The organism is Roseobacter sp. GAI101, from assembly GCF_000156335.1.
In the GTDB taxonomy this organism is placed as follows: Bacteria; Pseudomonadota; Alphaproteobacteria; order Rhodobacterales; family Rhodobacteraceae; genus Sulfitobacter.
Window position 1 is genome coordinate 442,538 of the sequence record NZ_DS999213.1, and the last position, 57,671, is coordinate 500,208.

Below are 57,671 nucleotides of genomic sequence, written 5' to 3' on the forward strand. Positions count from 1 at the left end.
ATTCGGGAGCGCCTCTATCCCTTCTCTGGCTCTTAAATATCCTCGTCGAAGGCGTCCTTTTTCTCGGTCCCGCAGAACGGTTTGAGATTGTGGTTATTCCGCCCGCCGGGCCCCTTCATATCGCTGCTGACGGTGCCTTTGCTGCGAAACGATAGGTCAGTCCAAAGCATACCCTACGAAGTGGTCAACACCGTTTTGCAATCAGCCGGATGGCGGTCGGACGGATTCCATCCGATCGGCAAACGCGACCTTGCCGAGCAGAGGCTTGCCGGTGACCTCAGGAAGGCGCTTGGTTAGCGGTGGGTCTGCTTCGGGAGTGTATCGTCGGCCTTTTCGACAGGCACAGGCCGCTCGGGTGGGTAGACAAGCCCGGCTGATATGACCAGTTTCGCCGCGTCTTCCACAGACATGTCCAGTTCGATGATGTCCTTCTGCGGAAAGAACAGCAGAAATCCTGAGGTGGGGTTTGGCGTGGTGGGTACAAATACGCCCACCAGATTTGTGTCATCGCCGGGCCTTCTGCTAATCTCGCCCTTTGCGGGGATCGAGATGAAGCCAAGTGCCCAGGCACCCTTGCGGGGATATTCGACCATGCAGGCGGTCTCGAAGCTGCGTTCGGACTGGGCAAAGATCGTCTCGGAGATTTGTTTGATGCCGGAATAGATCGTGCGCACGACGGGCGTGCGTTGCACCAGCCCCTCGGCAAAGCGGATGAAGGACCGCCCGATGATGCCTTTGGCAAGCCAGCCTACAATGATCGTAAACAACAGGAAGATGATGACCCCGATGCCCCGCACGTTGATTTGCGACGACGGATCAAGCCCGAAGTAAGTCTGGATCAGCCGGTCAGGATGATACGCCAGCGGCACCATGGGCAAAACGATCCCGTCGATCCAGCCGACCACGCTCCAGATCAGCCAGATGGTCAGGCCGACGGGGGCAATCACCACCAGCCCGGTCAGAAACGACGCCCGCAGCCGCGCAAACACCGTGCGACGGGGCAAAGGCGGGGTGGGGGGCGTGAAATGCGTGTTCATGGGGCGCGGTTTTTCCGAAATGATTAATAGCCATCAGCTAAGGGCTTTGGGGTGCAGCTACAATGGAGAACGCACTATTTTTAGGCGTTTACCGGTTCAGACAGCAGCGCTGCCGCAATTTTGGACGCCAGTCGGGCATTGTTGCGCACCAGCGCGATGTTTGCCGTCAGCGACTGGCCTTCGGTCAGTTCAAATATGCGTTGCAGCAAAAAGGGCGTGACACCCTTGCCGGAAACCCCCTGCTGGTCGGCTTCGGCCTGTGCACGTGCAATGATCGGAGCCAGATCAGCGGCGGGAATTTCATGGCCGGCAGGGATCGGGTTTGCCACCAACTGCCCGCCGGGCAGGCCAAGAAGGGCGCGGGTCTTATGGGCCCCAGCGATTTGTGTGGCATCGTCCATCCGCAAGGGTGAGTTCAACGGCGAGGTGCTGCTCCAAAACGCGGGAAAGCTGTCCTGGCCATAGGTGATCACCGGCACGCCTTGGGTTTCCAGAACTTCGAGCGTCTTGGGCACGTCCAAGATTGCCTTAGCACCTGCCGCCACGACCGTTACGGGGGTTTGGGCAAGCTCAAGAAGGTCGGCCGAGATGTCAAAGCTGTCTTCCGCCCCTTTGTGCACGCCGCCGATGCCACCCGTGGCGAAGACGGCGATGCCTGCCAAATGGGCTGCGATCATGGTGGCTGCAACCGTGGTGGCCCCGGTACCCCCGGTGGCGATGCACGCGGCCATGTCGGCGCGCGACAGTTTGGCAACGCCGGTGGCCTGGGCAAGGGCGCTGAGTTGCGCATCTTCCAGACCGATATGCAGATTGCCGTCGACGACGGCGATCGTTGCCGGGGTGGCACCGGCTGCACGCACATCGGCTTCGACGGTGCGCGCGACCTCAAGATTTTGCGGATAGGGCATGCCGTGGGTGATGATCGTGCTTTCAAGGGCGACGACGGGCGTGCCGGCAGCCTGGGCGGCGGCGACTTCGGCAGAGCGGTGCAGAGGAATCATATTTTGGTTTCTCCCGAAACATATTGCGCGGCAGCGGCCAGCGCTTGGGTCAGGGCGGCGTCGGGGGCGGCCCCTTGAAGTTCGGCAGCGATATGGGCTGCCATGAAGGTATCGCCTGCGCCTGTGACACGGGTCACCAGAACGGCGGGCGGATGTTGCGTGATCAGGCCGGTTCTTTGGCCGACGGTTGCGGGGTTGCCCCCGTCGGTAACCACGGCGCGCACGGCCCCGCGGGCCAAAAGCCCTTCGGCGGCGTTTTGCGACTTTGAAAAGCTGGTCTGGCACAGCAGACCTGCTTCCTCGAGGTTGACGTAAAGCGTACCGCGTTGCGCTTGCATGAACGGGCTAAGCCGCAGCGCCTTGCCGGGGCTGGCAGGGGCCACGCGCAGATCGGCCTGCGCCAACAGCGGGCTGCGCGCCATTTCGGACAATAGATCAAGCGTCAGGTTGCCATCCAGCGCCACGGCACCGCCATATGGGCTGGCCAGCGATCCGTCCGCAAAGGGGCGCAGGATCTTGTCGCCGGCGGCCTCAAGCGAATGGGCATCGGCGATGGCGGCGATCAGGCCGTTTGTGCCCTCGACCGCCATGTATTGATCGGTGGGCAGGTCATCGGACCGGTAGATGTGATCGGTCTTGAGCCCGCGCAGCTGGCACGCGGCGATCAGTTCATCGCCTTCGGTGTCGCGGCCCACGGCACTGATTAGCGCGGGGGCAAGGCCGAACCGGGCCAGCGCCATGGCGATGTTCAACGCCACACCGCCGGGCAGGCGGGTGATGCGGCCCGGCATGTCGGACCCTTGGCGCATCGCGTTATCACTGCGCCCGATAATGTCCCACAGGACCGAGCCGATGCAAAGAATGTCTGGTTGATCTGTCATGCGGCCCGTTTTGCCCACACCTTGAGGCGGGCGCAAGTGCGCATGCGCTCCGGCTTATTCCGGAACGGCAAAGGTCAGCGATGCCCAAAGGCTTTCCCATTGCGGGCTGGTGTCGGTTTCGCCGACATCCGGTGCCGGGCGCAGGACGACGGAATCGACCAGATAGGTCATGCCGGGGGTCACGGGAAAGGTCACGTGGCCCGCATCATCGGTGCGATGGATCGTGACTTCGACGTTTTTCTCGGCGTCCTTTTCGTAGACCTCGACCTGCACATCGCCGCGCGGCGCGCCGGCGTAGGTCAGGGAAACCTCCATCATATCGTTGAAATCCGCCGCGTAGGGATTGGTCAGCGCGGTCAGTTCCGTTTCCAGCCCCAGTTCCATGTCGCTCCCATTGCCATCGCCAATCGCGATCAGGGCCTTGGAGTGGCGGGTGTAGCGTTCGCGCACCTTGTCCTGAGGATAGCCTGCGGCAAGGTGGTCTGCGACCGCCGTCTTGAAATCCTTGTGTTCGGTAAAGCCGACAAAGGTTTCCCAGTCTTTGTAGGTCAGCGAAGACGGCGATGCCTCGTGGGCAACGATCAGCAATCCGTCGCGCGGGGGGGCGACCATCCGCAGCGCAGGCGAATCGCCCATGCGGGCCGCGATCGGAACCGTCGTGCCCTTGAAGGTCAGATCAAAGCGTTCGGTGCGGTTGCCAAAATATGCAAGATCCATGCCCTCGAACAGTTGACCGTTTTTGATGCTGGTTGTCATTTCCGCACCGGGCTGTACTTGATAGTCGGGCGCTTCAAGCCAGAATTCATGGGCCAGGGCGGGCGACGCCGCCAGGGCGCAAGAAATAACGAGTGAAAAACGGGACATGAACATGCGGAACACCTTATCTTTGATCCTACGCAAGCTGGCCTATGGGCTGATTTTGTCAAGTGCGCTGGCCGGGATTGCCCGCGCGCACGAGGTTGTCCCGACGATTGCGGATCTGACCGTGACGCAGGGCGCGGCAGAGCTGAGCTTGCGGATCAACCTTGAGGCATTTCTGGCGGGCATTGATCTGGATGCGGTCGAAGACACGGATAATGCTGAAAATGCCAATGATTACGATGCGTTGCGTGCCATGCCCGCCGAAGACATCACGGCGCGGGTCCCGGAATTGCTGGCCCGCTGGAACGCCTTGCCCCTGTTTCGCACTGACGGATCGGCTTTCCCGTTGGAAACGCTGTCGGTCACTGTTCCCGAAGATGTGAACGATGAACTGCCCCGGATATCGCAATGGGTGCTGCGGGGCACGGTGCCAGAGAATACGCGCGGCGTAACGGTGGCGTGGCCCGCCGGTTCGGGCGCGCTGGTGCTGCGCCAGCAAGGGGTCGACGCCCCGTTTACTGGCTATCTTGAGGGCGGCAATCAAAGCCCCGAGATTTCGCTGGGCGGCGGCGGTCAGCAAAGCGCGTCGTCCGCATTTCTGGCCTATATCCCCGTTGGGTTTGACCACATTCTGCCCAAGGGGCTGGATCACATCCTATTCGTTCTGGGCCTGTTTTTCCTGTCCACGCACCTGCGCCCGCTGATCTGGCAGGTTTCCGCATTCACGGCGGCGCATACGGTCACGCTGGCCCTTGGCGCGCTTGGACTGGTGACGGTACCCGGATCGATCGTTGAGCCGTTGATCGCGGCTTCAATCGTTTATGTCGCGGTCGAAAACATCTTTGCTTCGGGTCTGAACCGCTGGCGGCCCGTGGTGATCTTTTGCTTTGGCTTGCTGCACGGGTTGGGGTTCGCGTCGGTGCTGGGCGAATTCGGTCTGCCCGAGGATCAGTTCATTCCGGCGCTGATCGGCTTTAACGTGGGCGTCGAGCTTGGTCAGCTGACAGTGATCGCGGCGATGTTCCTGTGTGTATGGCAGGCGTTGCGGGTGTCCCGTGGAGAGACGGGCGCGCACGGCGCGAAGGTGCTGTATGTCGGGCTGGCGGTCCTGGCGCTGATCATCTGCGCGGTGCCGATGCCAAACGTAGCCGAGGTGCTGGAGGCTCCGGTTCCGCTGTTCGCGGTGCCTATCGCCCTTGTGTTCACGGCATGTTTCCTGTCGGTGCAGTTCCGGCAGCTGGCCGATCCTTATCGTCGCTTTGTCGCGATCCCCGCATCGGTGGGGATCGCCATCATCGGGGCCTATTGGTTTGTCGAGCGGGTGTTTTTGTAAACACCCGCCTAGGGTCATTTCGTTGCGGCGACCAATTCGGCAAGGGCCTTGACCGGATCATCAGTGCCCCAAATCTCGTCTCCGATGCCAAAGAAATCGGTCATCGGCGTCAGGGCGCGGACCAGCGCGTCGTCCAGGCCGCCTTCGGCGACGACGGGCACTTCGATCACTTCGGACCACCATTTGAACAGGTCAAGCTCCGCATAGCTGCCATCGTCCAGCGCCGAGGGGCGCACAGGGCCGAAGCTGACGTAATCCGCGCCCGCTTCGCCTGCGGCCATGCCGTCATGACGTGAGCCTGCGCAAAAACTACCGACGATCGCATCATCGCCCAGTGTCTTGCGGGCGTGGCGGACAGAACGCGCTGCATCTGTCAGATGCACGCCGTCCAGGCCAATGCGTTCGGCCAGCAGCGTGTGATCCGAGATGACGAAGGCGATGTCGCGGGCGTCGGTGATGGTGCGCAAGGCATCGGCGGCGCGCAGCAGGCGGTCTTCGTCGCGGGTGCCAAGCGCGAGGCGCAGGCAGGCGATGGGCTGCGCGTCAAGAACGCGGGCAAGCTGATCGGGAAAGACCTCCAGATCGAACTCCGCAGGGGTGATAAGGTAAAGCTGTGGCTGATCTGGCGTTTCCATGACGGGCTGTCCTTTGCATTGTTGCCGTCAATTAGCGGATCGGGCGGGGAAAGAAAAACTTTTATGCCTCCGGCGGGGATTTTTTACCATTTGGAAGCATGGGGCGTTCTTGTGAGAGGCGCTGTGCGCGGGTATGAGGCGGGCATGAGTGATGCTGTAGAGAACCCAAAGATACCGGCATTCGTGCTGGTGCGCCCGCAAATGGGCGAGAATATCGGTGCGGCGGCGCGGGCAATGTGGAATTTCGGCTTGGACCGGATGCGCATCGTTTCCCCGCGCGACGGCTGGCCGAACCCGTCTGCCGTGGCCATGGCGTCGGGGGCAGGGCGGCTGCTGGATGAGGCCGTTGTCCATGATGATCTGGCAGGGGCTTTGGGTGACGCGGCCTTTGTTTTTGCGACCACGGCGCGCGAGCGTGATTTGACCAAGCAAGTGTACAGCCCCGAGGCGGCGATGGCCAAGGCGGCTGAATTGATCGCCCAAGGCCAGCGGGTTGCCGTGATGTTCGGGCCTGAGCGCGCGGGACTAGAGAATGACGATATCGCGCGGGCCAACGCGATCGTATCGGTGCCGGTGAACCCCGAGTTCGCGTCCCTGAACCTTGCGCAATGTGTGTTGCTGATGGGCTATGAGTGGATGCGTGCCCAAGGGGCGGTCGTGCCCGAGCAGGTCGAGATGGCGGGCACCAACTGGGCGGATAACAGCGAAGTCGAACATCTGGCGCGGCATTTCGAGGAGCGGCTTGAGGTGGCAGGGTTCTTCTACCCCGAACACAAGGCCACCAGCATGAAGGTCAATCTGCGCAACATGTGGTCGCGTCTGCCGCTGACGCGGGCGGATGTGCAGATGTTGCATGGGACCCTGCGACAGATGGTACGCTGGAAAGAGCGCGGCTAGACCTTTGGGCCTGTGTGTCCTACTTCTGCACCAGACCTAGCAGACAAGAGGCAACATGGCTCAGACACGGAAGCTTTTCGAGGAAGTGGGCGACGCGCAGGCCGCGCGGCCCGTGGCGCAGACCGGTGTGATTGATCGTGGGCGCGGTGGCGCACGCGGGGCGATCCGGGGGTGGTTGTTCATTCTGTTCGCCCTGGTGTTCGTGATGATCGCTGTAGGCGGTCTGACCCGGCTGACCGACAGCGGGCTCAGCATCACCGAATGGAAGCCCTTTACGGGCGCGATGCCGCCGCTGAACGAGGCGGATTGGCAGTCTGAATTTGCGAAATACCAGGAGATCGACGAATTCAAGGTGCAGAATTCGTGGATGCAATTGAGCGATTTCAAACTGATCTACTGGTGGGAATGGGGCCATCGGCAACTGGGCCGCGTGATCGGTCTGGTTTGGGCGGTCGGTTTCCTGTGGTTCCTGGTGCGCCGTCAGATCCCGACCGGTTGGACCGGACGATTGCTGTTGCTGGGCGGGCTGGGTGGCCTGCAAGGCGCGATCGGCTGGTGGATGGTTTCATCCGGTGTGACCACGGGCGAGGCGGTCCTGGACGTGGCCAGCTACCGGCTTGCAACCCATCTGGGGCTTGCGTTCGTGATCCTTGGGTTCATCACCTGGTATGCCTTGATGCTGGGCCGCTCGGAAAAGGACCTGATGCAGGCGCGACGCGCGAAAGAAGGCAAGCTGTTCGGCATGTCCACCGGCCTGCTGCATTTCACGTTCCTGCAAATCTTGCTGGGCGCTTTGGTGGCCGGCATTGATGCGGGGCGTTATTTTGTCGATTGGCCGATGATGCAGGGGCAGTTCTTTCCCCCCGATGCATTAAACATCGCGCCGATCTGGCGGAACTTCTTTGAAAACCCGGGGCTTGTACAGTTCATGCACCGCATGGCGGGCTATCTGCTGTTTGCTTTTGCCATCGTCGTCTGGCTGCGCGGGCGCAAATCGGCGCATCCAAAGACGCGCTTTGCGTTCAACATGATGATGCTGGCGATGGCGGGGCAGATTGTGCTGGGCATCGTGACTGTCCTGAACGCGGCACCGGTGCACATCGCCATCTGGCATCAGGTGCTGGCCGTGGTGCTGTGGGTTCTCATCTTGCGGGCACGGTTCCTGAGCGGCTTTCCCGTAGCAACGTCCCTGAGAGGAAAAACCTGATGAATGCTTTTGATGATCTGATGGCGTTTCAGCGCGAAACCGAAGCCCTGGCGCAGGTTGCAGGCCGTCTGGGCTGGGATCAGGAAACCATGATGCCACGCGGTGCTGCCCCCCAGCGGGGCGAGGAAATGGCCGCGATGGAATCTGTTTTGCATGGTCGCCGTATCGATCCGCGCATCGCCGATTGGCTTGAAATGATCGACGAGGGCCATCTGGATGCGGCGGGCAGCGCGCAGTTGCGCCACATCCGACGCAGCCATGCCCGCGCAAGTAAGGTGCCTGCTGCCTTGGCTGCGCGGATCGCGCGGGTCACTTCCGAGGCGCAAGGCACATGGGCAGAGGCGCGCGAAGCGGATGACTTCAAAGCCTTCGCGCCGACCTTGTCCGAAGTGATCACGTTGAAACGTGAGGAGGGCATGGCGCTGGCGGCGGGTGGCGACGTCTATGATGCGATGCTAGATGATTATGAACCGGGCGCCACCGGGGCCGAACTTGAGGCGATGTTTGGCGCGTTGCGCCCCGAATTGACCCGCCTGCGCGAGGCTGTGCGCGGGGCCGAAGCGCCGCCAATGTTGCAGGGTAAATTTGACGAATCCGCGCAGATGAAGCTGACGCGACAGCTGGCCAAGACCTTTGGCTATGACATGAGCAAGGGCCGTGTCGACAAGGCCGTGCATCCGTTTTCAAGCGGATCGGGTCTGGATGTGCGGATCACGACCCGCACGAACGAGACTGATCCGTTCAATTGTTTCTATTCGACAATTCACGAAGTCGGGCATGCATGCTACGAGCAGGAAATAAATCAGGCCTATCTGCTGACGCCATTGGGAGCGGGTGTGTCGATGGGCGTACACGAAAGCCAAAGCCGGATTTATGAAAACCAGCTTGGCCGAAGCCGGGCCTTTGCGGGGTGGCTTTATCGTCAGATGCGCGATGCGTTCGGCGATTTCGGTGTTGCAGATGAAGATACGTTCTACCGTATCGTAAACCGCGTGTCTGACGGGTTTATCCGCACCGAGGCAGACGAGCTGCAGTACAACCTGCATGTGCTTTTGCGCTTTGATCTTGAACGCGCCTTGATGGGCGGTGATTTGCAGGTCGACGATCTTGAGGCCGCGTGGAATGACCGCTTTAGGGCCGATTTCGGGTATGACGTCGACAGACCGTCAAACGGGGTCTTGCAGGATGTGCATTGGTCTGTGGGCCTGTTTGGCTATTTCCCGACCTATTCGTTGGGCAATGTTTATGCGGGCTGTCTGCACGCGGCTTTGCGTCGGGATGTGCCGGAACTGGATGCGCAGTTGGCGCAAGGGGACACGTCCCACGCAACAGGCTGGTTGCGGCAAGCGGTTCAAACCCACGGCGGATTGTACCAACCCCGCGATCTGATGACCCGCGCGATCGGCCAGGCACCGACCGAGGCACCGCTGCTGGCATATATGACCGAGAAGTTCAGCGATCTGTACGGCCTGTAGTTTGAGAGGGGGTGTGGGGCAAGCGCAGGGCGCTTGCCCTTGCCAAGAATCTATGAAAACGTCGATTATTGCCTAAATTTTTCGCGTTCCGATAGAGAAATATCGTGGGGAAGAGCCTTCTTAGACGTTGAAAATTGAAAATAATCTGCTCAAATCCGTTATAAATATGGGTTTTTCGGTCAGCGAAGGGACTATCAAGTCATTTGCTATTGCCTTACAGATATGCGATATCACATTTAAGATAATATTACCGAAATCTGGAGATTAGATCATGACACGTTTCACAGCCCTCGCAGCCGCACTGTTGATGACAGCTGGTGCTGCATCCGCACAGGTTACCGCCGCAACTGAAGCGGTTACGACTGCTTCCGAAGTTACCGGCCAAACAGGTATTGCCGGCTACCCCGTTGAAGTTCTTGGCGTCGACGGCGTCCGTTACGCATGTGAGCCTTTGTCGGCTGGCACATACGTCTGCATCAACGCAACTGAAGCTGCGGCTGCCGGCTTCACCGGTGTTGGCGCAGGGACAGCTGCTGGTATTGGTCTCGTAGTGGTTGCCGCCGCGATCTTGAGCAACGACGACGAGACAAACGGCACCAATGGTACAAACGGTACCAACGGTACAACCGGCACCAACTAATCTGAAAATTCAGACGTGTTAGCTGATGTTAAAAGCGCCCTTTAAGGGCGCTTTTTTCTTGCCTGATCCTCGGTCAAGTGGTGCTCGTATCGCTGCAAATTCCATGAAAAAAGCCGCCTTGCTGAGTGCAAGGCGGCTTTTGTATTTCCCGGAGTATAAGAGGTATCAGACCTCTTCGGTACCGTCTTCGACGGCATCGTCACCCTGATCGGCAATCCAGGCAACGCTGACCACGACTTCGCCTTTGCCGGTGTCGAACACCTTGACGCCGCCAGCGCTGCGGGACCGGAACGAAATCCCCTGAACCGGGACGCGAATGGATTGCCCTTTCGAGGTGGCCAGCATGATCTGATCATCCAGCTCAACAGGGAAGGAAGCCACGATGTCGCCACCGCGCATCGCCTTGTCCATTGCGGTCACCCCCAAACCGCCGCGGCCGCGGACGGGGTAATCATGGCTGGACGATAGTTTGCCCGACCCTTTTTCGGTGATCGTCAGCAGCAGGTTTTCGGCGGCCGACATCTCGGCATAGCGTTCCTGGCTGATGGTCGCGTTTGCGTTGACTTCTTCATCATCGGCGGGTGCATCTGCATCATCGGCAAGACCGGCAACCGCGCGGCGCATCTTTAGGTAGGCCGACCGTTCATCCGACGTCGCATCGAAGTGGCGGATAATCGACATGGAAACGACTTTTCGTCGCCATTCAGCTTGATGCCCCGAACACCAACCGACGCGCGGCTGTTGAACACGCGCACATCCGTGGCGGGGAAACGGATTGCCCGGCCAGAGTTGGTGACCAGCATCACATCATCATCATTCGACGCGATCCGGGCGTTGATCAGCGTGGTTTCGGCGTGATCGTCCTCGAACTTCATGGCGATCTTGCCGTTGCGCATGACGTTGGTGAAATCCGACAGCTTGTTGCGGCGCACAGTCCCTGCAGAGGTGGCAAATACCACCTGCAAGTCGTCCCACTCGGCCTCGTCGCGGTCGACGGGCATGATGGCGGCGATGGAAACACCGACCGGGATCGGCAGGATATTGACGATCGCCTTGCCCTTTGACGTACGGCTGCCTTGTGGCAAACGCCAAGTCTTCAGCTTGTAGACCATGCCATCGGTCGTAAAGAATAGCAGCTGCGTGTGGGTGTTGGCCACGAAAAGCGTGGTGACCACGTCCTCTTCTTTGGTTTGCATGCCGGACACGCCTTTGCCACCCCGGCGCTGGCTGCGGAAATCCACCAAAGGTGTGCGTTTGATATAGCCGCCGGATGTGACGGTCACGACCATGTCCTCGCGCGCGATCAGATCTTCGTCGTCCATGTCACCGGACCAATCGACGATCTCGGTGCGACGTGGCACGGCAAACTGGTCTTTCACTTCGGCCAGTTCGTCCGAGATGATGCTCATGATCCGCTCGCGGCTTCCCAGAATTTCAAGGTATTCCTTGATCTTCTTGGCCAGCTCTTCCAACTCGTCGGTAACTTCCTTGACGCCGATCTGGGTGAGGCGCTGCAACCGCAGCTCCAGAATGGCGCGGGCCTGCGCTTCGGAGAGGTTATAGGTGCCGTCGTCATTGGCAGTATGGGTCGGATCATCAATCAGCGCAATGTAGGGCAGGATCGATTCCGCAGGCCAGCGGCGGGTCATCAGCTTTTCACGCGCTTCCGCCGCATCGGCAGAGGATCGGATGGTGGCGACAACTTCGTCGATGTTCGTGACGGCCACGGCCAGACCACACAGGATGTGGCTGCGTTCGCGGGCCTTGCGCAGCAGGAATGCCGTGCGACGGGCCACCACATCTTCGCGGAAATCTATGAAATAGGTCAGGAACTTGCGCAGGGTCAGTTGTTCTGGCCGGCCGCCGTTCAGCGCCAGCATGTTACACCCGAAATAGGTCTGCATCGGGGTAAAGCGATAAAGCTGGTTCATCACCACTTCGGCTGTCGCATCGCGCTTTAGCTCGATCACGACGCGCACGCCGTTGCGGTCGGATTCGTCCTGGACGTGGGCGATCCCTTCGATCTTCTTCTCGCGGACCTGTTCGGCGATCTTTTCAATCATCGAGGCCTTGTTCACCTGATAGCAAATCTCGTCGATGATAATGGCAAAGCGGTCTTTGCGGATTTCCTCGACGCGGGTCTTGGCACGCATGATCACACTGCCGCGGCCCTCAAGATAGGCTTTGCGCGCACCGGCGCGGCCCAGCATGATGCCACCGGTGGGAAAATCGGGGCCGGGGATATATTCAATCAACTCTTCCGAGGTCAGATCGGGGTTCTCGATTAGCGCCTGGCAGGCATCGATGACCTCGCCCAGGTTGTGGGGCGGAATGTTGGTTGCCATGCCGACGGCAATACCGCCAGCGCCGTTCACCAGCATATTGGGGAACCGTGCAGGCAAAACCGTCGGTTCACGTTCCTTGCCATCGTAGTTGTCGATGAAATTTACGGTTTCCTTGTCCAGATCGCTGGTCATGAACGACGCGACCTTGTCCAGACGCGATTCCGTATAGCGCATCGCCGCCGCACTATCGCCATCCATCGAGCCGAAGTTGCCCTGACCGTCAATCAACGGCAAGGACATCGAGAAATCCTGCGCCATGCGCACCAGTGCGTCGTAAATCGCGCTGTCGCCATGCGGGTGATAAGAGCCCATCACGTCGCCGACGGACTTCGCAGATTTGCGATAGGTCTTGTCGTGGGTGATGCCTTTTTCATACATCGAATAGATGATGCGGCGGTGAACCGGTTTCAGGCCATCCCGAAGATCGGGAATCGCACGGGAAACGATGACCGACATGGCATAATCCAGATAGGATGTGCGCATCTCGTGTTCGATGGTGACCGAAGGTCCATCAAAAACAGGGCGCGCGGCCGGAATTTCATCATCGTTTTCAGGGGTTTCTGGCGTTTCGTTCACGTGATCTGCCTAGCTCTTGCTGGTTCTATATATTGCGGTTTTGTATAGCAGACGGGGTAGATAGGGTGCAATGCCTGTGGCCTTTGCTGGGCGGCTTGAAATCCGTAAAACCCTCAACTCATTGATTTTATTGTATACTAAATCTTACGACTTTTGCGTTGCGTAACGTCAGATCAGGAATGTGCCGCCATTCCCGTCAAAGCGGGGTAAGATCATGCCACATGGGGAAGGAGAACATGCAATGCAGCGCATTTTGGTCAATCAGAAATCAATCTCGGAGACACGGCTTGAGAAGGTGGACAGTGCACCGCTGACTGACGGTCAGGTGCGGCTCAACCTTGATAGCTTTGCGCTGACAGCGAACAACGTGACCTACGCGGCAGCGGGGTTTGATATCGGCTATTGGCGGTTTTTCCCAAGCGGTACCGAAGGCTGGGGCATCGTTCCGGTCTGGGGCACGGCCAAAGTTGTGGAAAGCCGTAGCGAAGCGTTGGAGGTCGGTACGCGGCTTTACGGGTTCTATCCGATGGCGGACGAGGTGGTGATGACGCCGAAACCTGCGCAGGGCGGTTTTGTCGATGCTGCGCAACACCGTGCAAAGCTGCCGTTGATTTACAATCAGTATACGCAGGTCCAATCTGGCAGCGAAACAGACGATCATCTGCGGGCCATCCTGCAGCCGTTGCTGGCCACGTCGTTTTTGTTGTTCGACTGGTTGCAGGACAATCAGTGTTTCGGTGCGCAGCAGATCCTCATCGGCAGCGCGTCGTCGAAAACCGGGCTGGGGCTGTGCAAATATCTGGCCGAACCTGCGGACCGTGCCTATCGGATCGTGGGCCTGACATCCGCGAAAAACCGTAATTTTGTGCAAAGCCTTGGCGCGTGCGACAGCGTGCTGACCTATGACCAGATCCACGACATTGCGCAGGTGCCATCGGTCTATGTGGACATGTCAGGCAACAGCGAGGTCAAGGCGATGCTGCATCAACATCTGGATGATCAGCTTAAACACTCGGCCGCCGTGGGGCTAAGCCATTGGGACCGTTTTGCGCCCGCGCAAAATCTGGCCGGACCCAAGCCGGAGTTCTTTTTCGCGCCTTCTCAGGTGGCCAAGCGCCGTGCCGACTGGGGGCCGGGTGTCATCGAAAAACAGATCACAGCCGCGTGGAAACGCATCGCCGCAGATGCTTCAGACTGGATGACCCTACAGGTGCACGAAGGAGTCGCCGCGTCAGAAGCAGTTTATCATGCCTTGGCGCGGGGGCAGGTCGACCCCGGCATTGGCGCGATCATTCGCCCCTGAAATCTAGGCCGAACAGCTTGCCCCGCCCAGAACGCAGAATTTCGCGCAATGGGGGTGGTTCAGCGCCACGTCTTTTTCTGCCTCTTCCAAGCTGTTGCCCAGTTCAAATTCAGGGCTGTAGGGCAGCAGCGTGCAGGCCAATACGGCGGGCTTTTCAGCGCCCTTGCGTTTGACCACCATGCGCGAGCTTGAACACATCACCGCGTCGGGGGATTTGTTTAAGATGCCCCAGCAAGCTGTTGTAATTTCTGGAACTTCCACGGTTTCATCCATCTCGGGGAACAGGACCGTCATACTCGGATCATTTGCGTCGATGTCAAACCCGTGCTCTGCAAAAAATGCGCCATAACCCGTGCGGCTATCTTCGTCGCTGGCACCAAAGACTGACCTTCCCGCGACTGCCATGCGGATACCATTGTCGCGCAGCCAGTTCATGCCGGTGACCGTTTTCGCAAGGGCTCCTTCGCCACGTTCCGCATCATGCAGATCGGGCCGGTAGTGATCGACGGAAATGCGCAACGTCAGCTTGCCGGGGTAGGCGGCGTTCAGCCGTTTCAGCCCTGCCAATACCGGTTTGCGCATCATCGGGCGCATCGCGTTTGTCAGGATCAGGACGTCATACCCTGCCGACAGCGATGCTTCTGTAATTTCGATCATTTGCGGGTTCATGAAGGGTTCGCCTCCGGTAAAGGCGACTTCAGTCACAGGCCAATTGCGTGTCGTGATCTGGCCCAGATAATCGCGCACCTCATCGGCCGTGATATAGATCAAAGCGTCATTGGTGGGGCTGGAGGCGATATAGCAGTTAACGCATTCGATGTTGCACAGCGTGCCCGTGTTGAACCACAGCGTTTGCGGATTGCTCAGGCTGACGGTCGCGCGGTCTTCACCCTTGGCTGTGCGCTTGGGATCCTGGAATTTACCTGCGTTGGCCTGTGCAAAATCTTTCATCAACAATTCGCCCTTAGATGGTCAGTGGAATTTTCTTTGTCTAAGCGAATGGTAAAAGCAGGAAAACCCTGTGTATTCTTTCGCACAGACTTGTGAAGCGCAGAAATCTGTGTTTGTTTGCGCTAACATTGATATAAACGCCCCAAAAGCTGTATCTGTGCAGCAAGGAGTTGCACCATGGTCTCACGCGTTATTCCGGTCGATCCGTTCGATCTGGTGATTTTCGGCGGCACCGGCGATCTGGCCCGACGCAAAATCCTGCCGGGACTTTTCCGACGTTTCTGCTCGGGGCAGATGCCCGAAAACGCGCGCATCATCGGGGCGGCGCGCTCCGACATGGATGCAGATGGCTACCGGGAGATGGTCTCTGAGGCGATTGCAGAATTCAACGCGGATTTCGTCCACGAAAAGCCCCAGCTCGACGCTTTTCTGACCTGTCTGGAATATGTGGTCATCGACGCCAAGGGCACAGACGGGTGGGCCGATTTACAAAAGCTGATGGCAGGAACCGACCGGGTCGAGGCCTATTATTTTTCGGTTTCGCCTGCGCTGTTCGGCGATCTTGCGGAACGGTTGCAGCAATGGGGCATGGCAGATGCGGCCAGCCGGATTGTTGTAGAAAAACCGTTCGGCCGCGATCTGACGACAGCACGCGCGCTGAACGCCACGCTGGCCAAGTATTTCGACGAGAGCCAGATTTACCGCATCGACCATTATCTGGGCAAGGAAACCGTACAGAACCTGATGGCCGTGCGTTTCGGCAACATGCTGTTCGAACCGCTTTGGAACAGCCAGTATGTCGACCACATCCAGATTACCGTGGCGGAAACCGTGGGCGTCGGGGGCCGTGGCGAATATTACGATAAATCCGGTGCCATGCGCGATATGGTTCAGAACCACCTGATGCAATTGCTGTGCCTGATCGGGATGGAACCGCCTGCGCGGTTTGATCCTGATGCGGTGCGCGATGAAAAGCTGAAAGTTATCCGGGCACTTGATCCGGTCTTGCCGCACCACATCGTGCGCGGCCAGTATCAGGCCGAACCTTGCAACGAAGCCCAGGCACCGGGGTACCGCACTGCCGTCGGCGATCCGCGGTCGCGCACCGAAAGCTTTGTCGCGCTCAAGACCCACATCAGCAACTGGCGGTGGGCGGGCACGCCGTTTTATCTGCGCACGGGCAAACGCATGGCCGCGCGGTCTTCGGAGATCACGGTCGTTTTCAAGGAAACGCCCCATTCGATTTTTACCGAAGATGCGGGCCGCCACCGCAACGTGCTGTCGATCCGGCTGCAACCGAACGAGGGCATCACACTTGGTGTGACCATCAAGGAACCCGGACCGGGGGGCATGCGCCTTGTCGATGTGCCGCTGGACATGACGTTTGCCGATGCGCTCGGGCCGGACGGGTCCGAACAGGTCGACGCCTACGAGCGGCTGATCATGGACGTCATTCGCGGCAACCAGACCCTGTTCATGCGCGGTGACGAGGTCGAGGCCGCGTGGGCCTGGACAGACCCGATCATACAGGGGTGGGAGGCGCGCAACGATGTGCCAAAGCCCTACGACAGCGGGTCTGATGGCCCGACAGACGCGGCAGAACTGATGCGCCGTGATAACCGGAAGTGGCGCGAGGTATCCTCATGAAACTGATTGAATATGCTGACCGGGAGGCTCTTGCCGAGGCAGTAGCCGAAATTCTGGCCGCTGAAGTGAAGGCCGCGTTGATGGCCGACGGTCAGGTGAGCCTTGCCGTGCCGGGCGGCACGACGCCAGGGCCGATTTTCGACAGGCTGAGCACGGCCGACCTTGACTGGTCGCGGGTGCAGGTGATGCTGACCGATGAACGCTGGGTCGCCCCCGATCACGATATGTCGAATGCACGGCTGCTGCGCCAGCGTCTGCTGGTCGGTCCTGCCGCCGCGGCACAGTTCACCCCGCTTTTCATCGAGGGGCTGACCGCTGTCGAGGCGTCTGAAGATCTGTCTGCCGAAATCTCGCGACATTTGCCGATTTCCGTCCTGGTTCTGGGCATGGGGGCCGACATGCACACGGCCTCGCTGTTTCCCGGCTCGGACGGGCTGGCGGCGGCGATGGCGGATGACGCGCCCGCGGTATGCCCCATTAACGTCGCAGGCCAAGATGTTGGTCGCATTACACTTTCACGGCGGGTGCTTGACAGCGCCATGTCAAAACATCTGGTCATCTTCGGCGATGAAAAACGCGCAGCGGTAGAGCGGGCATTGACCTTGCCGGCCCATGAGGCCCCCATCGGTGCAATGGTAAAAGAGGCGGTAGTCCATTGGGCAGCATGACAAAATTCGACGATCTCAAAGCGCTTCAGCACACTGTCAAGGATCGCTCGATCCTGTCCTTGTTTGACGATGCCGACCGCGCGGCGACATTCAGCGCGCAAACCGGCGACATGTTGTTTGATTTCTCGAAAACCAACCTCGACCGGGAAACGATGGATGCGCTGCTGGCCCTGATCGACGATGCTGACGTGCAGGCGCGGCGCGATGCGATGTTTTCGGGCGAAAAGATCAACGAAACCGAAGGGCGCGCCGTCCTGCACACGGCCTTGCGCAATCTTGACGGCGGGCCCGTGTCGGTGGACGGCACTGACGTCATGCCCGGCATTCTGGCCACCCTTGACCGAATGCGCGACTTCTCCGACAAAATCCGCGCCAGTGACATTACCGATGTTGTGAATATCGGCATTGGCGGGTCCGACCTGGGGCCTGCGATGGCGGTTCAGGCATTGTCGCCGTATCATGACGGCCCGCGCTGTCACTTCGTGTCGAATGTGGACGGGGCGCATATCTCGGATACGCTGCGGGGGCTGGACGCCAGGACCACACTCGTGATCGTCGCCTCCAAGACCTTTACGACAATTGAAACCATGACCAACGCGCGCACCGCTCGGGCTTGGATGACGGAACACGGCGGCGACCCCGCGCGCCAGTTCGCAGCCCTTAGCACGGCTCAGGACAAGACAGATGCATTTGGCATCAACCCCGCACAGGTCTTCGGATTCGAGGACTGGGTCGGCGGGCGCTACTCCGTCTGGGGTCCCATCGGGTTGTCACTGATGATCGCCACCGGCCCGCGCGCTTTCCACGCGTTTCTGCGTGGTGCGCAATCGATGGACCGTCATTTTTGCGCCGCAGCCCCCCGGGAGAACCTGCCGATGCTGCTGGCGCTGGTCGGCATCTGGCACAACCAGATCTGCGGCTATGCCACCCGTGCAGTGTTGCCCTATGATCAACGTCTGGGCCAACTCCCCGATTACCTGCAACAACTCGAGATGGAGTCAAACGGCAAATCCACGCAGATGGACGGGGCCACATCCCCGTTCAACACGGGTCCCGTTGTGTGGGGCGCACCTGGGACCAATGGCCAGCATGCGTTTTACCAATTGATCCACCAAGGCACCCGCGTGATCCCCTGTGAATTCCTGATCGCCGCCAATGGTCATGAACCCGACCTTGCCCACCACCACAAACTGCTGATCGCCAATTGCCTCGCCCAATCAGAGGCTCTGATGCGCGGACGCAGCCTGCAAGAAGCCTCAGAAATCATGGCTGGCAAAGGCCTGACAGGGGCCGAACTTGACCGTCAGGCACGGCACCGCGTTTTCCCAGGCAATCGGCCGTCAACAACGCTCAGCTACCCGCTGCTCGACCCGTTCACGCTGGGCCAGATCATTGCCCTTTATGAACACCGCGTTTTTGTCGAAGGGGTCATTCTTGGCATCAACTCCTTCGATCAATGGGGCGTCGAACTGGGTAAGGAACTTGCCACCTCATTGCAACCGATCGTCGACGGCTCTCAGCCCGCGACGGGTAAAGACGGCTCGACCGCCAGCCTTGTCGCCTTCATTGCAAAACACGCAGACTGATCTGCCGCCAGCTTCATTTTGCCAGATAAACTCCGGGGAGTTTGAGGGGCAGCGCCCCTCATCCTTCTTGAAAAAAGTCTTAGACCAGGTTCGGATGACGCCCCATGCGATTGGCGACCTTCGCCACGGTCAGGCCCTGAACGATAATTGAAAACACGACCACAATGTAGGTGCAGGTCAGGATCAGCGGCTTCCATTCTCCCTCGGGCAGGGACAAGGCCAAGGCGACGGAAATTCCGCCCTTCAGGCCGCCCCAGGTCATGATCGGTATCACGCCCTGATTGAAGTCGCGGAACGGGTGGAGCATGCCGATGGGAATGGCCACTGCCAGCAGCCGTCCCAACAGCGCCAGAATGATCGCGACCATTCCGGTCAGGAACATGTCGCCGTCAAAGGCGATGGCAAACACCTCGAACCCGATCATCAAGAACAGGACTGCGTTCAAAATCTCGTCGATCAGCTTCCAGAAGGCGTCGACATAGCGCCGGGTTTCCTCTGACATGCCGCGCGCCGTGCCCACGTCGCCAATCAACAGCCCCGCGCAGACCGCCATGATCGGGGCTGACACATGCAGTGCGACGGCCAGTTCATAGCCCCCGAAGGCCAGGCCCAGCGTCAGCAGCACCTCGAGCGGATAATCATCGATCCGGCGCATCACGCGAAAGGTCAGCCAACCCAGAACCAACCCCAGGACGGCACCGCCGACAGCTTCCTGAAAAAACAACCGGGCACCGTCGAAAACAGTATTTCCTTCGGCCCCATGCGCACCCGTTGCCGGAAAGGCGAGGCCCACCAGTATCAGAAACACCACATATCCCACGCCGTCGTTGAACAGGCTTTCGCCTGCGATCTTGGTTTCCAGCGATTTGGGCAGGTCCGCCTCACGCAGCACGCCCAGAACGGCAACCGGATCAGTGGGCGAAATCAGCGCGCCGAACACCAGCGCGGTCAGCAACGGCATCCCCGTCAGCCAAGAAAAGCCAAAGCCCACGACGGCCGTCGACAGCGCCACGCCAAGCGTCGCCATAAGGGCAACGATACCCCATTCGCGGCGCAAATCGGAGGTTTTGACATGCAAGGCTCCCGCAAACAGCAGCAGACCCAACATGCCTTCCAGCAATGCTTCGGAAAAATCGATCCCCTTGACCACGCCGCGCACGGAATCTGCAATCTCCAGGCTTGGCCAGATCAGATCAAGCCCCAGCAGTCCAAAGGACGCGATCAGCGCCACAACCAGAATGCCGATCGAGGACGGTAGTTTCAGAAACAGGTAGTTGATGGCCCCGAACCCTCCGGCCATTACAATCAGAAGCGAAGCGATTTGCAGGACGGTCATGGCGGCTCTTTCTTTCGGGGCTAAACCTTGATGTCGTAGGTGACCCAAGGTGTGCGGGTGGCCAGCTTGTCATAAACCGCGCGCCCGCGATAGTTGTCTTCGGCGGTGATCCAGCGGACCGTTCCCCAACCTTTTTCCTGCGCCACGGCTTTGACAGCCCCGATCAATGCCTGTGCCGCCCCCGATCCGCGGGCGGCGGGGTCCACGAACAGATCATCCAGAAAACAATTGGTGATGGCGCGCAGCTGACTTGCGAAGGGGCGATAATGGGTAAACCCGACCAGCGTGCCCGACGCGTCTTCGGCCACGATGCAGTTGCTGCTGTGGTTGTCATCCATCAGCCAGCCAAACACCGTCTCGCGCATTTCAGGCGTCTGGTCGACCTTGTAGAAAGCGGCGTATCCGGCAAACAGACCTTCCCAGGCGGCTCGGTCCGTTGCGGTCAGGGGGCGGGTGTTCGTGGTCATGTCGTTTCCTCAACTTAAAAGATCAGCCATCGGCGACGGCTTGATCGACAGTTTCAAAATGGTGTTTCAGCCGGTCGGGCAGGGGATAGCGTCCGGTGCCGTCGCGGGTCAGCAGCACCAGGACGCAGTCGAAGGTGGCGTGCAATTGACTGCCCACCCAGACCTGTTGCGCCAGGCTATACGAGGTGTTGCGAAAGCCGGTGCATCGGCAGGTCACGATGTAGTTCTCACGCTCCAGCAGCTCGTGAAGATAGCGGATCGACCCGGACCGGATGACGACCCGCGGCCCGGGTGCGTCGATCAGACCTTGTTCGACCAACTGCTGGGTATAACGGATTCGCAGCCGTTCAAACCATTCAAAATACACGGTATTGTTGACGTGGTTGTTGGTGTCCAGATCAGAGAAACGGACCTGGTCGGCCATTGCCAGGGGTTGTGGATCAGTCACGCCGGCCGCTTGTTGCTGGCTGGCGGATAGGGGGGTGTGGAATGCAAGTGTCATTCACCTTGCGTAAGGGGGTGACAGGGCGCTTGCAAGAGAGGTTTAGATTGTTCAGGGTACGAAAAAAAATTGAATCCCGGGAGGATGCGCCATGCTTGGCCAAATGATGAATAAACCGCTGACGATCTCCAGTTTGATCGAACATGCGCAGCGCTACCACGCAGGAGGCGAGATTTTTTCCGTCAAGACCGAAGGCGGTGTCGAGGAAACGACATGGGGGCAGGTCGGTGCGAACTCCCGCGCGCTGGCGTCAGCGCTGACAAGCCTTGGGCTGGAACCACAGGCGCGGTGCGGCACGATTGCATGGAACAACCGCCGCCATCTGGAGATTTACTTTGGTGCATCTGGCGGTGGTTTCGTCTGCCACACCATCAACCCGCGTCTGTTCCCCGAACAGTTGGTCTATATCCTGAACCATGCCGAAGATAAGGTCTTGTTCATCGACAAGACTTTCGTGCCGCTGGTGGCTGCGATCATGGACAAGCTTGAGCATCTTGATCATGTCGTGCTGATGGAAGGCTCGGATGCGGAAGCTGCCAAGCAAATTCCCGGCCTCAAATTTTATGACGAGCTGGTTGCCAGCGGCGATCCAGAGTTTGCATGGCCCGAATTGGACGAAAACACGGCCTCCAGCCTGTGCTATACCTCTGGCACCACGGGCAACCCCAAGGGGGTGCTGTATTCGCACCGTTCGACCGTTTTGCACAGCTTTGCCATCAATCTGGCCGACAGCATCGCGATTTCCGCGAAAGAAGTCGTGCTGCCTGTCGTGCCGATGTTCCACGTGAACGCATGGGGCGCGCCCTATGCCAGCGCGATGGTCGGTGCGCGCATGGTGATGCCAGGGCCGGGGCTGGATGGTCCGTCGCTGGTGGGTTTGATCGACAAATACAAGGTCACGCTGGCGCTTGGTGTGCCGACAATCTGGCTGGGCCTGCTGGGCGAGGCGAAAAAGATCGGTAGCAAACTGGACAGCCTCAAGCGCACCGTCGTTGGCGGATCGGCCTGCCCGCCGTCGATGATGACATCGTTCCGCGAAGATTACGGGGTCGAGACGATCCATGCCTGGGGCATGACCGAAATGTCACCGGTGGGCAGCATCAACCAGCCATTGGCCAAGCATCTGGAACTGCCCGAGGCAGACCAGCACCGCTTGCGCGAAAATCAGGGGCGTCCGGTCTACGGGGTCGATCTTGAGATTCTGGACGAAAACGGCCAGCCCGTGGCCCATGACGGAAAGACCCAAGGTGATCTTGTCACCAAGGGCTTCTGGATCCTTGACGCCTATTTCCGCAAGACGCGGGATGAAACGCTGACCAAGGACGGCTGGTTCGACACGGGCGATGTGGCGACGATGGACGCCGACGGCTATGTCACGATCCGGGATCGCTCCAAGGACATCATCAAATCGGGAGGGGAATGGATCAGCTCGGTCGAGCTTGAAAATATTGCCATCTCGCATGCGAAACTGTCCGATGCCGCAGTCATCGGCGCGCGTCATGAGAAATGGGACGAGCGGCCCATCCTGATCGCGGTCAAGCGCGAGGGAGAAGACCCCAGCCAAGAGGAAATCCTGAGCCATTTCGAAGGCAAGATCGCAAAATGGCAAATTCCTGACTGTGTGGTTTTCACAGACGTTCTGCCCAGAAATGCCACTGGCAAAGTGCTCAAGCGTAATCTGCGCGAGGCGTTCGGTGAGGTTCTGATAACCGGCTAAGCATTAAACTCCGGGTCTGTACCAACAGGCCCGGAGCGCTTTGCCGCGCCCGTCACATAAACGACTGCCGCCGTTTGCCGCAGTATTTACAAACATCTTCGGGCATCGAATGGCTTTTGCGCCAGCCATGAATGAAAAACGCACCGAATGCGTTTGAGTGATTGGATAATTGAGTAAGCCATAATATGCCGGGATAAAATTGTGTTTCGGGGATCTAAATTGATCCGTGGTGGGTAAATATCTGTCAGACTTGGACTTTTATGTCCAATGAATTTTGTTAACTTATGTTAACTTAATGCTTATCGCCCTGTTCGTTTGGTAACGTTGATTATTTTTTACCCTTTGGACGTCGACACGGACGTTGGTCCAAGGGTCATGACCAGATTATGACGGATGTGGCGAGAGCGTTCGTCGTCATCGCTCAAGTCGGAGTATCTGAGCAAACGCCGGGTGAGGCGGCGGCGGCAGTTGCTTTGATCCATTGAGGCGATACAGAACAACAGTGCGCATCGTTGCCGTGTACGAATTGACCCTTCGCGGTAGGCGTAGCTTCAATTCTTAGCGTTCCGGGCTGCCCCTTTCGTCATCAGCCGGAGGATATCAAACGCCTGACAGCAGGTTCTTTGCCGCTCTGGAAAAGATAGGGTTGGCCTTGTCCTGAACTGCGATCTTGCCGGAATCAAGGCGCTGGAGATATGCGTGATTGGCAGTTCTTGCCTCTTCAAAACCCTTGGGGCCACTGCGGAATACTCGGCGATCACATCGCCCATGTCTTACGCTTCTTTGAATGGATTACGTTGTCCAACGGGCCTTTGGTTTTTCGGGCCACTCTCAGGCTATTAAACCCGATGCTTTGCAGATCGCTCACTTAGAAAAGTTTCGGTCAATGTCATCGCGATTTTGCCCTTTTGCTTCTTTCTGATGATCGCGGTATAGCCCGGCGATCCGTCGGTCGTCGCGCATTTCAGGATGGTTCAAATAGGGGATCTCCCCTCAGACTTGTGTTTCGATATCGGGGGAACCGGCGTGGAAATTTGATAGTGTTTAGATCCATGCGCAAGGTTCGATACCTCGTCCGCGATGCACCGATGGATCTGCGTTGGACGCAAGGCTGCGACCGTTTCCAAAACGGACAACGGCGTGGCGGCCGCTAGGGGCGTCGGTGTAACAATTCGGGTCCGCTGCAACATTCTGTTGCACAGGGTATGAAAACGGGGGCAAACAGGCCCGAAATCAAGGAAGACGGAAGAGATGGCTGAGCTGATGAATCCAATCAAAAACAGGAAATCAGACGTTGTCCGCGCCGCCCGCCTTAGCGTGGCCCCCATGATGGACTGGACGGACCGTCATTGCCGTTATCTGCACCGTTTGATGTCCAAACAGACATTGCTTTATACCGAAATGGTGACATCTCCTGCGCTTGTGCGCGGTGGGGCATTGCATCTGTTGGATCACAGCCCGGAGGAGCATCCGGTGGCGTTGCAGCTTGGCGGGTCGGATCCGGCCGAACTGGCCGAAGCGGCGCGGTTGGGGGCGCAGGCGGGCTATGACGAGATCAACCTGAATGTCGGCTGCCCGTCGGACCGTGTGCAATCGGGCAGTTTCGGTGCGATCCTGATGGAGCAACCGGCCCTGGTCGCGAAATGCGTCGCGGCGATGTCGCGGGCGGTCGATGTCGAAGTCACCGTAAAATGCCGCATCGGGGTGGATGATCAGGCTCCCGAAACCGTCTTGCCGGAATTTCTGGCCCATATCGTGGGGGCGGGTTGCGAAAGGGTTACGATCCATGCCCGCAAGGCGTGGCTCAAGGGGCTGAGCCCCAAGGAGAACCGCGATATCCCGCCGCTGGATTACGATCTTGTCCATCGCATGAAGGGGTTGTTCTCCAACCTGCATATCTCGGTCAATGGCGGGATCACCAGCCTTGATCAGGCGGAAAGGTTTCTGGACGGCGGGCTGGACGGTGTGATGATCGGGCGCAGTGCCTACCACAGCCCCGCCGACATCCTGTGTCAGGCCGACCGGCGCATCTATGGCACCGGCAGTGACACCACCGCCGAGGACGCCGTGCAGCAGATGTTGCCCTATATCGATGCGCATATCGACGGGGGCGGGCGGTTGAACCAGATCACCCGGCACATGATGGGCCTGTTTGCGGGCCGCCCGGGGGCGCGCATCTGGCGGCGGCATCTGTCCGAAAACGCATCCGGCCCCGCGGCAAACCGGCAGGTCTTGCTTGATGCGCTTGATGCAATGCAAACACTGGCAGCTGCACAAGATCAGGTGTAGCACTACCCCAACCCCAGCAAGGAGCCCCAAATGCCCGACACCACGTTACTTATCGAAATGATCGTTCTGATCATGGTTATCGGGGCCTTTGCGGGCGTGTTGGCAGGGCTTTTGGGCGTGGGCGGGGGGATCGTGCTGGTGCCTGCGTTCTTTTATGCTTTTCAGACACTTGGTTATGACGGGCCGCAGCTGATGCAGATGTGTCTCGCGACGTCGCTGGCGACAATCATCGTGACCTCGCTCCGGTCGGTGCACAGCCATAACAAAAAAGGTGCGGTCGATTGGGCTATCCTGCGGACATGGGCCCCCGGGATCGTCATCGGTGCCGTGATCGGCATGTTGGTGGTGGCGCAGCTGCGCACCAACGTCCTGCAAGGCATCTTCGGGGCGCTGGCGCTGATCGTCGGGCTTTACATGGCGTTTGGACGGGCCGACTGGCGCTTGGGGCAGGCGATGCCCACAGGGGTTGCGCGGGCTGCGCTGTCGCCTTCGGTCGGCTTTCTTTCGGTGTTGATGGGCATCGGCGGAGGCAGCTTCGGCGTCCCGTTGATGAGCCTTTTTAACGTGGTAATCCACCGCGCGGTGGCCACGGCTGCGGGCTTCGGCGTTTTGATTGCCGTGCCCGCCGTCATTGGGTTCTTGATGGTGGACGCCGCGCCCAACAGCCCGCCCTACACCGTCGGCGCGGTGAACCTGCCGACTTTTGCAATCGTCATCGCGATGACGCTGATCACCGCGCCCCTGGGCGTCAAGCTGGCCCATGCGATGGACCCCAAACCGCTCAAGCGTGTTTTTGCGGTGTTTCTGGTGTTTGTGGCGCTGAACATGATCCGCAAATCACTGGGCTTTTGAACAGTCTGGGCCCAGACGGCTTTGCCGTTTTTGACGCGACCTATCAGGTCGCGGACTGGGCGTCGGCAGCGCATAAGCTGGCATTAAAGATCACGGCCGATCCGACCCTGAGGGCTCAAAACCTGCGCCACGGTGACACGTGGTTCGTGGGCGTCGATGCCCTGCCAAATGCCAGCGACGGCAGCATTGGCGGCATTCCCCTCGCGGGGCCTTGGCAGGACCATATCAAAGCGCCTGCAGCGTGGCACCGCGCGCAACTCTCTGTCGTTTATCCGGGCTATCCGGTGCAGGACGCGACCGAAAGCGATGCAGCTCACAGATTTCGACGAAACCGCTTTGCCGCCCATGTGGACGGGCTGTTGTCACGCGGGCCGCAAAAGCGACGGTTTCTGGGGGAATGGCACGATTTTATCTTGGGGCTGCCGCTGAATGTCACGGATGCGGCACCGCTGATGGTCTGGCCTGCCAGCCACCTTGCCATGGGTCAGGCGCTGCGTGATGCTGTGGGGATGCAGGACCCTGCACAGGTTGATCTGACCGAAGCCTATCAGGCCGCGCGGCGCGATATATTCAATCAGATCACCCCCGTTGAAGTTCTTGCACGGCCCGGTCAGTCGATTCTGCTGCACCGGCACCTGCTGCACGGGATGGCCCCGTTTGAGGATGATCAAACCGCACCCCCCGAGGGACGGATGATCGCCTATCTGCGTCCGCAGTTGGCAGAAGGACCCAAGGCGTGGATTGCGCCGGACTGACCAGCGATTTTGCTGTTCCGGGAAACAATAGCCAAAGATTATTTCGCATTTGGGCAGAAATTCCACGGTGCTGCCGTAATCTCGCCTTAACTTCAAAGTTATTTAACCATGTCGGGATCCTGTTAACCGGCATAGGCCCGATCACAGAATCACAAGGGCCAAGGATACGAGGGACGATAATATGGCTATTCTTACGGAAAACCGGACAAACGTTGTGGTCGCCTTTTCAAGGGCAGCGCGCGAAGCGCGATATTTCACCGTGGGCCGGGCCTTTGGCGTGATGGCGACAGCATGCCCTGCAAATTCCGACTATGCGCCAGCCTTTTCAGAAGGGGCCCAGACCAGCGACAGGTTGCTTGATTTTCTGTATGGTGTGACCCGCCAGGCGCATTAATCCTGCCGTCTTGCCAGTTTCGCGGCCCGACCGCCCCGACGTTTCCCGAATGCCCCGGCCCGCGAGGGCAGTTCGGCCATGACCGCGCGCCGCGCCTCGGGTGTCATCCGCGACCAGCTGCCGATCTCGTCGATCGAGCGCAAACATCCCGTACATAGCCGCGACTCCGGATGCACCACACAAAGTTTGATGCAGGGGCTCTCGACCTCGTTGCGTTTCCAGATCTCGTCGCTCATGCCAATCCACCCTTTGCCCGTAAAACCGACAAGCGGTCCAACACCCCTTGCAGGATATAGCTTGCCGCGACGTGGTCGATGACCTCGGCGCGACGTTTGCGGGATGTATCCGCCTCAAGCAGGGCCTTTTCCGCCGCAACCGTGCTCAGCCGCTCGTCCCAAAATCCGATGGGCAGATCCACCAGCTTGTCGAAATTGCGCGCGAACGCCCGCGTCGATTGGCAGCGCGGCCCTTCGGAGCCGTCCATGTTGCGCGGCAGGCCCAGGATCACACCGCCAATGCGCCGGTCCGCGATGATCTGGGTCAGGAGGGCGGCATCAAGGCCGAATTTCTTGCGCCGCACGGTTTCAAGCGGGGTCGCCACCGACAAAAAGCTGTCGGTGACCGCCACGCCGATGGTCTTTTCCCCCAGATCAAGCCCGATCAGCGCCTGCATCGGCGGCAGGGCTGCGGCAAAATCGGTGATATCGTCATAAATCATTGGGCCAGGCTCGCACGTTCACCGGCGCGATAGATCTCGTCCAACGCTTTGGGGTCATCGGCAAATACATCCAGCGCGTTGTCATAGATCGCCTGCGCGCGGTCGGTCTGGCCCAGAACGCCAAGCGATGAAATCAACCGAGCCCAATCCTCGACCGGACCGCCTTGGGTGGCAAGACGTTCGGATAGGCCTTCAACCATCGACCCGATCATTTCCATCCGCTGGGCGGGGGTCATGTCCTCGGCTGCTTCGATATCGTCCGCAGAAGGGCCGCGCAGTGCGCCCCCGCCAATTTCCGGAACAGTGTAATTCACGCCAGCCATTTCGGCGATGGGTTCGATCTGCGCCAGGATCGGTTCGATCCAGGGTGCATCCTTGGGGCCACGGCGCAAAAGCCCGTCCCACATCTTGAACGCCTGATCGGGCCGACCGGTCTGGACCAACATCAAACCCCAGTAATACCGCGCAGTGCCGTTTTCCACATCGCGCGTCAGCACCGCACGCAACACCGCTTCGGCCTCGGGCGACACATAGCCGCCTGCGGCCAAGACCAGCAATTCTGCATAACTGGCGACTTCTTCAACCGATGCATCCGCCCCCTTGATCCGCACGACAGCCGACTGGGCGGTCGCAGCGGCGGCGAAATTCCCGACACGGGCTTCGTTTTGGGCCAGCAGCGTTTGGCCCTGCGCATCATCGGGGCGGGTCGCGACCGTTTCGCGAAGTTTCGTCAAAAGTGCTGCGTATTCGGGGCTCAGGTCGGCCATGGTCGGTGCGGGGGGCAGGCTGGCTTGGGCGTTGGCCTGCGAGGGGCGGTTTTCGCGCAATTCCTTGGCAAAGGCGATCCGGTCTCGCAGCGCCAGATCACCATATCCCGGTGCCCCCAACCACATATAAAGCGCCAGACTGCCGCCGATCATCGCGGCGGCGATCACGCCCATCATCAGCTTTGAAGGTTGTGCGCCGGATTGTATGACATCGGCGCGGGCCGTGTCGGCGGCCAGAATACGGCGCGAAATCTCGGTGCGCACGCGGGCGGCGTCGGCGTCGGACAAGACGCCTCGGGCCACTTCACGCTCGACCTCGGTCAGTTGATCACGATAGACTTGCAGGTCATGTTCAGCGCGCGTGGGCACAGGCGCGGTTGCACCCCGCCACAAGGCACGCATCAGAAGCATGCTTACAAGTGCGGCACCGGTCGCAGCGATCAACCAAAAGATCATGGGGTAAAACGTCCATTCATTGTTGCGGGTGCACATGTAACCTTTGTTCGTCTGCGACAAAAGGGGCCATATTGCTGCACCCGTGCGGCTATTTTGCACGATTGCAGGCAATGTCGCAAAACTGTTAAGGAATGCCGCGGGGAGTATCCTCTTTTTTGCACGCTCACCCAGAAAGAACCCAAAGCGCAGGTTTGCGCGAATCCATGCCGGGGACCGCTTCCATGAAGAAATATTCCGCCTTTGCCATCGCCCGCGAAGCTTTGCGCCACCATACCGGCTGGACGCGGGCATGGCGCGACGCGCAACCCAAGAAACGCTATGATGTGATCATCATCGGGGCAGGGGGGCACGGGCTGGCGACGGCCTATTACCTTGGCAAGAACTTCGGCATTACCAATGTGGCGATCCTTGAAAAGGGCTGGCTTGGCGGCGGCAACACGGGCCGCAACACGACGATCATCCGGTCGAACTATCTGCAGGACCCGTCTGCGGCGATCTACGAAAAATCGCGGTCGCTCTATGAAACCATGTCGCAGGATCTGAATTACAATGTCATGTTCTCGCCGCGCGGCGTGATCATGCTGGCCCAGACCCATCACGAGGTGCGCGGCTATCAGCGCACGGCGCATGCCAATGCGTTGCAAGGTGTGACAACCGAATTCATCGGCCCCGAAAAGGTCAAGGAACTCGTGCCGATCATCAACATCAACGGCCCGCGCTATCCCGTTCTGGGCGGCCTGTGGCAGGCCCGTGGCGGCACGGCGCGCCATGATGCGGTGGCTTGGGGCTATGCGCGTGCCTGTTCCGATATGGGCATGGATGTGATCCAGAAATGCGAAGTTACCGGCATCCGTTCCGAAGGGGGCAAGGTTACGGGCGTGTCCACCAACCGTGGCGACATCGACTGTGACAAGCTCGGCATGGTGGTTGCGGGACATTCGGGCCATCTGGCGGACATGGCAGGGTTCCGGTTGCCCATCGAATCCGTGGCCCTGCAGGCATTGGTCTCCGAGCCGATCAAACCCTGCATGGATGTGGTCGTGATGGCCAACACCGTCCACGGCTATATGAGCCAGTCCGACAAGGGAGAGATGGTGATCGGCGGCGGCACCGACGGGTATAACAACTACACCCAACGCGGCTCTTTCCACCATATCGAGGAAACCGTGCGCGCGTTGATCGAAACCTTCCCGATGGTGTCGCGTTTGAAAATGCTGCGCCAGTGGGGCGGGATCGTGGATGTGACGGGCGACCGTTCGCCGATCCTGAGCAAGACTCCGGTCGATGGTGTGTTCATCAACTGTGGCTGGGGCACCGGCGGTTTCAAGGCCATCCCGGGCTCCGGCTGGGCCATGGCCGAACTCATCGCCAAAGGTCGCTCGCCGCTGACAGATGCCTTCGGGTTGAACCGCTTTCAAGAAGGCCGGTTCATTGATGAAAGTGTGGCCGCAGGGGTGGCGCACTGATGTTTTCGCGGATCGTGAAAAATCAACAAAGCAGCGGGAACAATTTTCGCGCTCACAATGTTGTGTCTTCATATAGAGTATATGAAGGATCAGTAACATGGCTACGCCAGAACACAATCAAGCGCCCAACACGCAAGCACCAAACACCACAATCAACAAAACCAGCGGCACAGGGACCGGAATCGTCATCGGCGTTCTCGTTGTCATCGTCGTCTTGTTTGGCTTCTTCTTCTTTGCCAACGGCGATCCTGTCACCGACTCAAGCGATGTCAACGTCACTGTTGAAGGCGCAGGGAATGCTGCAGAGAATGCTGCCGAAGGGGCTGCTGAAGCCGTCGAAGGTGCTGCGGAATCTGCTACCGGTAACTAATACCGACACTTGGATATATCTGACGGCCAAAGCCGATCCCTTTTCAGGGGTCGGCTTTTTTGCGTCTCGCGCAACCCTCGCAAGGAGCGTTTCATGCTAGTTCTCACCTGTCCGAATTGCGGCATCACCGCCGAAGAAACCGAATTCCACGCAGGAGGAGAGGCGCATCTGACGCGGCATGGTCCCGGTGCATCGGATGACGATTTCGAGAAATACCTGTTCATGCGCGACAACCCCAAGGGGGTGCACTTTGAACGCTGGCGGCATGTCTATGGCTGCGGCAAGTGGTTCCATGCGGCCCGCGATACCATGACGCTCGAGATCTTTGGCACCTACACGGCGCAAACCAGCACGGTGCCCCAGGACATCATCGACAAGATCACCGACCGCCGCCCTGATTGGCAGAAATCGGATGCCCGATAATGCCGATGCTTCATTTTGCCAAAAAAACTCCCGCCGGAGGCATCACCGTCTCCGCAAACACCAAGGTTTGATCCCATGAGCACCAGAATTGCCACAGGCGGCCGCCTGCTCAACAAATCCACACCGGTGAATTTTTCGTTCAACGGCAAACAGTTGCGCGGCTATGAGGGCGACACGCTGGCCTCGGCCCTGCTGGCCAATGACCAGATGCTGGTGGGGCGGTCGTTCAAGTACCACCGCCCCCGTGGCATCGTCGCCGCAGGGCCGGAAGAGCCCAACGCACTGATGAACCTTGGCCACGGCGGGCAGTTCGAACCCAACCAGCGCGCCACCACGACCGAGCTGTTTGACGGTCTGGATGCTGCCAGCCAGAACCACTGGCCTAGCCTCGAATTCGACGTCGGCGGGATCAACAAGCATCTCAGCCGGTTCTTGCCTGCTGGTTTCTACTACAAGATGTTCATCCACCCGCGCCCGTTCTGGAAACATGTCTACGAGCCGATCATCCGGCATTCAGCGGGTTTGGGCAAAGCGCCGAAAGACAAGGACGCGGACACCTACGAACACTTCCATGCGTTTTGCGATGTGCTTGTGATCGGCGGTGGCGTAGCCGGGCTTGAGGCTGCGCGCACGGCGGCCCTTTCGGGGGCCACGGTGATCTTGCTGGAACAGACCGCCCATTGGGGCGGGCGTGCGCCGGTGGATGGCGGCCTGGTCGAGGGCGCTTCGGTTACCGATTACATCGACGCCCTCATTGCCGAACTGTCCGCGATGGACAACGTCCAGATGCGCACGCGCACCATGGGGGCAGGGGTCTATGACCACGGCTATGTGCTGGGCTACGAACGTCTGAAAGATCATGCGCCGGAAATCAAAGGCCCCCGCCATCGTTTGTGGCGCATCCGGGCTGGCCATATCATCACCGCAACGGGGGCAATCGAACGGCCCTTGTCCTTTGCCGGTAACGACATTCCGGGCGTGATGCTGGCCGCGTCCGTGCGCGATTATCTGGTGAATTTCGGCGTCTCTGTCGGCGACCGCACCGTTGTGGTTACCAATAACGACGACGCTTACCGCACCGCGATCGCGCTGGTCGAGGCGGGGCTGACTGTGCCTGCCATCCTTGATGCGCGCGTGTTGCCAGAGGATTCGACACTGATGGCCCGCGCCAAGGGCCTAGGCATTCGCGTGATGATGGGCCACGCCGTGGCTGCCGTCAAAGGCGGCAAGCGGGTCACGGCTGTGGATGTGTGCAGCCAGGCGGGCGAAGGGGCTGTGCTCGAGACGATCCAGTGCGAGGCCGTCGCCATGTCGGGTGGCTGGTCTCCGGTCGTGCATCTGTGGTCCCATTGCGGTGGCAAGCTGACATGGGACGCGGGTCTGGCGACCTTCCGCCCCGATGTGGACAATCCACCCCTTGGTGCGGATGGCCATGGCTTCGTGACCGCTGCGGGTGCTGCGGGTGGGTTCTTTGGGCTTGATGATATCCTTCATGATGCGCATGCGGCAGCGGACGGGGTCGTCACGACGCTGGGGTTCAAGCTGCCCGCGGCTGCCGCGTCCCCCAATGCGGACCGCCAGCAAGAGGCCCCGCTGGCCCCTGTCTGGATGATGCCGCAGGGTGCGAATGTGAAACTGCGCGAAAAGACGTGGCTGGATTACCAGAACGACGTCAAGGTGTCCGATGTGCGGCTGGCGGCGCAAGAAGGCTTTGTGAGTGTCGAGCACACCAAACGTTACACGACGTTGGGTATGGCCACCGATCAGGGAAAGCTAAGCAACATCAACGGTCTGGCGACCCTTGCCGGTGCGATGAACGCGGATATTCCGGCCGTCGGCACCACCACCTTCCGCCCGCCGTACCACCCCATTTCGATGGGGGCGATTGGCGGCGAGGCGCGTGGTGAAGTCTTTCAGCCGCTGCGCCGCACCCCGATGCACGATTGGCACGACGCAAACGGTGCCGAATGGGAGCCCGTCGGCCATTGGCGCAGACCCTATGCCTACAAACGGTCCGGCGAGACGACCCACGACGCCGTCATGCGCGAAGTCACCAACACGCGTACCAATATGGGCCTGCTGGATGCATCGACCCTGGGCAAGATCATCGTCAAGGGGCCGGATGCGGGCAAGTTTCTCGACATGCTCTACACCAATATGATGAGCAGCCTGAAACCGGGTAAATGTCGCTATGGGTTGATGTGTTCGGAAAACGGTTTCCTGATCGACGATGGTGTTGTTGCGCGCATCGATGACGACACGTTTCTATGCCATACGACGACTGGCGGTGCCGACCGTATCCACCAGCATATGGAGGAATGGCTGCAGACCGAATGGTGGGATTGGAACGTCTATGTTGCAAATGTCACCGAACAATACGCGCAGATCGCCGTTGTGGGCCCCAATGCCCGCAAGTGTCTTGAAAAGCTGGGCGGCATGGATGTCAGCAAAGATGCGCTGGCCTTTATGGAGTGGGTCGATGGCGAGTTGGGCGGCTTCAAATGCCGGATCTACCGCATCTCGTTCTCGGGAGAGTTGAGCTATGAAATCGCCGTGGATGCCGGCGTTGGTCAGGCGTTCTGGGATGCGCTGATGGTGGCGGGTCATGATCTGGGCGTGATGCCCTATGGCACCGAATGCCTGCACATTCTGCGCGCCGAAAAGGGCTTCATCATGATCGGGGACGAAACCGATGGCACTGTGATCCCGCAGGATCTGGGGCTGAACTGGGCGATCTCGAAAAAGAAGGAAGACTACCTTGGCAAGCGCGCCCAGGAGCGCAGCCATATGGTCGATCCGACCCGCTGGAAGCTGGTGGGCCTTGAGACGACCGATGGCAGTACCTTGCCCGACGGTGCTTATGCCGTGGGCGAGGGCGTGAATGAAAACAACCAGCGTGTGATGATAGGGCGGGTCACCTCGACCTATCATTCGCCGACGCTGGGCAAAGGCATCGCGATGGGGCTTGTCCTGAACGGCCCGGACCGCATGGGCGAGGTGCTGGAATTCCCCGGCACCGATGGAACAACCTACAGTGCCAAAATCGTCGATCCGGTGTTTTTCGACAAGGAAGGGGAGAAGCAGAATGTCTGAGCCCATCAGCGCCCTGAACGGTGCCATCTACAATCAAGGTATCGCAGAGATTCTTGCCCTTGATCCGATCGGGATGATCTCGATCCGGGGGGATTTGTCGGCAGGTTACCTCAAGAAACCGATCAAAAAGATCACCGGCCTTGGCATGCCCGAAATGCGAGGGATCAATCTGAACGGTCAAACCGGCATCGCGTGGATGTCCCCGGACGAGACGCTGCTGATCTGCACGTATGCAGAGGTCGGGGCGCATCTGGACACGCTGCAAAACAGCATCGGAAGCAATCACGCGTTGGCCGTAAACGTGTCTGATGCCCGCGCCGTATTCCGCCTGAAGGGCAAGCACATCCGCGAGGTTCTGGCAAAACTGGCCCCCGTTGACATGTCCCCTGAAAACTTTGCCGTCGGAACGATCCGGCGCACGCGACTGGCACAGGTGCCGGCGGCGTTCTGGATGGTGGATGCCGAAACGGCACATCTGGTGTGTTTCCGGTCCGTCGCGCAATATGTTTTTGACCTGCTGAAAACGGCGGCGCAGCCGGGGTCCGAAGTAAACTATTACAAGCGCTGAGGCCGTGACGCCCGCGACAGTTGGAAAAGCCTTGCAAATCATGGAACTTAACCGCGGGGGCGGACGTTGAATTCACAAGCGGTCACAGCGTAAAACGCACCGGAGCACCGCGGCGGGGGCGATCTTTGGGTTCTTACCCTTGACCTCGCGCCGCTGCGGGCTTCATGTGACCCAGATGAAATCATAAAACGGAGGCTCACCAAATGGCTTTTTCACTTCCTGATCTACCCTATGCCCACGACGCACTTGCATCGAAAGGCATGTCCGCAGAGACGCTGGAATACCACCACGACAAGCACCACAATGCCTATGTCGTAAACGGCAACAAAGCGATCGAAGGCACTGAATGGGCTGACAAATCCCTCGAAGAGATCATCAAGGGCACCTACGATCCCAAAGCCGTCGCGCAAAGCGGTATCTTCAATAACATCAGCCAGCTCTGGAACCACAACCAGTTCTGGGAAATGATGGGTCCGAACGGCAATGCGATGCCGGGCGATCTTGAAAAAGCCATCACAGAAAGCTTTGGGTCCGTCGATAAGTTCAAGGACGACTTCAAGGCGGCAGGCGCAGGTCAGTTCGGTTCTGGCTGGGCGTGGCTGGTCAAGGATACAGACGGCGGCCTGAAAGTTACCAAGACAGAAAACGGCGTGAACCCCGTTTGCTTTGGTCAGACTGCATTGCTGGGCTGTGACGTGTGGGAACATTCCTATTACATCGATTTCCGCAACGCACGTCCGGATTATCTGACGAACTTCCTCGACAACCTTGTCGATTGGGAAAACGTCGCGTCCCGCATGTAATCTGTTCGCAAATCACGATGATCAGCCCCGCAAACCCGGTTTGCGGGGCTTTTTCGTGCCGTTTTGTCAGGGCTGGAAGATAATGAAAATCTAGCCGAGCGTTTCGCGCAAAGTCGCAAGGGCGGCGTCGGCATCCGGCACCACCGTGAAATACTCAAGCAGGGTCGCGTCTGCAAATCCACGGGCGACGACATGTTCGAGAAGCTGCACCAAAGGTTCCCAGTAACCGTTTGTATTCAAAAGAATGACAGGTTTTTCATGCAGGCCCAACTGACGCCATGTCAGGACCTCGAACAACTCGTCCAGCGACCCTGCGCCGCCGGGCATGACGACCACGGCATCGCAATTCATGAACATCACCTTCTTGCGCTCGTGCATGGTCTCGGTGACGATGTATTGCGTCAGATCGGTCTTGCCGACCTCCCATTTCACCAGATGCTGGGGGATCACGCCAAATGTGTTGCCCCCGGCCGATTGCGCCGCGCGCGCGACGGTTCCCATCAGCCCGACATCGCCAGCGCCGTATACCAACCGCCAGTTGTGGTCGGCCAGCCCCTGACCCATGGCCTGGGCCTGAGCGGCAAAGGTCGGGTCGTCACCTGCGCGCGAACCGCAATAGATGCAAACGGATTTCTGAATCATTGATGTCATCCTTGTGAGCGAATGTGCAGCATGGACACTACACCCTTTTGACTAGTGTTAACCCTCTTGCTTCAAACCCTCAACGCAGTAAGGTTCAATGGAATGAAGGGATTATTGGTTTTGCAGACGGGAAAATCTTTGATGGTGGGCGGTGTGGGGATTGTGGTGGCAATCGCCCTCGTGGGATATTTCATGTCCCGCCAGCAAACGACCGTGCCGCAGACGGCGCTGTTGTCCCCCGGTGGCAGCACCACCGCATTGGTCCAGCCTGACCCTGACCCGGCACCGAAAACCGCGCCCGAGGAGCAAGTGGTCCCGGCATCGCCCGACACCCCCCGCTTTGACGAGGTCCGCCGTGATCCCGATGGCATGACCGTGATTGCTGGTCGCGCCGCGCCGGGCAGCGAAGTGCACGTGATGAGCAACGGCACCGAAATCGCGACGGCTCTGGCTGACGGTGCCGGCAAATTCGCCACCCTTGCGATCCTGCCGCCCGATGGCATGGGGCAGATCCTGAGCCTTGAGGGGATGAGCGGTAAAAACCCCGTACGTTCGGTGGAAGAGGTGATCCTGGCACCAATGGGTGCGGTTTCAGTGGCACCGGCCCAAGCCAGTGCCGCAGATGCGATCAGTGATACGGCACAGACCGTGGCACAAGCGTCCGCCCCGGAGGTTCAGAGCGCCGCAGCCGAGGATATGGCGACCGGGTCTGACCCGATGCCTGCAGGCACGGATGCCACGACGCCGCAAACCCCCGAACCCGCCGATGACACGGTGGCCTTGCTGAAGTCCACGCCCGACGGTGTCGAGCTTTTGTCCGGCTCCGCACCGAAGCCAACGAAAGCCATCGCGCTGGATACCATCACGTATTCCCAGCAGGGCGAGGTAAGCCTTGCTGGGCGCGCGCAGACCCAAGGCAGGTCGGTTCAGGTCTATCTGGACAATGCCGCCGTCGGGACCTTGCCGGTCGATGCCGAAGGCCGCTGGCGCGGTGACATCGAAGACGTGACTGCCGGAATTTACACCCTGCGCGTGGACGAGTTGAACCATGTCGGTGACGTCATCAGCCGGGTCGAGACGCCTTTCAAACGCGAATCCCCCGAAGTGCTTGCCCGCGCCACTGCCAATTACGATGGCCCGATCAAGGCCATCACCGTCCAGGAGGGTGCAACCCTGTGGGCCATCGCACGGGACCGCTATGGTGATCCGACCTTGTATGTGCGGGTGTTCGACGCCAACCGCGACTCGATCCGCGACCCTGACCTGATCTACCCCGGTCAGGTTTTCACGCTGCCTGAATGATTTTCGGGCATGATGTTTCAGAATATTTGCCCTGAATAACATTCCGACCACGGCGGGTCGGGCATTTTGATGGGCATAGACTGGCAACCTTGGCGGATGCGGCCTATGTAGTGGTCCAAGCATTTCAGGATCATACATGTCAGCCGATACCACCCGCGCGCAAGACGCGTCCAAAAGCACGGCGGCCACACCGCCCCACCAGCCGATGACCGAAGAAGAGATGACAAACGCCGCAGAGCGTCAGTCGAACCTTTTGGTTTTGCAGAAAGTTGCGCCGTATCTGTGGCCCGACGACATGCCATGGGTGAAGAAACGCGTCGTCTGGGCGATGATTTTCCTGTTGGTGTCCAAGTTGGTGTCGGTCGTGATCCCGATTCTGTACAAGGGTGCGGTCGATGGGCTGGCGGGCGAAGGCGTGCCGCTGTTCGCGCTTGGTGCCATCGGCCTGACGGTGGCGTACGGCGTGGCGCGTGCGATGAACGTGGGCTTTCAACAGCTGCGCGATGCGACGTTTGCCCGCGTCGGCCAGCGCGCCCTGCGGATGCTCGCGCTCGAGACGTTCGAGCATATTCACAAACTGTCGATGCGCTATCACATCACCCGCAAGACCGGCGGTCTAAGCCGGATCATCGAACGCGGTGTCAAAGGCGTCGATTTCCTGCTGCGCTTCCTGCTGCTTTCCATCGGGCCGCTGATCCTTGAATTGTTGATGATCGGGGTGATCCTGACTGTGCTGTTCGATTTCTGGTATCTGCTGGTCGTGGCCGTCACGATTGCGCTTTATGTCTGGTTCACCTTTGCGGTGACCGAATGGCGCGTAAAGCTGCGCCGCCAGATGAATGATCAGGACACGGATGCCAACCAAAAGGCCATCGACAGCCTGCTGAACTACGAAACAGTCAAGTATTTCAACGCCGAAGAACGCGAGGCCAACCGTTATGATGCCGCGATGGCCGGCTATGAAGAAGCCGCGATCAAGACGAACTATTCGCTCGCGTTCCTGAACTTTGGTCAGTCCCTGCTGATCACCTGCGGTCTTGTGGGGGTCATGGTGATGGCGGCGATCGGCGTGCAAAACGGCACTTTGACCGTCGGTGATTTCGTCATGGTAAACGCCTATATGGTGCAGATCACGATCCCGCTGAACTTTCTGGGCACGGTCTACCGCGAAATCCGTCAGGCCCTGGTCGATATGGGGCAGATGTTCACGTTGCTGGATCAACCGGCCGAGATTTCGGACAAACCCGACGCCGTTGACCTCAAGGTCGACGGGGGGCGGGTGACGCTGGAAGACGTGCACTTTGGCTATGATCCGGACCGGCAGATCCTCAAGGGCATCTCGCTCGAGGCCGCACCGGGTGAAATGGTCGCCATCGTCGGATCGACCGGATCGGGGAAATCCACCATCGGGCGTCTGTTGTTCCGCTTTTACGATGTGCAGGGCGGGGCGCTGAAGATCGACGGGCAGGATGTGCGCGACGTCACGCAAAACAGTCTGCACCGTGCCATCGGCGTCGTCCCGCAGGATACGGTGCTGTTCAACGACACCATCGGCTACAACATCGGCTATGGCAGCGGTGACGCGACCCAAGCCGAGATTGAAGAGGCCGCCAAGTCCGCGCAGATCCACGACTTTATCCAGGGTCTGCCAAAGGGCTATGATACCGCGGTGGGCGAACGGGGCTTGAAACTGTCGGGCGGCGAAAAGCAACGTGTCGGCATTGCGCGGACCTTGCTGAAGAACCCGCCGATCCTGCTGCTGGACGAAGCAACCAGCGCGCTGGACAGCGAGACCGAGTATGAAATCCAGGATGCTCTGCGTCAGGCAGGCAAGGGGCGCACGGTGCTGACCATTGCGCACCGCCTGTCCACCGTGGCCGAAGCAGACCGCATTGTCGTGCTGGAACAGGGCCGGATCGTCGAGCAAGGCAGCCATGATGATCTGCTTGCCCGCAACGGACGTTATGCCCAGTTGTGGCAGCGCCAGCAATCCGAGGATATGAGCTAGGGCCTGGCGGCCCGGCGGGGGCTTGGGTCCCCGCCGCATTTTCCCAGTCCGGCCATTGCTTAAATTTTAGCGTCCCACAGGAACAATTACGGTCCTTCGACGCTTTGATCCGTGTACCGGCGGGGCAAGACCTTGAACACCGTCCTGCTGCTGGTACCAAGTCCACCTGCGTCAGGTGCTTCATCCGACGCCTCCCCAATCAAAGGAATCCCCATGCAAGCCGGAATGTTCCGTACTGCCATCGTCCTTGGTCTGATCTGCGTGACCGGACCGTTTGCCATCGACATGTATTTGCCCGCATTGCCCGCGATCGAAGAGGCGCTTGGCACCTCGGTTTCGGGGGCACAGGCAACGCTGGTGGCGTATTTTCTGGCCTACGGTCTGGCGCAGCTGGTCTATGGGCCGCTGTCGGATCAGATCGGGCGCAAGAAGACCCTGTTCATCGGGATGAGCATCTTTGCCGCTGGCGCGATCATCTGCGCCGTCGCCCCGTCGATCGAGGTGCTGGTGGTCGGTCGCATGATCCAGGGCGCGGGCGGGGCCGCCGTGATGGTGATCCCGCGGGCCATCGTGCGGGACATGTACACCGGTGCGCAGGCGACGCGGCTGATGTCGGCGATCATGCTGGTGATCTCGATTTCTCCGATGTTGGCACCGCTTGCGGGCAGTGCGGTGGTGGCCCTTGGCACATGGCGCGAAATTTTCGTGGCATTGGCCGTGCTTGCCATCGCCAGCCTGACGACCGCACAGGTGCTGCTGCCCGAGACGCTGAAAGACGATCAGCGGCGCAAGGTCAATCTGGCGCAGTTGTCGCGCAGTTGCGGCATCCTGTTTCGCGATCCCGTATTCGTCGGTCTGACCTTCATCGCAGGGTTCGGGATGGCAAGCTTCTTTTTGTTCATCGCCACCGCGTCTTTTGTCTACACCGGCCAATTCGGCCTCAGTCCGACTGAGTTCTCGCTGGCGTTTGCTTTCAATGCGGTCGGATTCTTTATCGCGACGCAGCTTGCCGGGTCGCTTGCCGAACGCTGGGGTCTGTCGACCCTGATCGGGCGCGGGATCATCGGTTTTGCGGTCTCGTCGACTGTGCTGACGTTGCTTGTGCTGGCCGGATTTGGCAGCCTCTGGGTGCTGTTGATCGGTCTCTTCGCCGTCTACGCTTTTCTTGGGGTGGTCATTCCGTCATCGATGGTGGCGGCGCTTGACGCGCACGGCCAACGCGCGGGGATGGCGTCATCGCTCAGCGGCAGCATGACCATGCTGACAGGCGCGATCTGCATCGGTCTGGCGGCACCGTTCTTTGATGGGACGGCGATGCCGATGGTCATCAGCATCGCGCTTTGTGGTGTGGTGGCGCTGGCGCTGACTTTGGTTACGATGCCGAAGCTCAGGCAGCAGCAAAGTACCCTTGCTGCCGCCTGAGCCTAAGCATCATTCCGCCGCGCGCAGCTTTGTGGTTTGCGCGGGCGGGATGACTTCGTCTTCCCAGATCAGGATGCCGGATTTCAGACGCAGCGCATCTTTCTCCAATGCCCAGTCCTGTGCCGCCTTGCTGGCGCGGCCCAGCGACATTTTCGCCAAAAGCTGCGCGATCCAGCGGGCATAGGTGGTGGCCCAAACCCGGATCGCCAGCAACGACGGTGTCACCATCAGCGTCAGCACCGTGGCCACGCCAAGGCCGAACACAACGGCGGTGGCAAGCTGCTTCCACCAAAGCGCCGTGGGGCTGTCGATGGTGTAGCCGCCGTTGGCGAAATCAAGGCTGAGCCCGAACATCATGGGCGCGAGGCCGGCCATCGTCGTGATCGTGGTCAGCAAGACAGGGCGGATACGAGCTTGGGCGGTGCGAATGATCGCCTCGATCCGGGGCATGTACTGGCTGAACTCCTGATAGGTGTCGATCAGGATGATGTTGTTGTTCACCACGATCCCGGCCAGCGCGACGATCCCTGTGCCCGTCATGATGATCGAAAACGTCTGGTCCATCACCAGCATCCCGATCAGCACGCCGGTGGTGGACAGAACCACCGCCAGCAGCACCAGAATTGAATTGTAGATGCTGTTGAACTGGGCCAGCAGGATGATGAACATCAACCCCAAAGCCGCCGTAAAGGCCGAGCTGAGGAAGGCCTGACTGTCTGCCTGATCCTCCTGATCACCGGTCCATTCATAGCTGACACCGTCGGGGAGGGGCTGCGTGTCGAGCCATTTGGTGATCTCTGCGATGCGTTCGTTCGCGTTGATCGGCACCAGGCGCAGGGCACCGCTGGTCAGGTCAGCCTGTAGGTCGACGCCTTGCGCGGCATTCGTCCGGTCGGTGATCTTGAACGTCTCTCCGTCAAGGGCGGTGATATCGGCATCCGCGCCGGCGGGGCGCATCGTCGCCAGGGTCACTGTCGTCTCTGTACCGTCCACGACCTGGGGCTTCACCAGCTTCATCAGACCGGGGAAGACATCCGCCTTGATATCAAGATGGCGCTTTTGATCGACACGGTTGATCTCGGCCAGTTTTGCGACCGGCGTGCGGGTGATGAAATTCGACAGCGGGATCAGCCCGTCGGCGGTGCGCACCTTGAGCGTATCCAGAGTACTGAGCACGCGATCCTCTTCGGGCAGACGCACCCTGATCTCGATCTCTTCGTCCGAACTGTCGACCCGCATCGTGTCCAGCAGCAGGCCGCGGGTAACAAGTTGCACCATCGCGCCCACGGTCAGCACGTCGGCACCGTATTGGCCCGCCTTGGCCACATCCACATCGATCTGCCAGTCAATGCCGGGCAAGGGGCGGGTGTCTTCGACCAGGGTCAGGCCGGGGGTCTTTTGAAACGCCTCGCGGGCAAGGCCAGTGGACAGGACAAGATCGTCGAAACTGTCTGACAACAGCCGCAAATGCACCGGCTTGCCCGAGGCAGGGCCGCGCGCCTGTGCCAGAATTTCGATCTTGATGCCGGGGATCGCGCCAAGCTGTTCGGTCAGTTCGGCGATCACGATGTCGCCGTCCAGGTCGGGCCGCAGGGCGCGGTCCTCCCACGGGATCGTCTCAAGCTGGATTTGACCGATGCTGTCCTTGGGGGCGGTGGCACCGCCGGTGTTGCTGTCCAGTCCGCCCTTGCCGGCAAAGGCGAAAGCGGTCGAAACCCCGGGGTGGGCCAGCACGATGTCTTCGGCCTGCTTGAGAATGTCGTCCTTTTCCGTCAGCGACAGGTTTCCGCGCGCAAGCACATAGACGATGGCCTGTTCCGGTTCGGATTCGACGAAGAATTCAACGCCTTTGCTGTTGTTGCCAAAAAAGATCATCGTTGTCCCGACAAACACAAACACGGTGCCTGCGATCACCAAGGGCATCACCGGATTGCCCGCGATGAATTCGATCACGCGTCCGAAGGCCGACCGCTTATAGCCCGCGTTGATGACATCCGGCGTCTTGCGGAACAGTTTTGTGGTCATCCACCGCCCACCGCTCTCCATGCGGGTGAACAGCGCGAAAAAGCTAAGCAAGGCCAGCATCCCGCCAGACAATGCAATCGCGGCCAAGGCGCAAAGTGCAGCGATGCACGAAAACACGATGGCGAAAACGGGGATCACCGAGCCCAGAATATCCAGCCCGTCCATCGCTGCGAACTGCGCGGAAATCACCCCGAACAACGGCCAGCTGAGCACGGCCAACAGGACGATCATCGCAATCGCGACAGGGAACAGCAGCAGATGCAGATAGATCCGCAGCCCAGCGATTGCGGTCATGTTATCGGCCATCCACCGTTCAAGACGCCCCGTGACCCCGCCTAGGACCGGCAGATACACCAGCGCCACCACCAGCGACGCGGACAGGACAAAGATCAGCGTGACCGGCAGCATGCCCATGAACTGGCCGGGCACGCCGGGCCAGAACAGCATGGGCAGAAACGCGCAAAGCGTCGTCGCGGTCGAGGAAATGATCGGCCAGAACATCCGGTTGGCCGCCGTGACATAGGCCTTCATCGGGCCTTCGCCCTGTTGCTGGCGCGCGTCGGCGTATTCAACCACCACGATGGCCCCGTCCACCAACATGCCCACGGCCAGGATCAGACCGAACATCACGATATTCGAAATCGATATACCCATCAGCGCCAAAAAGGCGAAGCACAGCAGGAACGATGTCGGAATGGCAAAACCCACCAGCAAGGCGGCCCGAATGCCAAGGGCGGCCAACACCACGATCATCACCAGTGCAATCGCGGTCAGAACCGACCCGATCAGTTGCTGCACCATGCTGTCGACGATGCGGCTTTGGTCGTTGGACGTGCCGATCTTGACCGCGGCTTTCAGCCCCTCGGGCCATGTGGCACTTTGTTCGGCCACGACTTCCTTCACACGGGTAGAGGTGTCGATCAGGTTGAACCCCTTGCGTTTGACAACCTGCAAGGCCATCGTCTTTTCACCGTTGAAACGTGCGGTGCCTTCGCGGTCTTCAAACGTCAGGTTGATGGTGGCCAGATCGCCCAGCGTGACCACGCGGTCGCCGTTTGTCTTGACAGGCAGGCTGTAGACATCGCGCGGATCATCAAAGGATGACGGGATCTTTACGGCAAAGCTGCCCTGTTCCGATTGCACTTCGCCTGCCGCGATCAGCTGGTTGTTGTTCTGCACCACATTGATCAATTCGCCTGCGGTGACGTCATAAGCCTCGAGCCGCAGGGGGTCGATCAAAACCTCGAGCATCTCGTCGCGGTCCCCGGCCAGCCCCGCCTCGAGAACAGCATCGACGCCTTCCAGTGCGTCCTGCAAATCGCGTGCCACGCGGGCCATGGTGCGTTCGGGCACGGGGCCGGTAAGGTTCACGATGATGATCGGGAATTCGGAAAAGTTGATCTCGGTGATCGAATATTTCTCGTAACCGTCGGGGAATTTCGCTTCGGCGGTGCTCATCGCGTCGCGCACATCGGCCATGATCTTGGTCTTGTCCCAGCCGAATTCGAACTCGAGCGCGACGGAGGCATAGTTTTCGGCCGCCGTGCCGGTCATGGTTTTCAGCCCGTCCAGATCGGACAGCTCCGTTTCCATCGGTTTGACTAACAAGGTTTCGCTGTCAGCGGCGGAAATGCCGGGAAATTGGACCGACACGAAAAGGGCAGGGATCTCGATGTCGGGCTCGCCCTCTTTGGGGAGGGTGGAATAGGCATAACCGCCCACGACGAGGCTGAGCAGGATAAACGCCATGACCATGCGCGCACGGCCGGCAGCCCAATCGACGATGCCGTTCATTGGGTGACCTTGCGGTAAGTCGGCGCGACGGTAACGCCTGCGGTGACATATTCCTGCCCCAGCACGATGATCGTCACGGTTTCGGGCAGGCCGACGACCCAGATGCCTTCAGGCGTATCACGAACCAGCTCAACGGGGTTAAAGGCCACGACGTCGTTTTCATCAATGGTGCGCACCCCCAGGATGCCGTTGTCATCGAGTGTCATCGCGGATTGTGGGATCAGATGTGCATCGACGCCCGCAGCGGCAATGCCGATTTCGGCGGTTTGCCCGTCACGGATGCTTAGATCGGGGTTTGGCACGTCGATTTCCACCCTAAACGTGCGGGTCGATGGATCGGATGCGCGGGAGATAAAGCTGACCTGACCGCTGATTTCGCGGTTTCCCGCGGCCAGACGCGCCATCGCGGGGGCCCCAAGCGTCACGCGGTCGACTTCGGTTTCAGGCACGAACCCCACCAGCTTGATCGGGTCCAGTTGGATCACCCGGCCACACAGCGACCCTTTTTGCAGCAGACTGCCCAATTCGGCTGTGTCGCTCTCAAGCAACCCCGCGAACGGCGCAGTCAGGGTCAGGCGGTCGATCTCTGCCTGGGTGACTGCGATGGCGGCATCGGCAGCCTCGATTCCGGATTTGGCGGCGTTCAACCCGGCTTCGGCTGAACTAAGGCCTGCGCGGGCCGCCGCGACTGTGGCCTCGGCTGTGGCAACCTGCGTGGTGGATGAATAGCCTTCCTTGCCCAGCTTGCTGGCGGCGTTGAAGCGTATCATGGCCTCGTCCAGCCGCGCCTGTGCTTCGACAACTCTCGATTCCGCTTCCGGGATTCGCGATCCGGCTTCTGCGCGGCGGGCTTCGGCTTCTTTTCTGGCGGCCCCTCTTGTGCCCGCGTCCAGTTCGCACAGGGTTTCGCCTGCGGCCACACGCGCGCCTTTGCGCAAGGGGGGCGAGGCTACGATGGCGGATGTTTCCGCTTGAACGTCGACCTGACGCGCCGCAGCAGTCTGCCCGCGAACGATCACTGCAGATTCAAGCGGCTCGGCGCTGCTGCGTTGCACGACGACTTTGACAAGGCCCGCATCGGCTACCGCGTTGGGGGCGGGGTCGGCCACTTGGGAATCGGTTGGTTCAGCGCTTTGAGCCATGCCCACGGCATCCAGCAGGGCGTCGCGTTCGAAGATCGCCATATACATCAGGAACGACACGGCAATCGCCGCAATAATTGGAAAGATTCGCATTCGAAACCTTTGGTGCTGAAAGCTGTGAGAAAAGATAGATAAGTTGGCATATAACTTGTTCAATGCAACTAAACTGCATAGTTCACTTTGTCAAAATCCTGTCAACCGTTGCCGATTTGCGTCCCCCTTGCTGAAACACTGTGCAGTCTGGCCCTTGGCAGTGTGGCGGCTGCGGGTTAAGACAAGCATCAAATTAGTGCGGATCGGGCAAAAAATGAGCGATACAGACAGTTTCATCGACGAAGTTAACGACGAAGTCCGGCGTGACCGCTTCTATTTCATGCTCAAGCGTTATGGCTGGATCGCGGTTCTGGCCATCGTGCTGATCGTCGGGGCTGCAGCGTGGAATGAATATCAAAAGGCGCAGGCGCGCAGCAAGGCCGAAGCCTTGGGCGATGCGGCCTTTGCCGCGTTGACGCTGCAAGACACCGAAGGCCGCGCCGCCGCGTTGTCCGCAGTTGAAACGGATTCTCCGCGTGCCGCTGCTGTTCTGGGGTTTCTGACCGCCGCCGAACAGGTCGAGGCAGGGGATAAATCCGCCGCGATCGAAACGCTGAATGCGATTGCCGTGAACGGCGAAGTCCCTGCCATCTACCGCGAGATTGCGCAGCTGAAATCGGTGACCTTGCAAGGCACGGAGACCCCCGTCAGTGATCGTCGCCTGGCGCTTGAGGCTTTGGCCCAGCCCGGCAACACCCTGCGTTTGCTGGCAGAAGAACAGTTGGCGCTGATCGAGATCGAGGAAAACAACCCGCAAGGCGCGATTGACCGCTATCAGGCGATCTTATTGGATGCCGAAGTCACCGCAGACTTGCAACAACGCGCCCTTCAGGTGATTGTGGCTTTGGGCGGGGAACCCGACATGGGCAGCGCCGCGCCCCTGGCCGGGTCCGATGGGACCCCGCAGGCAGACACGGAAAGCAAGTAAGACCGTCCCATGACGCGTCCGATGACACGAGTTAAGAGCAAAGCGAGCAGGGCCATGACCAATCTTCAGAGCGTCTTCAATGCGCATATGACGTCAGGACGCGCCCGTCGCGGCATCCTTTGTAAGCGTGCAAGTCTGGGCATGGGGGCCGTGGTTGCGTCCCTGCTGCTGTCCGCCTGTGCCGAACCCGAAGTGATTCTGCCCGGTCTGCGCCAAGATGTACGGTCGGTGCTGCAGAATGACGACAGCTTGTTGGCCCCTGCCGATCTGCCCATCCCTGCAAACACCACCCGTGCGATTGCGCTGCCTAAGTCAGTGAACAACGCAAGCTGGTCCCAGGCCGCAGGCACGCCAAGCACCCGGATCGGCAATGCGGCGCTAAGCGCTGCGCCCCGGTTGGCGTGGACATCGAACATCGGGCAGGGCGACAGCCGCAAACAGCGCATCACCGCGACGCCGGTGGTGTCCGGCGCGCGTGTATTTACCATCGATTCCAGCGCGCTGGTCACGGCGACGTCGACCTCGGGTGCCGTGTTGTGGACGCGCGATCTGACGCCAGCAAGTGACGGTCAGGGCGATGCGACAGGCGGCGGGTTGGCTGTCGACGGCGATACGCTTTATGTCTCGCTGGGCTTTGGCTCGGTGACCGCGCTGGATGTGTCGAACGGCGGCACACGCTGGGTGCAGGACATCGAAGGCACCGGATCAGGTGCGCCGACTGTCTATGGCGATCTGGTTTATTTCACCTCGGGCGACGATCTGGGCTGGGCCTTGAACAAATCCAATGGCCGAGTGCAATGGCAGACCGGTGCCAGCACCACTATCGGCAACGTTCTGGGCGCACCGGCCCCGGCGATCAGCCCCGAGATTGCAGTGATGGGGTTTGGTTCAGGCGAAGTGCAGGGCCTGTTCCGTCAAGGTGGCCTGGACCGTTGGAGCACGTCTGTCGTGGGCAAACGCCCCGGCCGCGCACTGGCCAACATCTCGGATGTGACAAGCGCGCCGGTGATTTTCGGTGACACGGTCTATGTCGGCAACCAATCCGGCCGTCTTGCTGCCCTCAGCCTTGCTGGCGGTGCGCGCCTCTGGGTCGCCCGGGAAGGGGCGATCGGCCCGGTCTGGCCGGCAGGGGACAGCGTTTTTGCGGTCACCGACCTGAATGAACTTGTGCGTCTGGACGCAAACACTGGCCAGCGCATCTGGGGCATTCCCCTGCCTAATTTCGTCAAGGAAAAGCCCAAACGCCAGTCCGAAGTGTTTGCGCATTATGGTCCGATCATTGCCGGTGGCCGCGTGATCATCGCGTCGAACGATGGCAAGCTGCGCAGCTTTGACCCGACCAATGGCGCGCTTGTGGGCACTGCTGAAATCCCCGGCGGGGCGACCACGGCACCTGTCGTGGCGGGGGGCACGCTGTACGTCGTGTCGACCAAAGGGCAATTGCACGCTTTCCGTTGACGGACAAATAGTCTAAAGCGCAGGCTTGACCTGACCTTCGGAGCATTCTATGTCCTTCACCCTCGCCATCGTGGGCCGTCCCAATGTGGGAAAATCCACGCTGTTCAACCGCCTTGTCGGTAAAAAACTGGCTCTGGTCGATGACCAGCCCGGCGTGACCCGCGACCTGCGCGAAGGTGCCGCGCGTCTGGCGGATCTGCGCTTTACCGTGATTGACACCGCAGGTCTGGAAGAAGTGACCGACGACAGCCTTCAGGGCCGGATGCGCCGTTTGACCGAACGGGCCGTCGATATGGCTGACATCTGCCTGTTCATGATCGACGCCCGCGTTGGCGTGACGCCATCCGATCTGGTCTTTGCCGATATCCTGCGCAAGAAATCAGCCCATGTGATTCTGGCCGCCAACAAGGGCGAGGGTCGGGCCGCAGACGCCGGCGTTCTTGAGGCGTATAGCCTAGGGCTGGGCGAACCGATCCGCATGTCAGCAGAACATGGCGAGGGGTTGAACGACCTCTATACCCATTTGATGCCCATCGCTGACGGCTTTTCCGAACGCGTTGATACGGACACGCCCGAAACAGATGTGGACCTGACCGAGGAAGAGGCAGAACTGGGCGATGAAGATGCACCCGTTCCCGTGCCAACCAATGCAAAGCCGTTGCAGGTCGCCGTCGTGGGCCGCCCCAACGCGGGCAAATCCACGCTGATCAACCAGATCATGGGCGAGGACCGCCTGCTGACGGGGCCCGAGGCCGGGATCACCCGTGATGCAATTTCACTGCGCACCGTCTGGGAAGGCGTGCCGATGCGGATATTCGACACTGCAGGGATGCGCAAAAAGGCCAAGATTCAGGAAAAGCTTGAAAAGCTCAGCGTTAGTGACGGGTTGCGCGCGGTAAAGTTCGCCGAAGTCGTCGTGGTGCTGTTGGACGCGGAAATCCCGTTTGAACAACAAGACCTGCGAATCGCGGATCTGGCCGAGCGTGAAGGCCGCGCGGTTGTGGTCGCGGTGAATAAGTGGGACCTCGAGACTGACAAGCAAGGCAAGCTCAAGGACCTGCGCGAAAGCTTTGAACGCTTGTTGCCGCAGCTTAAGGGCGCGCCTTTGGTGACGGTCTCTGCCAAGACAGGGCGTGGCCTTGACCGGCTGCATAACGCAATCATGCGCGCCTATGACGTGTGGAACCGCCGGGTAACCACCGCGCAGTTGAACCGTTGGCTCGCGGGCATGATGGAGGCGCATCCGCCCCCCGCACCTCAAGGCAAGCGTATCAAGTTGCGCTACATGACGCAGGCGAAAACCCGGCCTCCGGGGTTTGTCGTGATGTGTAGCCACCCGGATAAAGTACCGGAAAGCTATAACCGCTATCTTGTGAACGGCTTGCGGATCGATTTTGACATGCCGGGGTCTCCGATCCGGCTGTGGATGCGCGGCCAGTCGGACGCCAATCCCTACAAAGGGCGCAAGAAGTCCAAGCCGTCAAAACTGCGCAAACATACCGAAGGACACCGCAAGGACCGCTAAAGGCACCCAGGGTTTTCGAAAAATCTGGATCGGAGTTTTTGAAAAATTCCGGTCAGCCCCTAGCCCTTGCGCCATGACCTGTAGGTCGGAAGAAGCAGCGCGATCGCCCCACCTGCGGCCAAGGCGGCCACGGTGGGTGCGGTCGCAGCATTCTGCACGATGACCCCGATCAGCGCCCAGATGACGGCGATGCCATAGGTCGGTGCGCGCATCAGCGTGGACTGTACGCCCGCGGCGATCACGATGGCCAAACCCACGAACACCAGCGCTGCGGTATCTTCGCCCATCCACCCATAGCCTGCTGCAAGCAGGCCCAGCGACACGCAAGACGCAGCGCTTAGCCAGCCTGCGTATAGTCCCACGGGCAGGGCTGCAAACCAGCGGTTGTCTTGCGGGGATTTGAACAAGGCCACCAGCGCGCCGATCAACATGACCCAGATCAGCACCGCGGCCCAGATCGGGCTTGCCACCGCGACTGCCAGCCAGAAACAGCCGACGAACAGCGACACGCACAGCGGCCCGCGCATGTCATGCCAGATGAAATCCTCGCGGGCTTTCCAAAGCCCCCAGGCCATCCCGATGATGAGCCAGAGATAAATCACACCCCAGATCGAAAACGCGTAGCCCGCCGGCTGTACCGACGGGTCAATCTGGGGCACGGGAAATTGATCAGGGTCAAATCCGGCAAAGCTGGGTACCAGAAACGGCGAAACGGCAAAGCCGATGGTCAACATCAGCGTCAGCACAGCGGTCAGGGTGCGTCCCATCGGGTGTATCCTTTTAGTTGAACTAAAGCGGGACCTAGTCTGACGGCCTGCCGTTTCAATCAGACCAGCACGCCATCGGCACCCAAGAGGGTCTTGCCGCCCAGATAGGGGGCCAGAACGTCGGGCAGTTGCACCGATCCGTCCGCTTGCTGTCCGTTTTCAAGCACCGCGATCAGGCAGCGCCCGACAGCAAGACCGGACCCGTTCAGCGTATGCACGAATTGCGGCTTGCTGCCATCGGCCGGCTTGAACCGCGCGTTCATGCGGCGGGCCTGGAAATCACCCGTGGTCGAGACCGAGCTGATCTCGCGGTAGGCATTCTGACCGGGCAGCCACGCTTCGATGTCGAATGTCCGCCGCGCGCCAAAGCCCATGTCGCCGGTGCACAGCAGCACGGTGCGGTAGGGCACGCCCAGACGTTCCAGCAAATCCTCGGCGCAGCGCAGCATGCGTTTTTGTTCGTCGTCGGACGCGTCGGGGTGGGTGATCGACACCATCTCGACCTTTTCGAACTGGTGCTGGCGCAGCATGCCCGATGTGTCACGGCCTGCCGATCCTGCCTCGGACCGGAAGCACAGCGTATGCGCGGTCATGCGGCGGGGCAGAGCGGCTTCTTCCAGGACATCGCCGGACACCGAATAGGTCAGCGTCACCTCAGAGGTGGGGATCAGCCACCAGCCGTTCGTCGTCTGATAGCTGTCATCGCCGAATTTCGGCAACTTGTCGGTGCCATACATCGCCTCGTCGCGCACCAGCACGGGGGTGGCGTATTCGGTCAGACCGTTGTGATCCACATGGGTATCGACCATGAACTGCGCCAAGGCACGATGCACCCGCGCCACGGCCCCCTTGAGCATCACAAAACGCGCGCCCGACGTCTTGGCCGCCGTTTCAAAATCCATCGACGCGGCGACGCTGGCGATCTCGAAATGCTCTTTCGCGGCGAAGTCATAGCTGGGCACGTCGCCCCAGCGGTTCACCTCGACGTTGTCATTCTCGTCTGCCCCTTCGGGCACATCATCGGCGGGCAGGTTGGGGATGCGTGCCAGCATGTCGGTCAGTTGTGCGTCCAGGTCCTTGGCCTCGGCCTGCATCCGCGTCACTTCGGCCTTCTTGTCGCTGACCAGCGTGCGCAGCCGTTCGAATTCGGCTTCATCGCCCTTGGCCTTGGCGGCCCCGACGAGTTTGGAGGCCTTGTTCTGTTCGGCCTGCGCCGTTTCCGCCGCGTTGATCATCCCGCGCCGCGCTGTGTCCAGAGCAAGGATTTCGCCCGTAACAGGCGCATCCCCGCGCCGCGCAAGGGCCGCGTCGAACGCATCAGGGTTTTCGCGGATGGCTTTGATGTCATGCATGGGTCTGTCCTTTGATCTTGAATCGCCTGAGGCCTTGCCCGCCTTATGCCCGATTGTAGATCGCGGGGCCAGATGTGGTGTTAGGTGGGGTTGTCGGGGTCTTGGCCGATAGAGGCTTGGAAGGCGCGCCATTGGGTTTCGAAGTCATCCCAGTCTAATTCTTCCTTGCTCCATTGGGCTGGCCAGCTTTCGTGGTCCGGGCCAAGGCCGCCGGGCAGGGTGACGGTGGCATCACCGTACATCGTATCTAATTGCTCGCGAGTTATGGAAGTATCGGTTAAATCGACCGCGTAAAACGCTGCACCTCTGAAATCGGCCTCTCTAAAGGAAGTTGAAGCGTTAAAGTAGGTTCCTCGGAGGTCTGCACACTGCAACTGCGCCTCGCTGAGGTCCGCCCCTTGCAACTGCGCCAATCTGAGGTGCGCCCCTTGCAACTGCGCTCTCCTGAGCTTGGTCCCCTGCAAGTGGGCTTTGCCGCCTAAGTATGCTCCCTGCAACAGCGCCCCGCTGAGTTTCGCCCCTTGTAAATGCGCTCCGCCAAGGTACGCCCCCTGCAACTGCGCCCACCTGATGTCCGCCCCCAGCAACCGCGCACCGTTGAGGAAAGCCCCCTGTAAATGCGCTGATCTTAAACTCGTTCTTTGCAATTGCGCATCTCTGAGGTTTGCCCCCTGCAACTGCGCTGCGGAAAAATTACTTTTCTCAAAGGACAGCGTTGATAGATCGAAGCCCTGAAGATTTGTACCCGAAAGATCGACCAACCCGGCCAACTCGGTCACGCCCGAAATACTTTGCAGTCGCCCCAGTACTAGAACCGCATTCTGCATGTCGGATCTCACCGCATTCAATTTGCGCGCCCATGTCCGTAAATTTTGACGATTGGTGGTTTCAGGCGTCGGGACTGGTTTATATTCCTGGGATAGCTCGCGCACATAGACGGACAGCATGCGGGCGACCCGTTCTGCGGATGCCGGGTTTTCCTGAACCAACCCCTCAAGCCGGTCAATCGCACCGTTTCTGCGGGTCACATCGTCCTGCCATACTGTTTCATGGGTTTTCGTTTCACCATCTGTGACCTCAACCGAAATCTGACGCTGCGCATGAAGATCCTCGACCGCTGCGTTGATCTTGTCATTAAACAATGCTTCGACCGCTGTTTCAGTCTGAGTTCGCGTGAATGTCAGGCGGATCAATGTAAAGGGGAGCGCCACCACCGCCCCAAGGGTCGCGGTGAGTGCTGTCATCTTGGCTACTGAAAAACGCCAGTTCCAAATCTCTCCTTCTTGAGGGATTGGCGACAGGATGAACGACCAGAGCACTCCGAGTAAACCCAGAGCCAGCGATGCGAAAATCGCAGCCCACAGGGCAATTGCAATGAAAAGTAGACCAGAGTTTATGCCGCCAAGCCCCATGCGGTTTTGGAGTTGATCAAAAAGAGGAGGCTTGTTGGGATCGCCCTTGTAAGGAAGTCGCGAAATTCCCAAAGGCACGACCAAAAATGCAAGAAGCAGGATCAACCCAATTAGGTCACGTTGGCGGATCTCAAAAATAATATCGTCCATTGTGCCTACAATTTTGAATGCTCAGGCGGGGATCGCCTTACCCCACCACCTTTGGCGCGAAACCACTCATCTGCCAACCGCTCAAACCGCGCGACGGAGGCTGAAGCCGTGTCATAAGCACGCCAACGGCCCGATGGGCCTGAAATAGGCGTGAAGCCTCCTTGCAAAGCCCTGCATCTGGACCTAGGTTCCGCCAAACTTCGACGGCAGGCCGGAACGGGCGTGCTCCCTCAATAAAAGGACCATCCCCATGCAAGGCATCCAGCAATTCGTGCCCCTCATTCTGATCTTCGCGATCATGTATTTTCTGCTCATCCGCCCTCAGCAGAAGAAGGTAAAGGAACACAAGGCCATGGTCGACGGTCTGCGCCGCGGCGATCAGGTTGTGACCCAGGGCGGGTTGATCGGCAAGGTCGTCAAGGTCAAGGATGACGGCGAGCTTGAGGTCGAGCTGGCCGAAAACGTCAAGGTACGTGTTGTTCAGTCGACCATCGCGACCGTTGTCTCCAAGACAGAACCAGCTAAGTAAACTGCCCAAACGGCAGCGTTAAGAAGGGCCTGAGCCATGCTTCAGATCGATCTGTGGAAACGGGTGTTGATCATCCTCACCTGTGTGGCTGGCCTGTATCTGGCGCTGCCGAATGCGTTTTACGGCCCCGTCGAGCAGCATAACGACGCGCTCAAGGCGATTGATGTGGCCGGGTCCACGCCCGAGCTTGAGGCGCAGGCGGACCTGTGGCCCGAGTGGCTGCCCGAGCGTCTGGTGAACCTTGGCCTTGATTTGCGCGGCGGTGCGCATCTGCTGGCCGAAGTAAATGTCGCGGATGTTTATGCCAGCCGGATGGAGGCGACATGGCCCGAGGTGCGCGACGCGCTGCGGTCCATCACCCCCGTGCGCCGGGTCGAGGCCCCCGAGGGCGAGTTGCGCGTGCGGATCAATGACACCGACAAGATGGCGCAGGCGCTTGAGGTCGCGCGCGGGCTTGCACGGCCTGTCCAGACCATCACCGGCGCAGGGGCGAATGACATCGTCGTCAGCGGTGCGGAAGATATCCTGACCCTCACCCTGTCGGATGCGGAAAAGCAGGCGACAGACGAACGTACCATGCAGCAATCGCTGGAAATCATCCGCCGCCGTATCGACGAGGTCGGCACCCGCGAACCCACGATCCAGCGTCAGGGATCGGACCGTATCCTGATCCAGGTGCCCGGCATCGGATCAGCGTCGGAATTGAAGGCCATCATCGGTACGACCGCGCAGTTGACCTTTAACCCCGTCGTGAACCGTGGCGCAGACGCCAATGCGGCCCCCGGTCTGGGCAATTCGCTGCTGCCCGATGCCGAAGCCCCCGGCGTGTTCTATATCATCGAAACCGCTCCGGTCGTGACCGGCGAAGAGCTGGTCGATGCGCAGCCCAGCTTTGACCAGAATGGCCGCCCAGCGGTGAGCTTCCGGTTTGACACCACGGGCGCGCGGAAATTCGGGACCTATACGGCCGAGAACATTGGCGCACCCTTTGCCATCGTTCTGGACGATGCCGTTATCAGCGCCCCCACCATCCAAAGCGCGATCCCCGGTGGTTCGGGCATCATCACCGGCAATTTCTCGGTCGAGGAATCGACCAATCTGGCGGTGCTGCTGCGGGCAGGGGCCTTGCCTGCGGGCCTGACCTTTTCGAAGAACGCACCATCGGGCCAGAGTTGGGCCAGGACAGCATCGACGCGGGCAGATCGCCACGACCGTCGCCTTTGTCGCCGTACTGTTTTTCATGTGGGCGACCTACGGGCTGTTCGGTTTCTTTGCCAACGTTGCGCTGGTCGTGAACGTCGGCATGATCTTCGGGCTTCTCAGCCTGATCGGAGCCACGCTGACCCTGCCGGGCATCGCCGGGATCGTTTTGACTGTGGGCATGGCGGTGGACGCCAACGTGCTGATCTTCGAACGCATCAAGGAAGAACTGAAAACCGCAAAGGGTCCGGCCCGCGCAATCAGCCTTGGCTATGAACGCGCGCTTAGCGCCATTCTTGATGCCAACATCACCACCTTCATCATCGCGATCATCCTGTTCGTGCTTGGCTCCGGCCCGGTGCGCGGTTTTGCGGTGACCTTGGGGATTGGTATCGTCACGTCGGTCTTTACGGCATATTTCGTCACACGTCTGATGGTGGTCTTCTGGTTCGAGCGCCGCCGCCCCAAGACCATCACGGTATAGGAGGCTGATATGATCCGCCTGAAACTGGTTCCCGATAATACGAACATTGATTTCTTCAAACATGCCAAGCTGACCTTCGGCGCGTCTTGCGTGGCGGTAGTTCTGGCCTTGGCGGTCTGGTTCACCATGGGTTTGAACTACGGGATCGACTTCCGTGGGGGAACGACCCTGCGCACCCAAAGCGATACGGTGGTGGATGTTGCGGCCTACCGTAACGCACTGGATCCGCTTGAACTTGGCGACATCTCGATCTCTGAGGTTTTCGACCCGACCAGTGACGGAACAAAGCATGTCGCGATGGTCCGGATTCAATCCCAGGAAGGCGAAGAAGCCGCCACGCCCGAGATGATCGCCAACGTCGAAACCGCGTTGAAAACCGTGGCACCGAACATCATTTTCACGTCGGTTGAATCTGTTGGCCCCAAAGTATCGGGGGAACTGATCCAGACGGCATTCCTGGCTGTAGGTGCGTCGCTTGGGGCGATCCTGATCTACATCTGGTTGCGGTTCGAATGGCAGTTTTCGGTCGGGGCTGTCGCGGCGCTTTTCCACGATGTGATCCTGACCATCGGCATCTTTTCGATCCTGCAAATCCGCTTTGATCTGCCTGTCATCGCCGCGATCCTGACAATCATCGGCTATTCGATCAACGACACGGTGGTGATCTTTGACCGCTTGCGTGAAAACCTGCGCAAGTACAAAAAGATGCCGTTGCGCGACCTGATGAACCTGAGTGTGAACGAAACCCTCAGCCGGACATTGATGACGTCGGGCACCACGCTGTTGGCGCTGATCGCGCTGCTGGTTCTGGGCGGCGACGTGATCCGTGGGTTTGTATTCGCCATCACTTGGGGTGTGATCGTGGGGACGTATTCTTCGGTCTATGTGGCGAAGAACGTCGTGCTTTTCCTTGGCGTCAAGCGTGACTGGTCCAAGAAGGACCCCAACACAGGCCAATACGCAAACATAGATGCATGAGGTTTTAGCCGCAGCCGGGTCGGACACTGGTCTGATCTGGCTGTTGGCTAGCGTTATCGTCGCCGGCCTTGTGCGCGGCTTTGCCGGGTTTGGCAGCGCGATGATCATCATGCCGGTGGCCGCGTCCGTCCTGACCCCGGTGCAGGCAGTAATTTTCTTGACGGCAGCCGAATTGCTTGGCCCGCTGCCCAATCTTCCCTCTGCACTGCGGATCGGCACCAAACGCGACATCGGTCTGCTGCTCGCGGGCGTTGTGGTCGCGTTGCCGCTGGGGCTTTGGCTTTTGTCGGTGATGCCGCCCGAACCCTTTGGCTGGGTCGTGTCGGGCATCGTGATGGCCTTGCTGGCGCTGCTGATCACCGGCTGGCGCTATGGTGGCGCGTTGAACCGGCCACTGGTTGTTGGCACGGGGGCCTTGGGCGGGTTCATGACGGGCTTTGC

The 57,671-nt window shown here is 59.7% G+C and carries 47 protein-coding genes and 2 pseudogenes (1 of these 49 cut by a window edge); 30 read left to right on the forward strand and 19 right to left on the reverse strand.

Annotated elements, in window-relative coordinates; translation table 11 throughout:
* Positions 1-293: 293 nt before the first annotated feature.
* The 4 genes from RGAI101_RS02020 to RGAI101_RS02035 all read right to left on the reverse strand — a co-directional run bounded on the left by RGAI101_RS02020 (position 294) and on the right by RGAI101_RS02035 (position 3,789).
* Positions 294-1,037 carry a DUF502 domain-containing protein gene (locus RGAI101_RS02020; protein WP_008227359.1) on the reverse strand — a complete coding sequence of 248 codons (744 nt, stop codon included), beginning with the start codon at positions 1,035-1,037 and terminating at the stop codon, positions 294-296.
* 80 nt (positions 1,038-1,117) lie between these two features.
* Entirely contained in the window at positions 1,118-2,038 is a 921-nt protein-coding gene (locus RGAI101_RS02025) for a pseudouridine-5'-phosphate glycosidase (RefSeq protein WP_008226735.1), read from the reverse strand.
* Positions 2,035-2,919, reverse strand: a complete 885-nt coding sequence (locus tag RGAI101_RS02030; RefSeq protein ID WP_037227122.1) for a PfkB family carbohydrate kinase — start codon at positions 2,917-2,919, stop codon at positions 2,035-2,037. Before RGAI101_RS02030 ends, RGAI101_RS02025 begins: the two co-directional genes overlap by 4 nt.
* A 54-nt stretch (positions 2,920-2,973) precedes the next feature.
* Positions 2,974-3,789, reverse strand: a complete 816-nt coding sequence (locus RGAI101_RS02035) for a DUF4198 domain-containing protein (RefSeq protein WP_037227124.1) — start codon at positions 3,787-3,789, stop codon at positions 2,974-2,976.
* Here RGAI101_RS02035 and RGAI101_RS02040 point away from each other — a divergent pair.
* Positions 3,788-5,113, forward strand: a complete 1,326-nt coding sequence (locus RGAI101_RS02040; RefSeq protein ID WP_008228340.1) for a HupE/UreJ family protein — start codon at positions 3,788-3,790, stop codon at positions 5,111-5,113. The two genes, RGAI101_RS02035 and RGAI101_RS02040, sit on opposite strands and share 2 nt — an antisense overlap.
* Before the next feature lie 14 nt (positions 5,114-5,127).
* On the opposite strand, the gene RGAI101_RS02045 is transcribed toward RGAI101_RS02040, so the two are convergent.
* Positions 5,128-5,748, reverse strand: coding sequence for a thiamine phosphate synthase (locus tag RGAI101_RS02045; protein WP_008224924.1), 621 nt, complete (start codon positions 5,746-5,748; stop codon positions 5,128-5,130).
* Positions 5,749-5,892: 144 nt separating this feature from the next.
* On the opposite strand from RGAI101_RS02045, the gene RGAI101_RS02050 reads away from it, so the two are divergent.
* The 4 genes from RGAI101_RS02050 (at position 5,893) to RGAI101_RS02065 (ending at position 9,967) form a co-directional block, all read left to right on the forward strand.
* Positions 5,893-6,645 carry an RNA methyltransferase gene (locus RGAI101_RS02050; RefSeq protein ID WP_037228883.1) on the forward strand — a complete coding sequence of 251 codons (753 nt, stop codon included), beginning with the start codon at positions 5,893-5,895 and terminating at the stop codon, positions 6,643-6,645.
* Positions 6,646-6,700: 55 nt separating this feature from the next.
* Positions 6,701-7,852: a heme A synthase gene (gene ctaA, locus RGAI101_RS02055; RefSeq protein WP_037227126.1), complete on the forward strand. Its 1,152-nt coding sequence runs from the start codon at positions 6,701-6,703 to the stop codon at positions 7,850-7,852.
* Positions 7,852-9,327, forward strand: a complete 1,476-nt coding sequence (locus tag RGAI101_RS02060; RefSeq protein ID WP_008228326.1) for a carboxypeptidase M32 — start codon at positions 7,852-7,854, stop codon at positions 9,325-9,327. Before ctaA ends, RGAI101_RS02060 begins: the two co-directional genes overlap by 1 nt.
* A gap of 271 nt (positions 9,328-9,598) precedes the next feature.
* Positions 9,599-9,967, forward strand: coding sequence for a hypothetical protein (locus RGAI101_RS02065; protein ID WP_037227129.1), 369 nt, complete (start codon positions 9,599-9,601; stop codon positions 9,965-9,967).
* A gap of 165 nt (positions 9,968-10,132) precedes the next feature.
* Here the strand turns inward: RGAI101_RS02065 and gyrA are convergent.
* Positions 10,133-12,888 (reverse strand): annotated as a pseudogene (gene gyrA, locus RGAI101_RS02070) (DNA gyrase subunit A).
* Positions 12,889-13,129: 241 nt separating this feature from the next.
* Between gyrA and RGAI101_RS02075 the strand changes: the two are divergent.
* Positions 13,130-14,191, forward strand: coding sequence for a DUF2855 family protein (locus RGAI101_RS02075; protein WP_008227968.1), 1,062 nt, complete (start codon positions 13,130-13,132; stop codon positions 14,189-14,191).
* Positions 14,192-14,194: 3 nt separating this feature from the next.
* Here the strand turns inward: RGAI101_RS02075 and RGAI101_RS02080 are convergent, their stop codons facing one another.
* The gene (locus RGAI101_RS02080; protein WP_008226989.1) at positions 14,195-15,142 is read right to left on the reverse strand and encodes a radical SAM protein; all 948 of its coding nucleotides are present in this window, start codon (positions 15,140-15,142) and stop codon (positions 14,195-14,197) included.
* Between the two features lie 177 nt (positions 15,143-15,319).
* On the opposite strand from RGAI101_RS02080, the gene zwf reads away from it, so the two are divergent.
* Genes zwf through pgi form a run of 3 tightly spaced genes read left to right on the forward strand, consistent with a single transcriptional unit; the run spans position 15,320 to position 19,043 of the window.
* Entirely contained in the window at positions 15,320-16,789 is a 1,470-nt protein-coding gene (gene zwf / locus RGAI101_RS02085) for a glucose-6-phosphate dehydrogenase (protein WP_008229030.1), read from the forward strand.
* Positions 16,786-17,457 (forward strand): 6-phosphogluconolactonase, encoded by a 672-nt coding sequence (pgl, locus tag RGAI101_RS02090; RefSeq protein WP_008225389.1) that lies wholly within the window; start codon positions 16,786-16,788, stop codon positions 17,455-17,457. The genes zwf and pgl overlap by 4 nt, the downstream gene beginning before the upstream one ends.
* Positions 17,454-19,043: a glucose-6-phosphate isomerase gene (gene pgi / locus RGAI101_RS02095; RefSeq protein ID WP_008227226.1), complete on the forward strand. Its 1,590-nt coding sequence runs from the start codon at positions 17,454-17,456 to the stop codon at positions 19,041-19,043. Before pgl ends, pgi begins: the two co-directional genes overlap by 4 nt.
* 79 nt (positions 19,044-19,122) lie before the next feature.
* Here the strand turns inward: pgi and RGAI101_RS02100 are convergent, their stop codons facing one another.
* The 3 genes from RGAI101_RS02100 to RGAI101_RS02110 are packed head-to-tail and all read right to left on the reverse strand — an operon-like array spanning position 19,123 to position 21,348.
* On the reverse strand, positions 19,123-20,379 hold the full coding sequence (locus tag RGAI101_RS02100; RefSeq protein WP_008227635.1) for a cation:proton antiporter: 1,257 nt from the start codon (positions 20,377-20,379) through the stop codon (positions 19,123-19,125).
* 20 nt (positions 20,380-20,399) lie between these two features.
* Complete coding sequence (locus RGAI101_RS02105; RefSeq protein ID WP_008226461.1) at positions 20,400-20,846, reverse strand: GNAT family N-acetyltransferase; 447 nt, start codon at positions 20,844-20,846, stop codon at positions 20,400-20,402.
* 22 nt (positions 20,847-20,868) lie between these two features.
* On the reverse strand, positions 20,869-21,348 hold the full coding sequence (locus RGAI101_RS02110; protein ID WP_037227131.1) for an acyl-CoA thioesterase: 480 nt from the start codon (positions 21,346-21,348) through the stop codon (positions 20,869-20,871).
* 91 nt (positions 21,349-21,439) lie between these two features.
* On the opposite strand from RGAI101_RS02110, the gene RGAI101_RS02115 reads away from it, so the two are divergent.
* The 5 genes from RGAI101_RS02115 (at position 21,440) to RGAI101_RS02140 (ending at position 27,355) form a co-directional block, all read left to right on the forward strand.
* Positions 21,440-23,065: a long-chain-fatty-acid--CoA ligase gene (locus RGAI101_RS02115; protein ID WP_008227110.1), complete on the forward strand. Its 1,626-nt coding sequence runs from the start codon at positions 21,440-21,442 to the stop codon at positions 23,063-23,065.
* A gap of 1,263 nt (positions 23,066-24,328) precedes the next feature.
* Positions 24,329-25,354 (forward strand): tRNA dihydrouridine(20/20a) synthase DusA, encoded by a 1,026-nt coding sequence (gene dusA / locus RGAI101_RS02125; RefSeq protein WP_037228884.1) that lies wholly within the window; start codon positions 24,329-24,331, stop codon positions 25,352-25,354.
* Positions 25,355-25,384: 30 nt separating this feature from the next.
* Positions 25,385-26,206 (forward strand): sulfite exporter TauE/SafE family protein, encoded by an 822-nt coding sequence (locus RGAI101_RS02130; protein ID WP_008226084.1) that lies wholly within the window; start codon positions 25,385-25,387, stop codon positions 26,204-26,206.
* Positions 26,203-26,961 carry a hypothetical protein gene (locus RGAI101_RS02135; RefSeq protein WP_008225723.1) on the forward strand — a complete coding sequence of 253 codons (759 nt, stop codon included), beginning with the start codon at positions 26,203-26,205 and terminating at the stop codon, positions 26,959-26,961. Before RGAI101_RS02130 ends, RGAI101_RS02135 begins: the two co-directional genes overlap by 4 nt.
* 181 nt (positions 26,962-27,142) lie before the next feature.
* Entirely contained in the window at positions 27,143-27,355 is a 213-nt protein-coding gene (locus RGAI101_RS02140; protein WP_037227137.1) for a hypothetical protein, read from the forward strand.
* On the opposite strand, the gene RGAI101_RS02145 is transcribed toward RGAI101_RS02140, so the two are convergent.
* The 3 genes from RGAI101_RS02145 to ccmI are packed head-to-tail and all read right to left on the reverse strand — an operon-like array spanning position 27,352 to position 29,296.
* The gene (locus RGAI101_RS02145; RefSeq protein WP_008229414.1) at positions 27,352-27,591 is read right to left on the reverse strand and encodes a DUF1289 domain-containing protein; all 240 of its coding nucleotides are present in this window, start codon (positions 27,589-27,591) and stop codon (positions 27,352-27,354) included. The two genes, RGAI101_RS02140 and RGAI101_RS02145, sit on opposite strands and share 4 nt — an antisense overlap.
* Positions 27,588-28,073, reverse strand: coding sequence for a Holliday junction resolvase RuvX (gene ruvX / locus RGAI101_RS02150; protein WP_008225244.1), 486 nt, complete (start codon positions 28,071-28,073; stop codon positions 27,588-27,590). The genes RGAI101_RS02145 and ruvX overlap by 4 nt, the downstream gene beginning before the upstream one ends.
* A complete protein-coding gene (gene ccmI / locus RGAI101_RS02155; RefSeq protein WP_008228039.1) occupies positions 28,070-29,296 on the reverse strand; it encodes a c-type cytochrome biogenesis protein CcmI in 1,227 nt (408 codons plus the stop codon). Before ccmI ends, ruvX begins: the two co-directional genes overlap by 4 nt.
* Positions 29,297-29,517: 221 nt before the next feature.
* Between ccmI and RGAI101_RS02160 the strand changes: the two genes are divergently transcribed.
* The 6 genes from RGAI101_RS02160 (at position 29,518) to RGAI101_RS02185 (ending at position 36,019) form a co-directional block, all read left to right on the forward strand.
* Positions 29,518-30,762, forward strand: coding sequence for a sarcosine oxidase subunit beta family protein (locus tag RGAI101_RS02160; RefSeq protein WP_037228886.1), 1,245 nt, complete (start codon positions 29,518-29,520; stop codon positions 30,760-30,762).
* Between the two features lie 97 nt (positions 30,763-30,859).
* Complete coding sequence (locus RGAI101_RS02165) at positions 30,860-31,132, forward strand: hypothetical protein (RefSeq protein ID WP_008226085.1); 273 nt, start codon at positions 30,860-30,862, stop codon at positions 31,130-31,132.
* A 93-nt stretch (positions 31,133-31,225) separates the two neighbouring features.
* Positions 31,226-31,555: a sarcosine oxidase subunit delta gene (locus tag RGAI101_RS02170; protein ID WP_008228259.1), complete on the forward strand. Its 330-nt coding sequence runs from the start codon at positions 31,226-31,228 to the stop codon at positions 31,553-31,555.
* Positions 31,556-31,630: 75 nt separating this feature from the next.
* Positions 31,631-34,648, forward strand: coding sequence for a sarcosine oxidase subunit alpha family protein (locus RGAI101_RS02175; protein ID WP_008226629.1), 3,018 nt, complete (start codon positions 31,631-31,633; stop codon positions 34,646-34,648).
* Positions 34,641-35,216: a sarcosine oxidase subunit gamma gene (locus tag RGAI101_RS02180; RefSeq protein WP_008225196.1), complete on the forward strand. Its 576-nt coding sequence runs from the start codon at positions 34,641-34,643 to the stop codon at positions 35,214-35,216. The genes RGAI101_RS02175 and RGAI101_RS02180 overlap by 8 nt, the downstream gene beginning before the upstream one ends.
* Positions 35,217-35,419: 203 nt before the next feature.
* Positions 35,420-36,019 carry a superoxide dismutase gene (locus RGAI101_RS02185; RefSeq protein ID WP_008228798.1) on the forward strand — a complete coding sequence of 200 codons (600 nt, stop codon included), beginning with the start codon at positions 35,420-35,422 and terminating at the stop codon, positions 36,017-36,019.
* Between the two features lie 90 nt (positions 36,020-36,109).
* Here RGAI101_RS02185 and RGAI101_RS02190 read toward each other — a convergent pair whose 3' ends face one another.
* The gene (locus RGAI101_RS02190; RefSeq protein ID WP_008227251.1) at positions 36,110-36,661 is read right to left on the reverse strand and encodes a TIGR00730 family Rossman fold protein; all 552 of its coding nucleotides are present in this window, start codon (positions 36,659-36,661) and stop codon (positions 36,110-36,112) included.
* Between the two features lie 102 nt (positions 36,662-36,763).
* Between RGAI101_RS02190 and RGAI101_RS02195 the strand changes: the two genes are divergently transcribed.
* From RGAI101_RS02195 to RGAI101_RS02205, 3 genes are all read left to right on the forward strand, one after another.
* Positions 36,764-37,963 (forward strand): LysM peptidoglycan-binding domain-containing protein, encoded by a 1,200-nt coding sequence (locus RGAI101_RS02195; RefSeq protein WP_008225409.1) that lies wholly within the window; start codon positions 36,764-36,766, stop codon positions 37,961-37,963.
* A 205-nt stretch (positions 37,964-38,168) separates the two neighbouring features.
* Positions 38,169-39,971 carry an ABCB family ABC transporter ATP-binding protein/permease gene (locus RGAI101_RS02200; RefSeq protein WP_037228889.1) on the forward strand — a complete coding sequence of 601 codons (1,803 nt, stop codon included), beginning with the start codon at positions 38,169-38,171 and terminating at the stop codon, positions 39,969-39,971.
* A gap of 213 nt (positions 39,972-40,184) precedes the next feature.
* Positions 40,185-41,393, forward strand: a complete 1,209-nt coding sequence (locus RGAI101_RS02205; RefSeq protein ID WP_008226278.1) for a multidrug effflux MFS transporter — start codon at positions 40,185-40,187, stop codon at positions 41,391-41,393.
* A 9-nt stretch (positions 41,394-41,402) separates the two neighbouring features.
* Here the strand turns inward: RGAI101_RS02205 and RGAI101_RS02210 are convergent, their stop codons facing one another.
* The gene (locus tag RGAI101_RS02210) at positions 41,403-45,212 is read right to left on the reverse strand and encodes an efflux RND transporter permease subunit (RefSeq protein ID WP_008227239.1); all 3,810 of its coding nucleotides are present in this window, start codon (positions 45,210-45,212) and stop codon (positions 41,403-41,405) included.
* Positions 45,209-46,447, reverse strand: a complete 1,239-nt coding sequence (locus RGAI101_RS02215; RefSeq protein ID WP_008228716.1) for an efflux RND transporter periplasmic adaptor subunit — start codon at positions 46,445-46,447, stop codon at positions 45,209-45,211. Before RGAI101_RS02215 ends, RGAI101_RS02210 begins: the two co-directional genes overlap by 4 nt.
* Before the next feature lie 214 nt (positions 46,448-46,661).
* On the opposite strand from RGAI101_RS02215, the gene RGAI101_RS02220 reads away from it, so the two are divergent.
* From RGAI101_RS02220 to der, 3 genes are read left to right on the forward strand one after another with little or no spacing between them, the layout of a single operon-like run.
* On the forward strand, positions 46,662-47,375 hold the full coding sequence (locus tag RGAI101_RS02220) for a tetratricopeptide repeat protein (RefSeq protein WP_037228890.1): 714 nt from the start codon (positions 46,662-46,664) through the stop codon (positions 47,373-47,375).
* A gap of 54 nt (positions 47,376-47,429) precedes the next feature.
* Entirely contained in the window at positions 47,430-48,833 is a 1,404-nt protein-coding gene (locus RGAI101_RS02225; RefSeq protein ID WP_008226494.1) for a PQQ-like beta-propeller repeat protein, read from the forward strand.
* 49 nt (positions 48,834-48,882) lie between these two features.
* Positions 48,883-50,358, forward strand: a complete 1,476-nt coding sequence (gene der / locus RGAI101_RS02230; RefSeq protein WP_008228077.1) for a ribosome biogenesis GTPase Der — start codon at positions 48,883-48,885, stop codon at positions 50,356-50,358.
* 59 nt (positions 50,359-50,417) lie between these two features.
* Here the strand turns inward: der and RGAI101_RS02235 are convergent, their stop codons facing one another.
* The 3 genes from RGAI101_RS02235 to RGAI101_RS21160 form a co-directional block, all read right to left on the reverse strand.
* Positions 50,418-51,125 carry a tryptophan-rich sensory protein gene (locus RGAI101_RS02235; RefSeq protein WP_008228787.1) on the reverse strand — a complete coding sequence of 236 codons (708 nt, stop codon included), beginning with the start codon at positions 51,123-51,125 and terminating at the stop codon, positions 50,418-50,420.
* Between the two features lie 59 nt (positions 51,126-51,184).
* Positions 51,185-52,477 (reverse strand): serine--tRNA ligase, encoded by a 1,293-nt coding sequence (serS, locus tag RGAI101_RS02240; RefSeq protein WP_008226329.1) that lies wholly within the window; start codon positions 52,475-52,477, stop codon positions 51,185-51,187.
* 80 nt (positions 52,478-52,557) lie between these two features.
* Entirely contained in the window at positions 52,558-54,039 is a 1,482-nt protein-coding gene (locus RGAI101_RS21160; RefSeq protein WP_008226998.1) for a pentapeptide repeat-containing protein, read from the reverse strand.
* 250 nt (positions 54,040-54,289) lie between these two features.
* On the opposite strand from RGAI101_RS21160, the gene yajC reads away from it, so the two are divergent.
* From yajC to RGAI101_RS02265, 4 genes and pseudogenes are all read left to right on the forward strand, one after another.
* Complete coding sequence (gene yajC, locus RGAI101_RS02250; protein ID WP_008226502.1) at positions 54,290-54,568, forward strand: preprotein translocase subunit YajC; 279 nt, start codon at positions 54,290-54,292, stop codon at positions 54,566-54,568.
* A gap of 36 nt (positions 54,569-54,604) precedes the next feature.
* Positions 54,605-56,252 (forward strand): annotated as a pseudogene (secD, locus tag RGAI101_RS02255) (protein translocase subunit SecD).
* Between the two features lie 12 nt (positions 56,253-56,264).
* On the forward strand, positions 56,265-57,230 hold the full coding sequence (gene secF / locus RGAI101_RS02260; RefSeq protein WP_037228894.1) for a protein translocase subunit SecF: 966 nt from the start codon (positions 56,265-56,267) through the stop codon (positions 57,228-57,230).
* Positions 57,223-57,671, forward strand: partial view of a sulfite exporter TauE/SafE family protein gene (locus RGAI101_RS02265; protein WP_008227631.1) — the 5' portion only. It continues 307 nt past the right edge of the window; 449 of the gene's 756 nt are visible here — the first part of the coding sequence; its start codon is at positions 57,223-57,225; the stop codon falls past the right edge of the window. The genes secF and RGAI101_RS02265 overlap by 8 nt, the downstream gene beginning before the upstream one ends.

What these genes read in the sequence shown, in the direction of transcription:
- RGAI101_RS02145 (WP_008229414.1), bottom strand. Translation starts at nt 27,591, where the DNA reads ATGAGCGACGAGATCTGGAAACGCAACGAGGTCGAGAGCCCCTGCATC.
- RGAI101_RS02220 (WP_037228890.1), top strand. Translation starts at nt 46,662, where the DNA reads ATGAGCGATACAGACAGTTTCATCGACGAAGTTAACGACGAAGTCCGG.
- RGAI101_RS02175 (WP_008226629.1), top strand. Translation starts at nt 31,631, where the DNA reads ATGAGCACCAGAATTGCCACAGGCGGCCGCCTGCTCAACAAATCCACA.
- RGAI101_RS02045 (WP_008224924.1), bottom strand. Translation starts at nt 5,748, where the DNA reads ATGGAAACGCCAGATCAGCCACAGCTTTACCTTATCACCCCTGCGGAG.
- RGAI101_RS02035 (WP_037227124.1), bottom strand. Translation starts at nt 3,789, where the DNA reads ATGTTCATGTCCCGTTTTTCACTCGTTATTTCTTGCGCCCTGGCGGCG.
- pgl (WP_008225389.1), top strand. Translation starts at nt 16,786, where the DNA reads ATGAAACTGATTGAATATGCTGACCGGGAGGCTCTTGCCGAGGCAGTA.
- RGAI101_RS02105 (WP_008226461.1), bottom strand. Translation starts at nt 20,846, where the DNA reads ATGACCACGAACACCCGCCCCCTGACCGCAACGGACCGAGCCGCCTGG.
- RGAI101_RS02205 (WP_008226278.1), top strand. Translation starts at nt 40,185, where the DNA reads ATGCAAGCCGGAATGTTCCGTACTGCCATCGTCCTTGGTCTGATCTGC.
- yajC (WP_008226502.1), top strand. Translation starts at nt 54,290, where the DNA reads ATGCAAGGCATCCAGCAATTCGTGCCCCTCATTCTGATCTTCGCGATC.
- RGAI101_RS02170 (WP_008228259.1), top strand. Translation starts at nt 31,226, where the DNA reads ATGCTAGTTCTCACCTGTCCGAATTGCGGCATCACCGCCGAAGAAACC.
- RGAI101_RS02065 (WP_037227129.1), top strand. Translation starts at nt 9,599, where the DNA reads ATGACACGTTTCACAGCCCTCGCAGCCGCACTGTTGATGACAGCTGGT.
- RGAI101_RS02075 (WP_008227968.1), top strand. Translation starts at nt 13,130, where the DNA reads ATGCAGCGCATTTTGGTCAATCAGAAATCAATCTCGGAGACACGGCTT.
- RGAI101_RS02110 (WP_037227131.1), bottom strand. Translation starts at nt 21,348, where the DNA reads ATGACACTTGCATTCCACACCCCCCTATCCGCCAGCCAGCAACAAGCG.
- RGAI101_RS02040 (WP_008228340.1), top strand. Translation starts at nt 3,788, where the DNA reads ATGCGGAACACCTTATCTTTGATCCTACGCAAGCTGGCCTATGGGCTG.
- serS (WP_008226329.1), bottom strand. Translation starts at nt 52,477, where the DNA reads ATGCATGACATCAAAGCCATCCGCGAAAACCCTGATGCGTTCGACGCG.
- RGAI101_RS02160 (WP_037228886.1), top strand. Translation starts at nt 29,518, where the DNA reads ATGAAGAAATATTCCGCCTTTGCCATCGCCCGCGAAGCTTTGCGCCAC.
- RGAI101_RS02235 (WP_008228787.1), bottom strand. Translation starts at nt 51,125, where the DNA reads ATGGGACGCACCCTGACCGCTGTGCTGACGCTGATGTTGACCATCGGC.
- pgi (WP_008227226.1), top strand. Translation starts at nt 17,454, where the DNA reads ATGACAAAATTCGACGATCTCAAAGCGCTTCAGCACACTGTCAAGGAT.
- RGAI101_RS02025 (WP_008226735.1), bottom strand. Translation starts at nt 2,038, where the DNA reads ATGATTCCTCTGCACCGCTCTGCCGAAGTCGCCGCCGCCCAGGCTGCC.
- RGAI101_RS02185 (WP_008228798.1), top strand. Translation starts at nt 35,420, where the DNA reads ATGGCTTTTTCACTTCCTGATCTACCCTATGCCCACGACGCACTTGCA.
- RGAI101_RS02225 (WP_008226494.1), top strand. Translation starts at nt 47,430, where the DNA reads ATGACCAATCTTCAGAGCGTCTTCAATGCGCATATGACGTCAGGACGC.
- RGAI101_RS02030 (WP_037227122.1), bottom strand. Translation starts at nt 2,919, where the DNA reads ATGACAGATCAACCAGACATTCTTTGCATCGGCTCGGTCCTGTGGGAC.
- RGAI101_RS02180 (WP_008225196.1), top strand. Translation starts at nt 34,641, where the DNA reads ATGTCTGAGCCCATCAGCGCCCTGAACGGTGCCATCTACAATCAAGGT.
- RGAI101_RS02140 (WP_037227137.1), top strand. Translation starts at nt 27,143, where the DNA reads ATGGCTATTCTTACGGAAAACCGGACAAACGTTGTGGTCGCCTTTTCA.
- RGAI101_RS21160 (WP_008226998.1), bottom strand. Translation starts at nt 54,039, where the DNA reads ATGGACGATATTATTTTTGAGATCCGCCAACGTGACCTAATTGGGTTG.
- RGAI101_RS02200 (WP_037228889.1), top strand. Translation starts at nt 38,169, where the DNA reads ATGACCGAAGAAGAGATGACAAACGCCGCAGAGCGTCAGTCGAACCTT.
- RGAI101_RS02165 (WP_008226085.1), top strand. Translation starts at nt 30,860, where the DNA reads ATGGCTACGCCAGAACACAATCAAGCGCCCAACACGCAAGCACCAAAC.
- ccmI (WP_008228039.1), bottom strand. Translation starts at nt 29,296, where the DNA reads ATGATCTTTTGGTTGATCGCTGCGACCGGTGCCGCACTTGTAAGCATG.
- RGAI101_RS02020 (WP_008227359.1), bottom strand. Translation starts at nt 1,037, where the DNA reads ATGAACACGCATTTCACGCCCCCCACCCCGCCTTTGCCCCGTCGCACG.
- RGAI101_RS02195 (WP_008225409.1), top strand. Translation starts at nt 36,764, where the DNA reads ATGAAGGGATTATTGGTTTTGCAGACGGGAAAATCTTTGATGGTGGGC.
- RGAI101_RS02100 (WP_008227635.1), bottom strand. Translation starts at nt 20,379, where the DNA reads ATGACCGTCCTGCAAATCGCTTCGCTTCTGATTGTAATGGCCGGAGGG.
- RGAI101_RS02060 (WP_008228326.1), top strand. Translation starts at nt 7,852, where the DNA reads ATGAATGCTTTTGATGATCTGATGGCGTTTCAGCGCGAAACCGAAGCC.
- RGAI101_RS02050 (WP_037228883.1), top strand. Translation starts at nt 5,893, where the DNA reads ATGAGTGATGCTGTAGAGAACCCAAAGATACCGGCATTCGTGCTGGTG.
- RGAI101_RS02115 (WP_008227110.1), top strand. Translation starts at nt 21,440, where the DNA reads ATGCTTGGCCAAATGATGAATAAACCGCTGACGATCTCCAGTTTGATC.
- der (WP_008228077.1), top strand. Translation starts at nt 48,883, where the DNA reads ATGTCCTTCACCCTCGCCATCGTGGGCCGTCCCAATGTGGGAAAATCC.
- ruvX (WP_008225244.1), bottom strand. Translation starts at nt 28,073, where the DNA reads ATGATTTATGACGATATCACCGATTTTGCCGCAGCCCTGCCGCCGATG.
- RGAI101_RS02215 (WP_008228716.1), bottom strand. Translation starts at nt 46,447, where the DNA reads ATGCGAATCTTTCCAATTATTGCGGCGATTGCCGTGTCGTTCCTGATG.
- RGAI101_RS02080 (WP_008226989.1), bottom strand. Translation starts at nt 15,142, where the DNA reads ATGAAAGATTTTGCACAGGCCAACGCAGGTAAATTCCAGGATCCCAAG.
- RGAI101_RS02210 (WP_008227239.1), bottom strand. Translation starts at nt 45,212, where the DNA reads ATGAACGGCATCGTCGATTGGGCTGCCGGCCGTGCGCGCATGGTCATG.
- dusA (WP_037228884.1), top strand. Translation starts at nt 24,329, where the DNA reads ATGAATCCAATCAAAAACAGGAAATCAGACGTTGTCCGCGCCGCCCGC.
- RGAI101_RS02190 (WP_008227251.1), bottom strand. Translation starts at nt 36,661, where the DNA reads ATGATTCAGAAATCCGTTTGCATCTATTGCGGTTCGCGCGCAGGTGAC.
- zwf (WP_008229030.1), top strand. Translation starts at nt 15,320, where the DNA reads ATGGTCTCACGCGTTATTCCGGTCGATCCGTTCGATCTGGTGATTTTC.
- RGAI101_RS02130 (WP_008226084.1), top strand. Translation starts at nt 25,385, where the DNA reads ATGCCCGACACCACGTTACTTATCGAAATGATCGTTCTGATCATGGTT.
- ctaA (WP_037227126.1), top strand. Translation starts at nt 6,701, where the DNA reads ATGGCTCAGACACGGAAGCTTTTCGAGGAAGTGGGCGACGCGCAGGCC.